The following is a 57,671-nucleotide window of genomic DNA, read 5'->3' as shown; positions in this document are numbered from 1 at the left end:
ACTGGCCATTAATGACCGGTTTTCTCCAAAAGAAAAAACTATTCATTTGAGTAATGGTGTTGATATTTGGTCGAAGTTTAATCGAGATATGGTAACGACACCTACTTTACGAAAAGAAGTTGAAATTGAAGAGAATGATGTCGTCTTTACATTCATTGGGCGTTTAGTGAAGGAAAAAGGCGTCTTTGAACTTCTTCAAGCATTTAATAAACTCCGTCAAGAAGATCCGAATGTAAAACTAGTGCTTATTGGCGGATTGTTGGATAGTGAAAGAGATCAGGAGAGTTTTGCAGAGCTCCAGACTCTTTTAACTTCACAGGGTGTTATTCAATTAGGTTTCCGGAATGATACGCCGGAATTATTATCAATCAGTGATGTTTTTGTTCTTCCTTCTCACCGTGAAGGCTTGCCAAGATCCATTATTGAAGCGATGGGGATGAATTTGCCTATCATTGCTTCCAATATCAGAGGCTGTAGAGAAGAAGTATTTCCAAACAGAAATGGATTTCTCTTTGAAAAAGAAAATACTGAAGAGCTCTATGAATCGATGAAAATGTTATCTCAAGATGAAAGTATGCGCCATTCATATTCAATTGAAAGCAGAAAAATTGCAGAAGAACTATTTGATGAGCAAAAGGTATTGGCAAAACAGCTCGAGCTTTTCGATACTTTAACAAAAGAAGTTGGTACCTATGAAAAGACTGTTTGATTTTACCGTTAGCTTAATAGCATTAATAATCCTCTCCCCTGTAATCTTGTTAACTGCATTGTTAATCCGTTGGAAAATCGGTTCCCCTGTAGTATTCAAACAGCCGAGGCCTGGATTCAATGAACAACCCTTTCATGTATATAAGCTCCGTTCCATGACAGATGAGTGTGATGACAATGGTGACTTATTATCCGATGATATTCGCCTAACTTCATTTGGAAAGCTAATGCGGAAGTTCAGTTTAGACGAACTGCCGCAGCTGTGGAATGTCCTGAAAGGCGATATGAGTTTTGTGGGACCACGGCCTCTATTAATGGAGTATTTGGGTCTGTATGATGAAAGGCAGAAGAAGCGCCATGATGTGCGGCCCGGCATTACCGGTTGGGCACAAGTGAATGGGCGAAATGCTATTTCATGGGAACAGAAATTTGATTACGACGTTTGGTATGTGGAAAATCGGTCGTTTTGGCTGGATATTAAAATTCTATTTATGACGGTGATGAAGGTATTCAAGTCTGAAGGAATCTCACAAGATGGCCAGGCGACGGTGACAAAATTTAAAGGTAATTCGGCATCCAGGAGGTCGTAATGTGAAAGTGATATTAATCGGAGATAGTGGGCATGCAAGAGTTATTGCAGATAACGTTATTTCTAATGGAGATACAGTAGTTGCCAGGCTTGATGATAAATATAAAGAGCTAGATAAAAAGGAAGATTGTTGGTACGGGCCGAGTTCTTCTGTTCACCAGTTAATCGAGCAGGAACAAGCTAAAGTTATTGTTGCAATTGGCGCAAATGCCATCCGGCGTAAAATTGTCGATAAGTTGAACTTATCTGATGAACATTACGCAACCATCATTCATAAAGATGCGCTGGTAAGCCCGAGTGCAAAGCTTGGACTTGGAACGGTTGTGATGCCTGGAGTCATTGTGAACGCTGCTGCGAAAATCGGGGCACACGTCATTTTGAATACACGTCTTGTTATTGAACATGATTGTTTCATTGGTGATTATGCTCATGTTTCTCCGGGGGCCATGATCACTGGAGGAGTGACAGTTGGAGAAGGCGTTCATATTGGAGCAGGCGCTACTGTTATTCCGACAAAGACAATCGGCGCATGGAGTACGATCGGTGCTGGGTCCGTAGTAATCGATGATATTAAAGAACAGTCGACTGCTGTCGGTGTTCCGGCACGAGTCATTAAGACAGCCGAGCAGACGTTGAGCACTGCCAATCGGAAAGTTTAGGAGCGATACTTATGACAGAAAGAATTTTCCTCTCGACTCCCCATATGAGTGGGAACGAGCGATCTTATATCGATTATGCTTTTGATACGAACTGGATTGCTCCGCTTGGACCTAATGTCGATGGTTTCGAAAAAGAAATAGCAGAATACGCGCACGTAGCGGATGCTGCTGCGACCAGTTCAGGGACAGCGGCCATTCATTTGGCATTGCAACTTCTAGAGGTGGGCAAAGAAGATACGGTATTTTGTTCGACACTGACGTTTATTGCCAGTGCTAACCCGATTCTCTACACTGGAGCGACTCCTGTATTTATCGATTCCGAAGAAACGACTTGGAATATGTCTCCAGTTGCTCTTGAAAAAGCATTGAAAGGTGCCGACCAAAATGGCAAGTTGCCGAAAGCGGTCATCATTGTTCATTTGTACGGCCAATCTGCCATGGTCGATGAATTATTGGCTGTTTGTGATCGCTATGGTGTAGCAGTTGTGGAAGATGCTGCGGAATCGTTAGGTTCTTACTATAAAGGCAAACCGAGCGGGTCATTCGGTAAGTTTGGGATCTTTTCATTTAACGGGAACAAGATCATTACCACGTCCGGTGGCGGAATGCTCGTTTCCAACGACATAGAAGCTTTAAAGCGTGCCCGTTTCCTTGCTACACAGGCGAGGGATCCAGCGGCCCATTACCAGCATAGTGTCGTAGGTTATAATTATCGACTTAGCAATATTCTCGCTGGTGTCGGCCGTGCACAACTAGAAGTCTTAGATGAACGCGTGCTAGCTAGACGGGCGGTATTTAATCGTTACGTCGAAGCGCTTGGCGACATCGATGGTTTAGAGTTCATGCCCGAGCTGAAGGATACCTATGGAAATCGTTGGCTGACGACTTTGACTTTAGATCCAGAGAAAGTTTCGGTCAAACCTGGAGATATTATCGATGTGTTAGCTGCAGACAATATTGAAGGGCGCCCGGTGTGGAAGCCGCTTCACCTTCAGCCGCTTTTCGCTGATTGTGCATTCTATGCCCATAGTGATAATGAGATTATCAGCGAACAGCTCTTTGAAAGAGGGCTCTGCTTGCCATCAGGGTCAAACATGACAGAAGAGCAGCAAGCTCGCGTCATCCAAAAGATTCAGCAATGTCTTGGAGTGGAAAACTCTGCTTCGGTATCGAAATAGTATTACTTAAGCCACTAAATTCTCTCGAGAATTTAGTGGCTTTTTTCTGTTTTAACGAGGTTTTAACCTTTCGCTTATATGATGCAGATATCATATTTATTCGAGCAGGAAGTGGGGATTAATAATGAACAGCATTTTTCTTAATAATGATTTACTCAAAGTACCTGCGCCTAAACAATACGAAGTATTTGAGTTTCAAAATGAGCATGGTCATATCCAACATATTTTTGAAAAACGAGAAATTTCCGTTCAAGTTAATGGAGAGACATATTATGATCTAGCGTCGCCGTCCGGGTTTGGTGGTCCCGCGATAGTAAGGTTTAATGATGATCGAAAATGGGATTTGATTTTCGACTTTACAAGAGCGTTTGAAGCGTATTGCCTTGAGCATCACATCGTTTCTGAACAAGTAGAGTTCCATGCGCCTTTCGGACATCCAGCAGACTTTTTAGAATGCTATGAAGTAGAGTATGAGAGGGATAGTTTTGGCATCGATGTGACAAAGCCTTTGGATCAGATTGGCAAAGAAGACTTGAGTAAGCTATGGAATGCAATAGATTCAGGTGTGGAATATCGAGTTTTTGAAGGCAAATCAGCAATTAGCTATTTTCAAAAGTTTGTTCATCGAACTGATAAGCAAATGCATTCGAATGTGAAACAATACATCGAGTTTATTGATGAAAATGCTTTTGATGATTATATTGTGGTAGAACTTAGCTTTAAAAACCAAGTATTGGCTATGAGTTGCAGTCGAGTTCATGAAGACGCTGTCTACACCCATTGGTCTACCGCAGCCTCCAAACATCAATATTTCGAGGCAGACAAATTGTTGAAATGTGCTTTGTATTTATGGGCAAAAGAAAACGGACTCCAAAAAGCTTGGAGTCCTAAAGAAAAAAAACAGTCAAAAATGGCGATTGAAACATTGGTAGCAGCTGTATGTACCGGCAGAAAAATATGGAATGAACGAATTTATCAAGAACTGTGTAATTTAAGTAATATTGATAAGCGGGTTGATTTTTTTCCAGCTTATCGGTCAGTTCAATGAGGAATGTATTGTGAAATGTTAGTGCTATTTCAAAACGTCCAAAAGTTGACGGTATTATTTGTCTAGGACTTGACGGATTAATGTCCTTAACAACCCTTGAGAAAGTAAATGACGTCTCCTGAGTATTGTGGAACGAAAAAGCCACGTGTGCGGAGATTTGAGCCAACAATTATGGAGAATGTGTCACTGAATGCATAGAAGAGAGCTGCTAGCGGAAATTCCGCTGTCGGCTCTCTTTCTTTTGTGAAGTTATAATCATTTCTGAATGAACAAAACTGAAAGAAGTGGTTCTCGCATGTCTCAAGTGGTTCTGTTTTGTGTCCTGGGTGGTTCTAAAACGTGGCACAAGTGGTTCTATTAAATGGCTGTAATCACTCTGGAAAGATTCATTTTCCCCTCAATCGGTCAGCGCGATTTTTCATCCGCAAAAGTTGCGGCTATTTTCTGCGCTGTTTTCCACAATACTGCAGCCACTCCACCTTGCGCTTTTACATAGATAGTCAATCGGTAAGCCAAGTAAATGCCCCCGATATCAATCAAGACATCTGATAATCGCCCGCTGCGTTCAAAGAACAGTTGGAGGAATTCCGTGAAAAAGGCGAACAGGCTGCAGAGGATGAACGCTTTCTTGTTGTCGGCAATGGTTTTTGCTAACAGAAGGAAAAGAATGCCGAAAGACAGGGCATGCCCTGTTTTTTGGAATACATAGAGTTTGCTGTCCAAGTGGATGTCGCTAATGATAAACAGATCTGACAGGTTTGGGAACAAACGAATATTGAATCCGATGTCTTGGGAGAATAACAGAGACTGGAAATTGTAAGTGTTGGTGGCCAGCAGGATGCACAGGGCCCACAGGATAACCGGTATGTATTTAGCTTTCAAAGCACTCTTCCCTTCAAAACTCTTCTAATTATATATGAAAATTCTGCAACTGCCCTGACTAGCTTTTGGAGTTGCAGGCGCTAATTCAGGCTTGCTTTAAAGCTGCTCTTCCGGTATCTTCCGAACGGTTCAAAATCGTGAAAAGCAAACAAGAGGTAAGACAAGGGCGAGAAAAAGCCATTTTCTTCAGTCTATGTTGCAAGTTTTCTAAAGTCCCTGTAGATCTGGTTTTTATGTGTATAAGTGCCTATGATATAAGTATAGCAATTATTCGAAGGCTTGCGGGGGAAATGGTAATGCTTTCTCATAATGATCAAAAGTGGACGACATTGCTTGAAATGGATTTGATGGATCTGATAGGGGGTTAATCTTGGAACCGTTATGTAAGAACTATCTTTATTTAGCTTAGGAATTATTGATGGTGTCCCTAATTGATGGTGTCCCTGTGTCAGAAACAATTCAGCGGCGATTTCTGAAGAGAAAGTACCGCCATGTATGGTTTTCTTGTGGTTTGTCCCTGTTTTTGTCCCTATGTCAGAAACAATTTTGGCACAATTACTGCAAAGAAGAGAGCCGCCAGTTGAAATATCAACTGGCGGCTCTCTTCTTTGCATTCACTGGCCTCATTCTCCGCAATTAGTGGCTCAAAACTCCGCACAAGTAGCTTTTTCGTTCCGCAATACTCATCCCGTGATTAGTCGATTCCAGATACAAGTGAAAGGAATCCGCAGAAGCAGAAACGTGCAGCACCGTCCAAGTTGGATAAAAGAATTGCAGGTCCGAGTGTGAACGCCTCGGAACAGAATCGTTACTACGATAATTCCCGAAAAGAGGATTCACTAAAATAGCGGAAGAGTTAAAAATAAACCGACATTGTTAGATAATTGTAAATTAAGTTAAATAAAGAAAATAAATAAAAATAAAATGTATTTTTTACCAAAATTTAGCTAGTATATAAATCTTTTGTGCACTATAATACTAGTGATTACATACTACTTTTTGCGTGTAATTATAAGACTATTTTCTATATATTTTAGACTTTCAGTTCAGGAAGTTGCATTGAAAGATGAGAGATGGGGTTAAATGGACAGGGGAATATTGGTAGTTATTTTCGGCTTTTAAGTTTTAGTGTAATAACAATATTAAGCTTCGGGGAATGGAAGGGAACAATGGCAAACATGAAAAGTAAAAAAGGGTTTGGGTTAGTCTTTATATTTACAATACTATTTTTTATAGGATTAGGAATGACATCAACGGAAGCGAGTACACCGGATGCAATAGAATATATCAAAATAGAGAAAAAGAAAATTCTAACAAACCAGTATCAGACGATAAAGATTAAGTTAACTGACAGTACAAGTGTCACTCATATTCAAATGTCCTATAAGATGCCCAATGGAAATTATAATGCTGTTCAGCTGTATCGAAATTCTTTAGGCGAATTTGAAGGGACAACTATTCCATCACCTGCAGGCGAGTATACAGTCGCAAACATCACGGTACTAAAAAAAGAATCATGGCGTGTATATTTTGATCTTTCAGAAGGCGGAGAATATGAATTTGATGAATGGAACTTCACTTCTTATTCAGCAGATACCACCGGACCTGAATTGGATGATTTATATGTAGATAATTCTTCCGTTTTACAAAACGGGAATGTGACGGTAACTGTTGAAGCGCATGATGATTTAAGCGATATCCAAAGTGTGTATGTGGACTATAAGGCGCCCAACGGATATTATTATCAATTGCCGGCAATAAGCGCCGGGAATAACCGTTTTCAAGTGCAGATTCCAAGTTTTATGACATCAGGTTTATTCATTGGGGAATTTGAATGTGTTGGGATTACGCTTCAAGATTCTCGTAATAACACTAGCCATTACATTGACGATGACCACTACAGTAATAGAAATCTAGATTCCGGTAATTTCACTGTGAAACCCGAAGGTGATGCACCGGTTCTAAAAGACATCTCCATAGATAAAGGCGAAGTAAACAGTGAAGAGTCTTTAAAGGTCATTGCAGAAGTGGAAGATGCTTCTGGAGTGGCGAATGTGAAAGTCAATTTTACCAGTCCAATGGGCTATAACGTTTCCGTCGCATTAACGCATGCTTATGGAAACGTATATGAAGGGGAATTTCCTTCGTACTATACAGGACTGGACAGTGGAAAATGGAAAGTGCAATTTGTTTGGATGGAGGATGTTTATAAAAATTCTCTATACGTATGGAGCAATTCCATCTATTCGTGGGGGGACGACCTCTCCGGAGGTGATTTCATAGTTAAAGAAAAAGACAGAACCCCCCCAGAAAAGCCCGAATTGAATGAAGTATACGATGTTTCTACGGTGATCAGCGGTTGGGCTGAGCCTTATGCGACTATTGATATTTTTGCAAATAGTGACTGGCTAGGCTCAACGACTGTATTTGAAGGCGGCTATTTTTACTTTGACATGCCGTCACAAAAAGCAGGCACTCGTATAACCGTCACAGCTACAGATTCTTCCAATAACTCGTCAGAGCAAGCTGTATTGATAGTAAGGGACGGCACTCCTCCAAAGGCTCCAGATATCGGATCAGTATCGGATTCTGATACGATCATTTATGGTCAGGCGGAACCAGATTCGACAATTACGGTTTCCACTGAAAACACAGTATTGGCCAATACGACAACTGACGAGCATGGGAACTTTTCAGTGGAAATACCAAAGCAAAAAGCAGGTGCCAAACTGGAGATAAGCGCGACGGATCGTTCAGGCAATGTTAGTGAAACAAAAGAAATAACGGTAATAGACGCTACTCCTCCAGACCTTCCAACCGTAAATGAAGTGACGGATGCTTCAACAAAAGTAACTGGAATAGCAGAAGCAAAGGCTGTTATAACCATTTACCGAGGAACAGCAGTAATCGGGCAAGGTGAAGCGGACGATGCTGGTAAATTCTCGGTTAATATTCCAAAACAGTCGGCTGCAACGAAGTTAGAAGTGACAGCTACCGATAACAGCGGAAACGTTAGTGCTAAAAAGCAAGTAACTGTTAAAGATAAAACAGCTCCGAGTATACCGACTGTTAATGAAGTAACAGATAAGTCTTTAAATATAACAGGAAAAGCGGAAGCTTTGGCATTAGTAACGGTGAAAAAAGGCACCGCTGTTATTGGCAATGGAAATGCTACGGCAGCTGGTGACTTTACCATTCCAATCGACAAGCAGCCAGCCGGGGCGACATTAAGTGTAGTTGCTGCCGATGCAGCCGGAAATGTCAGTAAGGCAAAAGAAGTGATTGTGAAAGATAAAACAGCTCCAAATGCACCGACTGTACAAACTGTAACAGATGTATCAACAAGTATTACAGGCACAGCTGAAATTGGTTCTTCCATTACTATTAAAGCAGGAACAGAATTGATCGGTTCTGCTATTGTAGATTCGAACGGAAGATATTCAATTGCCGTATCCAAGCTAAAAAGTGGCTTGAAATTACAGGTAACAGCCACTGATGCCGCTGGAAACACGAGTGAGATAAAAGAAGTAGAAGTGATTGATACGACAGCTCCTTCCGCACCAATTGTCAATGAAGTGACAGATCAATCTACGGCTGTCAACGGGAAAGCGGAAGCTAATGCTATTGTTAGTGTCAAAGTAGGTACTCAGGAAATCGCTTCTGCGACTGTAAAAGCAAACGGAACATTCACTGTTGCTATTGCAAAACAACCAGCAGGCACAAAACTTTCTGTTACAGTAACGGACGCTGCTGGCAACACGAGTCCAGCAACAGTGCTCACTGTAGTGGATGTTACAGCACCTGCAGCTCCAACGGTAGATCAAGTCACAGATCAATCCGAAGCAGTGACAGGGAAAGCGGAAGCTGGCTCGACAATTCAGGTCAAAGCCGGTTCAACAGAAATCGGAACCACGACGACGAAAGCAGATGGCACATTCACTATCGCAATAGCCAAACAACAAGCAGATACCAAGCTGTCTGTCACGGCTACTGATGCAGTCGGCAATATTAGTGAAGCAACTGTGGTTACCGTTGCTGATACTGTAGCCCCTGCTGCTCCTGTAGTGGAGCAAGTAACTGATCAATCCGTTAAAGTAACGGGGACAGCGGAAGCGGCATCTACAGTAAGCGTCAAAGCTGGATCAAATGAAATCGGCTCTGCAAAAGCAGCAGCGGACGGCAAATTCTCCGTTACGATCGCTAAACAAACAGCCGGAACGAAACTTTCTGTAACGGCTGCAGATAAAGCAGGTAACTTGAGCAAAGCCGCAAGCGTTACCGTCAAAGACCTTACTGCGCCAAGCGCACCAATCGTCGACAAGGTGACGCATAAAGCGACCAGCATCAACGGAACAGCAGAAGCTGGCAGTGATATCGTCGTTAAAGCAGGCACGAAAGAACTGGTTCAAGGAAAAACCACTTCGAACGGTAAATTTTCTTTAGCGATCGAGCCACAAGCAATCGGCACGGAAATAACGATTACCGCAACGGACGCGGCAGGCAACCAAAGTGCCGCAACGAAAACGATTGTCGTAAAAGCCGGGCCAGAAGTGACTGACCGAATTTCAGGCTCGAGCCGCTATATGACGGCGATTGCCATTTCTCAAGAAGGATGGGATTCGGCTGACACGGTGGTCCTTGCGACCGCTGCGGATTTCCCGGATGCATTAGCTGGCGGACCGCTCGCATTCCAGGAAGATGCACCGATTCTGTTAACGAGAACCCAAACTTTAACAGCTGAGACAAAACAAGAAATCCAGCGCCTCGGTGCGAAAAAAGTCATCGTCCTTGGACGATCAGGCGCGATTTCGGCAGATGTGGAAGCGGAATTAAAGCGCATGAATTTGACCGTTGAGCGAATCGGCGGACAAACGCGCTTCGACACGGCGGCTTTGATTGCAGGGAAACTGAACTCAGACAAAGCGGTCGTGGCGAACGGATTAAACTTCCCGGATGTATTGTCCGTGTCTTCGTATGCCGCGAAAAACGGCGTGCCGATTTTATTGACACGTACGGACCGCTTGCCGGAAGAAACAAAAGCAGCACTGAAGAACACGACCTCTACGTACGTGATCGGCAGCACCGGTGCAGTGAGTGACGAAGTCTTGAATGCTTTGCCGAAGCCAACACGCCTCGGCGGAAAAGACCGTTACGAAACCGGCTATGTCGTAGCGACGACGCTATCACTCGGAACCGATAAAGCCTATATCGCGACAGGGATGAACTTCCCGGATGCGTTAGCAGGATCTGTTCTCGCGGCGAAAAACGATGCACCGATCCTACTCGTTCGCCCGGCAGCCATTCCGGATGCGACCAATAGACAACTGGCAAACTATGACGGCTTCTCGATCTTCGGAGGCACCGGCGCCGTCTCGGATGGCGTTAAGTCTTTGTTGGATGAAGCATTGAAAAAATAATCAAAGTAAGCCCGGAGAGCAATTGCTTTCCGGGCTTTTCTTGCGATTAGCTAAAATAGTTCATTGGCAAAGGTGAAAGAAACAAGAAAGTTCGAATACGCGGCAGAAGCGCGTATGGGGCTGAATGGATAAGCTTAAGATGGGGGAGGAGGAGCAGTCACTGTGTCCTTTTCTCCTTTTGCCCTTATAATGTAAAAAAGCATATTTTCGAAAGGAAGTGGTGCATATGGAAAGCATTATTTTTGATTTGGACGGAACGCTGTGGGACCCGCGTGAGGTCGTCGCGGGAGCGTGGAATACGGTTTTGAAGAAAAATGGAATTCAGGACACAGTCACAAAAGAAGATTTAAAAGGCATCATGGGACTTCAGCAAAAGGAAATCGGCGAAAAGCTCTTTCCTCATTTGCCGGAACAACAATACCTAGAGTTGACGAAGCAACTTTCTGTGGTGAAATACGAGCGCTTAAGCCGAGAAGGCGGGAAATTATACGATGGCGTTGAAGCGGTGTTGGAAAAACTGGCCCAGAAATACAATTTGTATATCGTCAGCAATTGCCAAGAAGGCTATATCGAAAGCTTTTATGCCTATCATAAATTGGATAAGTATTTCCTTGATTTCGAAAATCCAGGGAGAACCGGCTTGTCCAAAGGGGAAAACATCAAGCTGATCATGGAAAGAAACCAACTAGAAGACGCTGTCTATGTTGGGGATACAGCAGGCGATCATCAGGCAGCCGGAGTGGCAGGCATTCCGTTTGTCTATGCGGCGTATGGATTCGGGGAAGTGGACGGGTTTGACTATTCGATTCGTAGGTTTGAGGAGTTGTTGGAGCTATTTGAATAAAGCGGCATTCCATTGATTGTGAAACAACAACTTTAAAAATAAGAAAAGCGTAGCGCCTCTGTTGTTTCTCGAGAGGCGATACGCTTTTTTTTCGATCAGCTTATTTAAATAGGAGCTTGTTAGTTGGATGACCAGTCTGTATGAAAGCTTCCTAGTTTGTCTGTGCGCTGGTAAGTATGCGCACCGAAATAGTCTCGCTGGGCTTGGATCAGGTTCGCTGTCGAAAATCGCGCCCCTACTATATTAGATAGACGGCAACACAAAGAACCATTGTTTTCTGGGTATATAAGAAGTACCAATCACAGAACTTCCGAAACACTCACTCACAAGGAGCTGAAAACAATGGTTCTACCTACAATCAACCATATTCAGGGGAGCAGTGAAAGTCCTTGGAACGAGGTGAAGACAGCGATTGAATATATATGAATATTATTTCTCAATATTTTTCATTAGTCCTTTTTTCTAGTTCTACACTTAATATTGAGTTGTTCAAAAAATTGAACAAAAAACGTGCAACGGGGGTCCGTTACACGTTGTGTGAATGCATTTTCTGCACTTCCGCGATAATCTGTTTCATTGCAGTCGTCGTACGGCGCTTGTAGCGTCGGACCATGTTGTTGGATTCATTTTGGCCGCCGTTTTTCGCTTGCTTGCGGTCGGCGATCGCTTTTGCTGCGAAGTGCACGCTCATTTTGTTGTTCAAGCGGTTCGGGTCTGGTGCAATCAATTGGTTTTCGACCGCAGCCTCACGGGGTGTATGGAATAGGTGGGTTTTGTTTACTTTCATCCGTGTATGATCCATAACCGTCGATTCTTTCACGTTGTTCATCGATCTTTCAGATTTTTTGTATTCTTATATGCGAAAAACGTTAAAACGAAGCATCCCCAAAAGAGCGTAAGAATCATTTCAACATGACGATTGCACATTTCCAGCAAACCATCTTCTCACCCGCTTTATTAAACTTCCTCCAATATTCCGGCGTTCTCGCATCTTCGTAATTTTCTACTTTCATTAGTTTTCCACAAAGATTACAAAAAAAGTTATTATTATCGTTTATGGCATATCCTTCTTCTCTTCTATATGATATTTAACTAATAAATTGAAAATAATGGTATAATTAAGGTATAAAGTTTTATGATATGTAATTATATGGTCGTATGATGCCCATATAAATTAGTAAAATTGAATTATAGAGGTGTTGTAGTGAGTCAAAAAAAGGAATCACAAACACATCGTATTTTGTCGATGTACGACCGACTAAGAAATGGTGAGGCACTTATTAAAAAGGAAGAAGCAGCGCGATTTCAGAAAAGTGAAAAATCCATTCAGCGTGATCTTGAAAGTATACGGAGCTATGTTGAAGTAGAAAATGTGAATGAGTATATCGATTACAATCGTGAAAAAAAGGCGTATGTATTGAATACCGAAACGCCGAGTTGGTTAAGCAATGAAGAAATTTTCGCGATGTTAAAGGTGTTAATTGAATCACGAGCATTCCCGAAAGTTGAAATGGACAACTTTATTGAAAAGCTAACGCATCTCGCTAAAAAAGAGGATCGAACATCGATTAAGAAAAAGATGGCGAATGAAAAGCATTTGTATGTGGAACTTTTCCATAAGAAGAATCTGCTTCATACTTTGTGGCAGCTATCATCAGCAATTCAATCAAAAAAAGTCATCGCCATGCATTATAAACGCGAGTTTGACGAATACGCAAGTGAAAGAAAAGTAAAACCCGTAGGCATTATGTTTTCCGAATATTATTTCTATCTCATTGCGTATCAAGTGGGTAAGGACTTTGATTACCCAACAATTTATCGTATTGACCGTATTGAGCATTTCGAACAAACATCAAAATCTTTCAAAGTACCGTACCATGATCGTTTCCAAGAAGGCGAGTTCCGCAAACGTGTGCAGTTCATGTATACGGGCGAGTTGATTAACGTGAAGTTCAAATTTACTGGCTCTTCACCACAAGCCGTGCTGGATAGACTACCGACGGCAAAAGTTATACGGAGTTTGGAAGACGGGCTGGTTTTTGAAGCTGAGGTGTTTGGAAAGGGAATTAAGATGTGGTTATTGAGTCAGGGCGAGTTTGTTGAGGTGTTGGGACCGGATAAGTTAATAGACGAAATTGTCACTACAAATAATAAAATTCAAGATAAGTATGCCACTGAATTAAATGGAAGTTTATAATTACATGTTAATAAAAATACAATAGTATTTTTGGGGGTAAGAGGTATATATGGTTACAAAAAAAATTAATTCCGAACAAAAACTAAATCAAATCATTTCATTACCTCAACTAAATAAAGAGTACTATCAAAACTTTATTCAAAGAGCAAAAGATATCCAAAATCAAATGAATGACAAATCTTTCCGTATTACAGTAGTTGGTGAATTTAGTTCAGGAAAATCAACCTTTTTAAATGCATTAATCGGGAAAGATATTTTGCCTCATTCAGTTAATGAGACTACAGCGACTGTTACATATATTAAGAACGTAAAGTCTAACGATCCATTATGTAATAAAGTAATAGTAGAATTTTTCGGAGATAAAGAATCAATTGTATTAGATATGCCAAAAGATTCAAAAGGATTAACCGAATATGTAACAACAATGGCGAAACAGCTAAATGTAGTTCAAGATGTAACCTCTGTTACATTACATGTTGATTTTCCATATACAGATGAACCGATTGTATTTATTGATACGCCAGGTTTAAATGGTGTGGCAGAAGGACATTACGAACGAACACGCTATGAAATTCAACGAGCGCATACAAGTATTTACTTATTACACACCAGAGGCTTATCACAATCGAATGTTCAAATGTATGAGCTTTTAAAGCAGTATCAGTCATCTTTTGTATTCGTTATTAATGCTGTTGATACGTTAAAAGAGGCTGAAGGTGAAACGGTCGATTTGAAAATTGCCGAATTACGAAAGCAATTAGCTGATATTGGTGTACAAAATGACCCAACGATTATAGGTGTATCATCTTTGCTAGCATTAACTGCAAAAGATCCAGCGATTACACAATTATACGAAGGCGACACAAATGCTATGACATATGAACGTCGTCAATTACTATTAAAAAAATCGAATTTTGGTCAAGTTGAAACAGAAATTTGGAACCGTTTAACAAACAGTGAAAAAGGAAGATTAATGCAAAAAAATATCGAACAAAAAGTGCATGCGCTAATTGAAGATATTAAAACAGAATTCGAGGAACAGGTAGAAATTCATCAAGTAGAAATCGATGGAAAGCAGTTACAAGAAATCGAGTTACGTATGCAACTGGCTAATCAGTCGAAAGATGATAATTTTAATCATTTACGTAATTTTACAGTGGCTAGAAAAGCTGATATTCGTGCGATGCTACTTGAACGTGTACAAAAGGATTTAACATATATTTATAAAAAAATGCAAGCTAACGTTGAAAGTGAAATAGCTCGTTATATGAAAATGCAGGATAATCCTGAAAAGTATTTAGCGAAACTGCAAGAACATATAGAAAAGGCGATTCATGGAGAAGAAAGAACTTTATCAGATGAATATATGCGTATATTAACTGTGTTTTTAACAGATTTATATGAAAGTGCGGTATTGCGAATTGAAAATCACTATCCTAAAATTTCTATTTCAAAGAAAGATATTCAATTTTCAATCGTGTTAGAAAAGTCGAATTCAGATAATGTAAGTGCGCTTAAAAAGATTGAACAAACTGAAAAGATGCTGAAACAGCTTCGAAACGAGGAATGTTCAGTTCTTGAAATACATAGCGATGTAGAGCAACAGTATAACTATGCAAGACAGGGTGTTACTTCTTTACAAAAAAATAAAATTTCCCTTCTTAATCAAAGTCAACGTGAGATTCAAAGTTTAGGAAGAAGGCCTGATGTAGAACGAAGTACAGAGTATTATGAAGATGAAAAAGGTGGTTTCTTTGGTTGGGCAGCCAGAAAGACAGGACTAGGTGGATATGATACTAAGTCACGTCCAGTAACAGACGACAGTAACCGACAATCGTGGGATCACAAAGAGCAACAAATTCGCGATGAATATAGACTTAAAGAAAATGACCTAATGCGAACGATTAATGCTGCACAGCAAAGGTTGCAAAAGTGTGAAACGAGTGCGCTTGAAACGAATACACGACTAACGCAATTAGAACGTAAAATTGAATCATTACATGCAGATCTTAACAGCTTACAACGTGAGAAAAAGGAAATTTATGATCGCAACAAGCGTCTTTATTACACACGTCAGGAAAAGGAAATTTTATACGCGTTAGAGCAGTATTTAATGAATGACTTAACTAAATTTTACCGTCAAGAAATCGAAGCAATTTTGAACAAAGAAATTCCGAAAGTCGATGAGGGGATTGAAAAGCATTACGTGCAGTCATACAAAGAGTATACAGAAAAATTGCAAAGATTAAAAAAGCAGGTCGTTCAAAAAGCTACGCCACAGCAATTATTAGAGGCGCAAAAGAATTTACAGCAAATAGCCAAAACTTTAGCATAGGGGGATTTTGTCATGAATCAACATTTACAGCAGCATCAAAAACGGAAAGAAACATTAATAACGTTATTAGATCGTTCAATCCAATATTTTGATGGTATTGAGGAAGAAGATAAAGTTTCGAGTCTGAATCAATTTTTAACAGATTTACAAAACGGAGATTTCTCTATCGTAATTGTAGGGGAGTTTAGTGCGGGTAAGTCGACATTTTTAAATGCTGTTATGGGTGATCGTTACTTGCCTTCTTTTACAAGTGAAACGACAGCAACAATTAACTTTTTAAAACATAAGACGAAATCACCAAATGGTCATACATTACAAATCGATTATAAAAATCCTTCGACACCGACAAAATTTTCAGAAGCGACGAAAGATGCTATCGCCCAAAATGTATCGACATTAGGTGGCGATCAAGTAGTTCAAGATATCGAATCTGTAACGCTCTATCTAGATTCGCCATTACTAGAGCAAGGTATAACATTAGTAGATAGTCCAGGTTTAAATGGGGTTGCAAAAGGCCATGCAGAAGTAACAGAGCGTCAAATTGAACGTTCACATGCATGTATTTATATGTTTGCTGCATCTCAACCAGGGTCAAAATCGGACTTTGAAGTACTTGCGAAGCTATCAGAACGATTTGACAATATATTTTTAGTGCTAAACCAAATTGATAAGATTAAACAATCAGAGGAAACTGTTGAATCTGTTGTAGGTCGTTTGCGTGAAAACTATTTAACATTTTTCCCAGACCATAAAATGCCTGAAATTTATCCAATTGCAGCTTATCCAGCTTTAGTTGCACGGACGAAAGAACAGTTAGAATATCCCGACAATTCTATGCAAAAAGACCATGATGAAGAAGCGTGTATCCGATTTTTACAGATTTCGCGTATTGAATCATTTGAACAACGTTTATGGAAGTTTGTAACAGACGGCGAGAAAACAGTCCAAGAACTACTTTCACCAGTTGAAAAGATCCATCATGAGTTAGTAAAACGTAGCGCAGTGATTAAAGAAACATTAAGCACGTTAGAAGATGCAAAAGGTGCTGATGAGATTAATGCCCGTATTCAAGAGGTAGAGGCTGATTTACAAGTAATCCGAGAACAATTAGAGCAACAAAAAGGCGCGATTCAATTAGAAATAAAAGAGCTTGCATTAGATTTGGAAAATAATGCAAAAGCGCAAATTGAAGTTTTAAGTTTGAATTTAGGTTCGAAAATTCATTCGTTAACAGATTTAGAGACGATTCAAACACATATTGAACGTATTAATAGACAGATTAATCGTGAATGTGAACAAATCGTTGAACAGCTAAACGAAGAATTCACTTCTTCTATTCGAAAAAAAATGAATGCAAAATATAAAGAAATCGCAGTTTTAGCTAATAATAAAATTGGACAAGCCAATGCAGATATAAGCCCGATTCGTACAATCGAATTTGAAATAAATAACGATGTGCATATTAATATGGATTCTTATGATAATAAGACTAAAGAAATCGAGCAAGAGAAGGAAGCACTTCGGAAAAAATCGGATGATACCGAATTAAAAGCATTAGAAGCCCGAATAGTAAGAAAGCAGCTTGGAAGATTAGATGAGCGATTGATGCGTCTATATCAAGACGAAGAAATAAAAACAAAATATTTAGGTATACGACCTAGTGTGGAACGTATTGAAATCAAGGGAACTCGTAAAGAAAAACGTGGAGGGGTTTTTGGGTTTGTTGGTGATGTACTGTTAGGGAAACCTACAGTTGATGATACTCAATTTGAATACGATAATAGCGCTCAGGTCAAATATGATGAAGATCAGGAACTTTTACGTCAAGAGATTACAACTAGCAAAAATGCAATTGAGTCAGCGAAGAAAAATTTAGACGGCAAGGGAAATATAGACGCTGAAATTATAGACCATGAGCAACGGATAATTCATAAGAAACAGCAAGATTTACAGCAGCAACGTGAAAAATATATTTCGGAATATAGTGAAAAGATTCAAAAGGAGCAACAAAAAGTATTAACAAATGTCCGATATGAATTTGAAGATTACCTAGCAATAATCGGCCGTGAAATTACGAAAACGCTTCGTGCAAATATTAAAGGCAAAGAAGAAATGATTGCTAATATTATGATTCAAGCATTGGAACAACAATTTGAAAAACAGTCTGTTGATAAGAAAAATGAACTGCAACAGTTAATGGATATTTTACAATCTGGTGAAACGGAACGTGCAAAAAAACATAAAGAGTTCGTACAAGAACAACTACAGCTAAAAGCGATTGCTAGGGACGTAAACGAATTCATTTCAGAAATGGAATCGATTCAAATTGACGTCATTGAGCAAGCTTCAAATCAAGTTACTTCTATATAGTTAGGGGACATGGATATGCAACAGCAAATCAATCAATATATTGAAGTTGGGGAATTATTGCAAGATGGAATTTCACTAGATAAGCTTTCAGTATTACAAGAAAAGTTGGACGAGCAACATTTTTATATTCCAATTATCGGACAGTTTTCATCGGGTAAATCAAGCTTAATTAACAATTTAATTGGCCGCCATATTTTACCGACGATGCTAAGTGAGACGACAGCGTATACGACGTTTCTTTACTATGGTGAAACTGAATATGCTGAAATAGTAACAAATGATACCAGGATTCAATTTGAAGTTGAAAAGTTAATGGATTTAAGCCAACAAAACTTACAAACGGAAACGTCAGTAAGTGAGATTTTAGGTATTCAACAAATACACAATTCGGAAATAATTAATATTAATGTGTACGTTCAGCATCCATTATTAAAAACAGGTATTGTGTTTATTGATACGCCAGGATTAAATACAATTATTTCAAATCATGCAAACCGTACGATAGATATTTTACCAAAAGCACATGCCATTATGTATATCATGGGTAAATCACTAACAGCAGCGGATGTTCGTTTAGTGTCTATGATTGATCAAATGGGCATCGATTTACTTTTTATTCGTACAAAAATTGACCAGTTGCGCAGAGATGAAAATGACACGCCGAAAAAAATTATGCAGCAAGACCAGCAACAACTAGAAGAGGCAATTGGTCGACAAGCGACGTATTTCGGTGTGACAAACGAGAAAGATTTATTAATAATTCCAAACTGGAAAACCTTGTTAGATGAGTTTGTTAATTTCTTGCAAGTACAATTCGTGCAAAATGTTGAAGATAAGCGTAAACAAAGCATTATCCGCCAAATGCAGCAAATTAAAGTAAAGTTTGTACAAAATTTAACTGAACGCAAGCAACAGCTAGAAGTAAGTCGCAGTGTTACAGACTTAGATATTCAAACAAAGATAGAGGAGTTACAAGAAGATATTCGTTACGTTGATGAGCGTGTGCAAAAGCAAAAAAGCAACTTTGATTTGACGTTTGAAGCGACGAAGCAAGCGGTTTTATCAACATATGATGGACAGTTTAAAGCAGCTGTTGACAGCTTTGGCCAATCATTACAGCAATATAATACGGTGGAATCTCTACAAAAAGCAGCGGAAGTACAGGTAGAGCAACAAATAACGAAAGCGACAGAAGCGCTTAAAATAATTACAAATGATAAATTAAGTGAATTTTTACAAAAGTCTACAACGGATACAAATACAGCACTAAAAACAGATATTGAGGCGTATTCGTTAGGAGACATACCGAATATTCAGCTACAAGTCGAAGTACCAACTGTGGATGATATTTTTGTGCAAGGTGAATTTATTCAAGAAAAGCTTCAGGATAACACGTCTGGGTATGAACAACGCTCACAAGAAATTGAGCAAAAGCGTGCGCAAATGGAAGCTCAAGGTGTAGCAATAGCAGATGAAATGCAAGAAGCGACAGGTGAAATGGATGAATTAGGTGCTTACGAACCACAGTATGTTGAAAAGCACAATACGTCATCGCAGGAGACGTTAAAAACAATAGGAAATTTAGCGGACTGGGCGATGGTATTTATTCCTGGTAAAGCATTTGCGACAGGTGCTACTAAGGCAGCCGGTATGATCAATAAAGTGGCTATAGGTACAAAGTATGTTGAAAAGATGGCGAAAATTGCATCGACCGTTGAGAAAACTGGGAAAGTTTTAGCTAAAACTGACAAATATAAAGATATTACAAAATTAATTGAAACAGCACAAGGTTCCCAAAAAGAATCCGGTAAAGAAAGTAACCTTAACGTTTTAAATTTAATTACGCTAGAGTACTGGTTTGGTCAAGTCGGGAAAGTGGTTGACGGTCCACCACAAATTGTAGAAGACCCGCAATATAAGGAAGCTTTCTTACGTGAAAAAGCGAAGGTTGAAGAGAAAATTAAACGTGCCAAGCAATCAGAGCTACGACGCATGCAACAAGTAGATTCACTAGAAACACGTGAGGAAAAATTGCGTGAAGAAAAAAGTCTACAAGAAAAATACGAGCAGCAATTAAAGCGGCAAATGTATGAAACCGAAAAACGTCGTGAACAACAGTTGCGTGAACAGCAAGTTATTGCATATCGTCAGCAGCTTGTGCGTAATTTTGAACAGCAAATGCAAACTTTATTAACAAGTTATCGTTCAAACGTTGAAATGTATTTGGAACGCTTTATTACGCATATGCCAGCCGTTATTTCCTTGAAATTGCAACAACAACTGCATATACAAAAGCAGCAATTAGTGCAATTAATTGAGACACGTCAAAAAAATAAAGACGAGCAATCGGCGTACGAAGGACATTTGTTTAACTATATTCAAATTTTAAACAGTTAGGAGTTAGCTGATATGGATATGAAAAAAATATTGCCATATCAACGTTCGCTATTTATTTTAGGAGATGTGGGAGCGGAGCGATATGCTTTATTTCGCTCCTATTCGTCTAGTAATGCGAATTTAGACAGGTTTTGGCATCCGGAAAAAGTGATTTTTAAACAAAGCACGTGGGTTTTGTTTTCTGCAGAGGAAGCACTTTGTTATGAATGGAAGGACAATAGCTTTCGTGAGTTGAAAAATGTCGTTGCAGGGGGAACATATTTTATTTCTGTTTCACCAGGGCAACTTCCGCTTAACATAAAATTAGTTTTCCCACCGTACTCCACGTCTGAACATGAATTTAAACAATACTTTGAACAAAGTCAGCTTTTATCAGGTTCAACTACGTTTGTTTGGTTTGAAGGGTTTCCGTATGGTAAGGCGGATACAGTGCAGCAGCTGCGCTATTTGCAGAATTTAGGTATTTCTCAATCTCGCATATCAATTGCTGTTACACAAAGTGAACGCGAATTTGTCATTAGTGATATTGGTGATATGGATCTAGGTATTCGCAATGCGAGAAATTATTTTATAGAAAAAGGCTACCGCATACTAAAAGAGCAAGCCGTCATTCCTTTACAACGTTCGCTATTGTTAGAAGCGATACAGCATAAAACAAATTATTCTCATCAAATTGTATCGAGAAAAGAAGATGTATTAGAGGACATACGTGCAAGTATTATTTTTATCGAAGATGACTTACAATTTGCATTAGAAAATGAGCAATGGGCAATGAAATTAGAAGATTGCTTTGCTTATATATACGTTAAAAATAATCGGTTAATACTAAATGTTTGGATGAAACAGTTGAAAGAGCTTTATACTAAATTGCTCATCCCTATTTTGAAAAGAGAATTACTAGACACTTATCATTTAAGACAAATTCAAAGTAAGACAAAAACAATAGAAGAATTGCAAACAGTTGTTCAAGTAATATGGAATGAACTAGAACGTCGATTAAAAACATTACAAAAAGAACACGTTTTAAATACAATATATTTAGAACGGATCGCATATGAATTGGAAACGCTTCAGATGAAGACGAAGTGTTACGAATTTGTAAATGACTCGATTCAGCGTCGTTTACCAAAAGAAATAACACGTTATTTAGACAATACCGTTCAATACTATTTAGAAGAATTTAGAAAGGGAAGAAATATATGAATCTATTTCCATCGTTAGCAACCTTTGTTTTAGTGGTAGCAGTAGTTTTCCCTTTATATGAAGGAACAACAGCTATTATTATAGCGCTTGTGGCAGGGATTTTAGCTGGTGTTTTCGTCGCATTAGGCAAGCAAAAACAAGTTCAGCAAACAGAAAGCCAACAACAGCAGTTACAACAAACTATGCAGCAATCAACGCAGTCTATCGTAGACAGCTTAGCAAGTTATCAACAGCAATTGACGACAAATGCATCTGATTTAGCTAAACAAACGAATGAGCAATTAATGTCTGTATGGTCTACAACACAGCAGCAATTAACGGAACAAACAAAGCAAGTAGTAGAAAAATCAACGGACTTACTGTCAGAGTTAACAGCATTGCAACAACAACAGGATCAGCTTGCTAAAAATACAGCACAACACTTACAACAATGGCTTGTTGAACAAAGTAAAGTATCAACAGAAACGTTTGCTGCAGTACAGCAAACACATCAGTCTTTGTTGCAAACTACAGAGCAATCGAATAAACAGATTGAATCATTGTGGAGCGAACATCAAAAAAAGCAGCTTGATATTCGTGAACAAGAGCAGCAAACATTTAATAAAATGTTAGCAGCAGTAGAAGAAAAAGAAGTGGCTTATACTCAGCATTTAAATAAACAGCGTGACATTTTCAAAAATGCTCAGCAACAATTAAAAGAAGCATTACAAGAGCAAGCACAACTTTCACATGGTGCATTGTTAACTGCCTGGAAAGAAGCAGCACAACAGCAATTACAACTACGTCAACAAGAGCATGCACATATTATGGACACGCAACAAACTGTAACAAAATTAATTGATAAGAATACAACCGCTTTAAACGATAAAATTATTGGGGGTTGGGAAACGACTCGTCACGCCTTATTAGATTTACGCGAACTTGAAAAAGAACATTCAACTTCGTTATTTCAATCAGTTGAAAAAGCAAACGAAGCAATGTCAACGACATTAGTTGACCAACGAGAAACATTTGCAACGGCTCAAACATTCTATGCAAATACGTATGAAGAAATTAAAATATACACGGGTCAACTTGGAACACATGAACAAGCTTTAGCTGCTCATCACCAACAACTTATCGATACGCAACACTCAATAAAAGATGCGATTGCATCAACGTTGAATAATACATTAGATCAGTATACAAATACGCTTACTGCATCAAAAGAAAGTTTAGTGTCAGGTATTCAGGAATTGAAAGAACAACGTGCAGTATCACAAAAATCGTTTGAAGAATTTTTAATTGTATTTTTAGATGGTATTGAAAGTCAAGAAGAGAAAAGTACTGAATTCACCGAGCAACTACAGTCTGAAATTACGAATTTATTAGATACATCATCTAGTCAACTTGAGCGAGCGATTATACTAGTATCACGTGCTTCAGATTCACACAGTACGACTATGAATGAATTGTTATCAGATTCTAAAGGTGTGATTGAGCAAAATCAACATGTACTAAAATCATTAAATGCACATACAGAAGAAACTAAAGCTACTGCTAAAGCGCTAGAAAGTGCATTCAAAGAAATGACGACATTAAATAAAAAGGATATGGATATTTTAGAAAGCCTAATGAGGTAATTAATATGAACATTAACGAATTAGAAATTAGTCAGGCAATGATAGTTGAAATGCTATTAGAGAAAAAAATTGAAGATTTTTTCGGTGATTCGGAAAATGAAGTGATTATTTTTCAAGCAAGTATTTCTAAACAAAATTCAAAGCGCAGTCAGTTAGAAACTATGGAGGCGTTAATTCCTCTGATTCGTGGAAATATTGCAATCGGACACATAAAACAGGCTTTAAAATTAATGGTTGCGTTAGAATCTATGATGAATAAACTAAAATATTAGAGGGGAGAATGAAGGTGTTTTGAAAAAAGTTACAGTCTTTTCAAAAAACCTTACACATCCTGCATACACAACCTATCACAAACTAAATAATCCCAACGTTCCTAGGAATTCCTAAAAGTACTCCTCGGACATTATAGGAACGCATATAAGACTAAGAGAACCCTCTCCATCGTTCATTGAACGGCGGGGAGGGTTCTCTTTTGTATTTGTAAATTGTCAACTCAAGTCGAACACGGCAAGAAACTCATGAATACCTCAAATGGCTTGTTGTAATCAAACACTTTTCGGGGCACCTGGTTGAAGGTCAAGAGAAAATCCATGATTTCCTTCTGGGTCATTCGACTGAAGCCGGTTCCTTTTGGATACGTGAGGCGAACGCGGCCGTTGCTGTTTTCGTTGGTGCCCCTCTGACCCGGCACACCGAGATTGGCGAAGTAAAAAGGGACTTCCAGTCTTTTCTCGAGTTCTTCCCACGGTCTGCGGTAATGGACTTCACCACTTTCTTCGGCAAGTTTTTCAACACTTGGATGATGGCCTGCGCTGTTTCACTCCAACTTACCGATTATCTCTAACCGGCTGGTGCGGACTCTTGTAGGACTTGCCGATGACCGTATCGGCTTCTCAGTGCTCGACTTGGCTTCGGGACACCCGGAATTACATCCTGAACCGGATTCTGGGGTTATAAACGGGGTTATGCGACGCCCGGCACATGGTGTATCTGCAGGATACGTTCAACTTTGAAGACAATCGGCTGGTGTTCGATGCCGACTTCGGCTCGCTGGAAGAACAGATTACGTTTTCCCTGATTGAATACCTGCGCCAGGAATACTGTGATCCGGACAGACGGCTCAATCTGTAAAATCATTCAAGCATCCAGCTATCCCCGGGGAGCTTTTTCTTTTTCACTCGCTGTCAAAAAAGCGCAGAAAGAGTTCTCCTAACTGTTTTCAACTTTTTTGCTTAGTTACATATCATCGGATTATCACAAGTTTTTATAAGTGAAATATATAACTCGAAAACCAGTAACCTTTGTATTGCGGTTACTGGTTTTCTTAGATTCTAGGAAAATAAATCTCGAAATTAATTCAGCTTATCTCTCAAAGTAAGACTTCAGCAAAAGGAAATCGGCGAAAAGCTCTTTCCTCATTTGCCGGAACAGCAATACCTGGAGTTGACGAAGCAACTTTCTGTAGTGAAATACGAGCGCTTAAGCCGAGAAGGCGGGAAATTATACGACGGCGTTGAAGCGGTATTGGAAAAACTGGCCCAGAAATACAATTTGTATATCGTCAGCAATTGCCAAGAAGGCTATATCGAAAGCTTTTATGCCTATCATAAATTGGATAAGTATTTCCTCGATTTCGAAAATCCAGGGAGAACCGGCTTGTTCAAAGGGGAAAACATCAAGCTGATCATGGAAAGAAACCAACTAGAAGACGCTGTCTATGTTGGGGATACAGCAGGCGATCAGCAAGCAGCCGGAGTGGCAGGAATTCCGTTTGTCTATGCGGCGTATGGGTTTGGGGATGTGGACGGGTTTGACTATTCGATTCGTAGGTTTGAGGAGTTGTTGGAGCTATTCGGGTAAAGCACCACTCAATTAACTTGGGAACAAGCAATTTTAACAACGAAGAAAAGCGTATCGCCTCTGCTGTTACTCCAGAGGCGATACGCTTTTTTCATGTGTTATTGGCTTACCGAGCGTTCATTTCGTTCGGGTGTGCGCCTTTGCGGCGGTTTTTGTCAATTGCGTAGAATTAATGGTTGATAAATCGAATATAATCGATTATAATCGATTTAAATAACAATCGATTTAAAATCGATAAATTTTGAGGTGATGAATATGTTTGAAGAAAGCCCAAAACTTGAATTGAAGCGTGAAGTAACAGAGGGGCTCAAAAAAGAAATCATCGCTTTCGCAAACACTGATGGCGGAGAAATACTTATAGGAATTGATGATGATGGAACTGTAGTTGGCTTGGCAAATGCACAGAAAGAGTTGGAAACAGTTAGCAATATTCTTAGGGACAGTATAAAACCTGATATTTTGGTTCACACATCTGCAGAAATCCAGACAATAAAGGACAAAAAGGTATTGAAAATTGAAATTACGCGTGGGTCGAGAAGACCTTATCATCTTGCCAGTAAAGGAATGAAGCCTTCTGGTGTTTTTATTCGGCATGGTACTTCAGCTAGTGCGGCATCCGATGAAGCCATCCGCCAAATGATCATTGAGTCGGATGGTACCCAATATGAAAACATGAGATGTATTAACCAATCTTTGACTTTTCATGAAACCAAGCGATTGTTTGATGCTGAAGGACTTACCTTCGGACAAACGCAGCAAAAAACTCTTGGAATTACTAATTCAGATAATTATTATACCAATCTGGGACTGCTTTTATCGGATCAGTGCGAACACTCAATCAAAGGTGCCCGTTATAGGGGCGTAACAAAGTTGGATTTCCAAGATCGTAAAGAATTCAATGGTTCTGTTATGAAGCAGGTAGATGAAGCTTTTGAGTATTTGCAATTGCATAATGCCACCTCTACAAATTTTGATGGATTGCATCGAAAAGATACTGCAGAGTATCCGGTTTTTGCGCTGCGTGAAGCGTTGGTAAACGCAGTAGTACACCGGGATTATAGTTTTAGTGGAAGTATCTTGATTCATATATTTGATGATCGGATTGAAATTGTTTCTGTTGGAGGGTTGGTCCAGGGCTTAACCTTGGAAGATATTGAACTAGGCATTTCGCAAAGCAGAAACCCAAGGCTGGCCAATTGTTTTTATCGCATGAAATTGATTGAAAGTTATGGGACTGGCTTGCAACGGATCAAAGAAAGTTATCGAGATTCAGAAAATCAGCCATATTGGCATGTGGGGCCAAACTCTTTTGTGGTGACTTTGCCCAAAGTGGGGATAATAGATGCTAGTAGCCCTGAATCTGCGGGATTGATGCTTTGGATGGAAGAAAACGATACATTCACTAGCAAAGAGTTAGAAGATTATTTAAAGAAAAGCAAAACATATATTAGAAACAAATTGGAGTCCCTATTAAACGATCGGATAATCGAACGTATTGGCAAAGGGCGGGCTACTAGGTACAGAAAAATATAGATGTCCCTGTGTCAGACACAATTCAAAAGCCCTGAAAAGGCGATGAGATGCGGTTTTCCGTTTCGCTTTGTGGTTGAATGTCCCTGTGTTGCACACAATTCTGGCTGCAAAAAGCCCATTCCAGCTAAGGAATGGGCTTTTTGCATGTGTTATTGACTTACCGAACATTCATTTCGTTCGGATGTGCGCCTTTGCGGCGGTTTTTGTTCAATCCATCGATTTGGTTCATGTCCTCTTCGCTCAGTTCAAAATCAAAGACATCGAAGTTTTCTTCGATTCTTGATGGAGTCACCGACTTTGGAATCACGATGGTGTTGTTTTGCAGATGCCAGCGCAAGACGATTTGGGCAGAGGATTTTTTGTGCGCTTCAGCGATTTTTTGGATCACTCTATCCTGCAGCACTTCGCCGCCTTGATCTAGTGGGCTCCATGCTTCCACGAAAATATTGTGTTGGGCGCAGAACTCTTTCAATTCTTTTTGTGCCAAGTACGGGTGGCATTCGATTTGGTTGAGTACGGGAGGTACGTCGCATTCATCCAAGAGGCGTTGCAAATGATCGACTTCGAAATTGCAGACGCCGATCGCTTTGACGCGTCCGTCTTTGTGCAGCTTTTCCAACGCTTTATACGTATCGACGTATTGATCGAATTCAGGAGTCGGCCAGTGGATCAGGTACAGATCCATATAATCGAGGCCGAGGCGTTCCAAACTTTCGTCAAACGCGCGCAAGGTATTGTCGTATCCTTGGTCGGCGTTCCAGACTTTAGTGGTGATGAATAGGTTTTCGCGCGGCACAGTTGTTTCTTTTAACGCTTGACCGACGCCTTCCTCAAGCTAAAGCAGCATTCGGTAAATTTGGGAACAAGATTTTAAAACGAAGAAAAGCGTACCGCCTCTGTTGTTTCTCGAGAGGCGATACGCTTTTTTTGTCGGTCAGCTTATTTAAATAGGAGCTTGTTAGTTGGATGACCAGTCTGTATGGAAGCTTCCTGCTTTGTCTGTGCGCTGGTAAGTATGCGCACCGAAATAGTCTCGCTGGGCTTGGATCAGGTTCGCCGGCAATTCGGCTGTGCGGTAGCTGTCGTAATAGGCCAATGCGCTGGAAAATGCAGGGGCTGAAATGCCTTGCTGAATGGCCAAAGTGAGCACTTTGCGCAGCGACTGTTGATAGTCGGCTGTCACTTGTTGGAAGTATGGATCCACTAATAAGTTAGGCAGTGCAGGGGTGTTGTCAAACGCGGTTTTGATTTCTTGCAAGAACCGCGCGCGAATGATGCATCCTCCGCGGAAAATCATCGCTACCTCGCCGTACGGGATATTCCATCCGTACGTCTCAGATGCTGTGCGCAATTGGACAAACCCTTGGGCATAAGAACAAATCTTGCTCATATACAAGGCTTGGCGAATGGCTTCGATCATGTCTTTTGCGTCGCCTGTATAGTTTGTTGCTTCGGGACCAGTCAGTAATTTGCTGGCTGCGACCCGTTCTTGCTTCATGCTGGAATTGAAGCGGGCGAACACGGATTCCGTCACGATCGGCAAGGAAACGCCTAAATCCAAGGCGTTTTGGCTGGTCCATTTGCCTGTGCCTTTTTGCTCGGCGACATCCAACACTAGGTCCAACAGCGGTTTTCCGGTTTCATCGTCGTGCTTGTTCAAAATGTCCGCAGTGATCTCGATTAAGTAGCTATCAAGTTCTCCGTCGTTCCATTCTGAAAAGATATCCGCCATCTGTTGGTTGGTCAAATCGAGCGCGTGTTTCATGATGAAGTACGCTTCGGATATTAGTTGCATGTCGCCGTATTCGATGCCGTTGTGAACCATTTTCACGTAATGGCCCGCTCCTGCAGAACCCATATAGGTGCTGCATGGCGTGTCGTCGACTTTTGCGGAAATGGCATCCAAGATCGGTTGGATTTGATCATAGGCTTGTTTCGGCCCGCCCGGCATGATCGAAGGGCCGTAACGCGCACCTACTTCGCCACCGGAAATGCCGGCGCCGATGAAATGCAGTCCGGCTTCATCCAATCGCTGTGCACGGCGGTTAGTGTCTTCGAAAAAGGAATTTCCGCCATCGATGACAATGTCTCCAGGCTCCAGGTGCGGAAGGAGCAAGTCGATGACGCTATCGGTCGTGTCCCCAGCCTTGACCATCATCAGGATTTTACGCGGTGCTTCGAGTGAAGCGGTAAATTCTTCTATGCTGTAGGTTCCGACAATGCGTTGTTTTTGCCCTAGCTCTTGGGCCATTTCGTCCACCCGGTCGCTCCAGTAATCATAGACGGATACCGAATAGCCATTGCTTTCCATATTGAGCGCTAAGTTTTTCCCCATAACGCCTAAACCGATGACGCCAATGTGCTGCTTCATTGTCTGTTCACCTTCACTTTCTATTAATTATCGAACATATGATATCTAGTTTCTATTTATACATTTTTTTCAAAATCTTCATTTACTTATAAATGTGAGTTGAACGAATGAAATATCAGTGAATTATCACTAATACTTGAATACTAATAATTTGCGAACAAACAAACAGATATGGAACAAAACAGCGGAGACGCCTGCGGGAAAGCGAGACAGCCGAGACCCCGCAAGGCGCGTAAGCGACTGAGGAGGCTTGGCGCTCGCCCGCGGCAAGCGAAGCTGTTTTGTGGAATATCGGCAACCAAGGATTATTAGGTCAACTTATATAGTTCAGCTTATATAATTCGTTTTACCACCATTCAAGTTGATCAGCCAATAATAACTCATTGACCACTTTAGGGCCCGTTGATCCGGCTGGATACAGATACAACGGCAAGAGATCTTCTTGGAACGCTTCTAGTAATGGCTGGGTCCACATCCATGACAGCTCGACTTCTTTCCAGTCGGCAAAGAACGTGGAATTGCCGCGCAAGGCATCGTGCAGCAGCAGTTCATAGGCTTCCGGCTGGTCGCTTGAGTCTGTTGAAAACTTGGTCCATACAGGCTTGAAGCGGTCACTAGCAGGGTCTTTTAAGTTGACGCGCAGCGAAATGCTTTCGTTCGGGCTGATTTCCAGAACCAGTAAATTGGGGGACAGTCCTTCTAGTTCATGCGAATCTCCCGCTTTGCTTTCAAACTCGATGACAATTTGCGTCGATTTCTCGTTCATGCGTTTGCCGGTTCGGATATAAAAAGGGATGCCCCGCCAAGACGGATGGTCGATCGAGATGCGGGCGGCGAAATAAGTGTCGTTTTTGGAACTATCGCCGACTCCCGACTCTTCTTTATAGCCTACCACGGATGTGCCCTCGATTTCGCCGGGTTCATACTGGCCGCGGACAATGTGTTGGTGAGCCAGTTCTTTCATGATAGGTTCGAGCGATTCAATGATATCGGTTTTTTGGACGGAGCCTTGATGTTCACTCGAGTTGACGGGCAGGTAACTGGCGGTCATCATGACGAGCTGCAGCAGGTGGTTTTGGACCATATCGCGGATCGCGCCGGCTTGGTCGTAATATTCCGCCCGGTTTTCCACGCCGACTGTTTCGCTCGCCGTGATTTGGACATTGGAAATTTGCTGATGATTCAGCACTGAATCCAACAGCGGATTCGCCCAAATTAAGGTTTTCAGGTTTTGGACCATTGGTTTGCCGAGGTAATGATCGACTCTGTAGATTTCCTCTTCAGTGAACACGGTGCTCAGCTTGTGGTTTAGGGCTCGTGCGGTTTCAAGATCGGTGCCGAACGGTTTTTCGACGACCAGCCGCTTCCAGCCGTCCTGTTGGCTGATGCCGCTCGCGTGTAAATTGGAAGTGATGACATCGACCAAGCTGGGAGCGACAGACAGATAAAACAGGCGATTGGGTGGAATGCCGAGTTCGCCTTCTCTCGATTCGATCAGCTCATCCAATTGGTAATAAGCTTGACTGTCTGTGGCATCAAAAGCATAGTAACGGAATTTCGCTAAGAAATCTTGCAGCGAAGCAGAGTGAACAGGCCTTCTGGAAAAGCGGCGCAGCGATTGCTCGATTTTGGAGTGAAACTCCCCATCGGCACAATGGTCTCGTCCTAGGCCGATGATGGACAGGGTGTCAGGCAGTTTGCCGTCGAGGTATAAATTATATAAAGCGGGAAACAGTTTGCGTTGTGCCAAATCTCCTGTTGCCCCGAATAACACAAAGCTCATGTTTTCCATGTACCGCGGCTGTTGAGAGCTGACGGGCTCATTGCTGTTTGGTGAATCTATTGTCGGACTCAGTGTGCTCATCTGTTAAATCCTCCTACTTGTGTAAATCCGGACATGTCTATGGTTGATAATCGCACCAGCATCCATTATAGGGAAGCGGGGCGTTTTACGTAAGTACGCACTTTAAATACAGTTACTGTGAAAAAGTATACTGTCGGTGGAATGGAAGTGGCTTTTCGGACGTGTTTACATGCAAAATGACTGCAGTGTCGTTTCTTTGCGGTTTTGCCTCATTTAATCACTTTATCATAAGAAAATTGCTATAGCCCATAAAAAGATTAGTGCGATATTTCTCTGACAATTCATGTTCCTTCTGTTCAATATATAGAGACAGTATACTTTTTGTCTGTATGTGATAACAAAGTGCGTACTTCACAAAAGGACTGGTGCAACTTACACTTGGGTTGAATCAAAATATGCACATTGAGGAGATACACATACATGAAATTACAACTAGCTTTAGATTTGGTAGACATTCCACAAGCAATCGAATTGATCAAACAAGTCGAGGACCATATCGACATCGTTGAACTGGGCACACCGGTCATCAATAAAGAAGGATTGAAAGCTGTAAGCGAAATCAAAGCGGCATTCCCGCACCTAGAAGTATTGGCTGACGTGAAAATTATGGACGCCGCAGCTTACGAAGTCGGCAATGCAGCTGCTGCAGGAGCGGACATCATCACGATACTCGCACAAGCAGAAGATTCTTCCATTAAAGGCGCAGTGGAAGAAGCGAAGAAACTAGGGAAGAAAATCCTGGTGGACATGATCGCCGTTAAAGACATCGAAACACGTGCCGCTGAGCTTGATTTGCTGGGAGCGGATTATATCTGTGTCCACACGGGCTACGACTTGCAGGCAGAAGGCAAAGATTCATTCGCAGACTTGCGCACCATCAAAGGCGTCGTGAAAAACGCCAAAACAGCGATTGCTGGCGGCATCAAACTGGAAACTTTGCCGGAAGTGATACAAGCGCAACCGGACTTGATCATTGTCGGCGGCGGCATCACGAGCAAAGACGATAAAAAAACAGAAGCGGCGAAAATCCAAGCGCTGATCAAAGAAAGCGTCACGGTCTAACATGAACACCACAAGCTTCACCAATGAAATCATCGCCGAACTGACGCATACACTCGGTCAAGTGAGCGACGAGGAAGCGGACAAATTGGTCGCCGCCATGCAACAAGCGAACAAAATCTTCGTAGCAGGCGGCGGCCGTTCCGGCTTTATGGCGAAAGCGTTCGTCATGCGCCTGATGCACCTCGGCTTGAACGCATACGTGGTAGGCGAAACGGTGACACCGAGCTTGACAGCGGATGATTTGTTCATCGTCGGCTCGGGATCGGGTGAAACTGGGAGCTTGCTTTCGATGACACAAAAAGCCAAAACCATCGGCGCATCGGTCGCGGCCATTACGACCAACCCCGACTCAAGCATAGGCAAGCTCGGGGATATCCAAGTGATCATCCCGGCGCAAGCAAAAGCGGAAGGCGCCAGCGGCAAGTCCATTCAACCGATGGGCTCGTTGTTTGAGCAATCGCTGCTTGTGTTCTACGATGCGCTGATCTTGAAGTATATGGACAAACAGCAATTAACATCCGACGACATGTTCGGCAAACACGCCAACTTAGAATAGAACGACGAGTAAGCCTGAGTCTGGTGAGTTTGCAGACTCGGGCTTATTTTTTTACTGGTTATATAAATTGAACTAAAGAAATACAAATGAATCAAATCTGATACTTGCACGGTGCTGACTATGGAAAAGATATGGAGCAAAACCGCGGAGAAAACCGTACTGCTCCCACAGCGCTTCGCACTGCGTCGCAAAGGATTGCCCTCGCAAGCGTCGGGCAACACCTTTCCCGTGGGATAGCGAGACAGCCGAGACCCCGCAGGGAGCGGAGCGACTGAGGAGGCTTGGCGCTCGCCCACAGGAAAGCGGAGCGGTTTTGCGGAATATCTAGAGAAAAAACTTGTCAGTTTAACTTATAGTGCAAGCATTTCCAGTGGACAACTAGCTCACTGCCGTGAGAAAGTTATGGAATGAATAACAGCAACGAAAGGATGAATCGAATGAAAATACATGATGTAACAGGTGCCATTTATGAAGGAATGGCCGTATATAAAGACAAACCGGAAAAACAGCCAAAGCTTAACCAAGGGACAAATGGCTACGTGACGGAAACTCGATTAGAGATGGATGTCCATACAGGGACCCATATCGACGCGCCGCTGCACATGCAGCCTGACGGCGACACTTTTGAATCGATTTCGATGGAAAGCCTTGTCGGCGACTGCAAAGTGTTGGACTTGACGAACGTGACGAACGGGATTTCGCGAGCAGACCTGGAAGGCTTCGAGCTCGAACAAGGCGATTTCGTATTGTTTAAAACGACAAATTCATTTGACGACAGCTTTAATTTCGACTTTGTGTTTTTGGCGCAAGACGGAGCGTCGTATCTAGCCGAGTTGGGCGTTCGAGGCATCGGCATCGATGCACTCGGAATTGAAAGAAGCCAAGAAGGGCATCCGACACATAAAATCTTGTTTGATAAAGACATCATTATAATAGAAGGTTTGCGATTAAAAGAAGTCGAGCAAGGCGACTATTATATGGTCGCAGCGCCGTTGAAATTAGTCGGCACAGATGCTTCACCTGCTAGAGTCTTGCTGTTTGAAGGAGCAAGTTTATGTACAAAATGATTGCAATCGACCTCGATGGAACGCTGCTGACAGACGGGTTGACGATTTCACAAGATACCGTAACAGCTATTCAAAAATCGATGGAACTAGGGATCGTCGTAACGATTGCGACGGGAAGAATGTACCCTTCCGCTAAACGCTTTGCACTGGAGCTAGGCATTGATGCACCGCTGATCACCTATCAAGGGGCCATGATCCAGGCGGCAACTGGCGGGGAAGTTCTTCGTGAGCGATTGGTATCCTTTGAGATTGCCGAACAGTTAATCCGCATCGCCGCTGACAAAAACATGCATCTGCAAGTGTATCAAGATGATGTTCTCTATAGCGCCGTGGAAACTGCTGAGGTGATGGCTTATTCCAAAGAGGTGAAAGTGCCTTATACGATCGAACCGGACCTGCTCAAGCTGGCCCAAAAAGGGTTTACCAAATTGTTGTTTATCAACGAAACGGATGGCCTGGACCTTTTGCAAAATGAATTGCAGGCCTTGTTTGGTGAAGAGGCTTGGGTCGAGAAATCAAAATCACACTATCTTGAAGTGACGAATCCGGAAGCGAACAAAGGCAGTGCCCTGCTTTTCTTAGCGCAACAGCTCGGCATCGACCGTTCAGAAATCATTGGCATCGGGGATAACCACAATGATTCTGAACTGGTGAAGTCGGCCGGTTTTGGCATCGCCATGGGCAATGCGGTAGCGGAATTGAAAGAACTGGCTGATTACACGAGCTTTTCCAATAACGAAGAGGGAGTGCTTCACGCAATCAACAAGTATATTTTGGAACCACGTGCGGCTCTCGTGAATTCCGAAAGCTAAACAGCGTGTGAAGGGATGCCAACTGGGCTGTGGTAGTATAATCACGACGCCGTAGACATTGAACAGATTATTTTTCATAAAATACATGGAAATTGGCTAAGAATGGTGGAGAAGGCAATGCCCAACTTGGGAGAAAAAAGCTTTAATTGCGAAAAAGAATTGACACTTTCGATCATTGGCGGAAAGTGGAAGATGCTGGTGTTATGGCATTTGGGGAAAACAGGCACCAAACGCTTCGGCGAGTTGAAAAAACTGATGCCGGGCATCACACAACGGATGCTGGTCAATCAACTGCGTGAACTAGAAGACCATTTGATTGTCCATCGTGAAGTGTATCCGGTCGTTCCGCCAAAAGTGGAGTATTCCCTCACCGAGCAAGGCCAAAGCCTGATGCCTATTCTTGAATCAATGTATGATTGGGGCAGGGATTATATGGAGCGCAACTTGGAAAATGACAAGTAATGAACAGCTAGGGCTTGTGAAGCCGCTATTTTATTCTAGTGAGTTCTCTAGATACAAAGGCAACCTAACTGTGGTTTTTATTAGTCGCAACATGACACAAAAAAATGCACCTCCATTGTTAGCTGCGGCTAACGGTGGAGGTGCATTTTAAATTTAGAAAATGGGTTTGAGTCTTCCATATGGCAGTCTTTGTGATGGGGTAATTTTAATTAACCATGGATCCAGCGCTGTTTTGCAGAGTTAAGCGGCTCGTGAATGGCGCTTGCCATTGCCGTTGCCGTTTCGTTGCTTCTTGATCAGCGTTGCTACACCGGCAACAGCGGCAATGCCGATTGCAGCTCTGTAAATCGGTTTCCAATTGAGCGGAATGTCTTTCGAGCCGACAGGAAGAGGGTCTTTCTTGCCGTATGTGTATTGCGTCAACTCGTCCAAAATCGGCGTCGGTGTGTTGCCGGGTTTGATCATCGTATAGAACTCGTCCGTTAAATAAGCGATCTCATCTTCTGAATCCTTCAAATGCTCCATGGCATTCTCGAATGGCGGCGTGGTGGCCGCTTTGCCGAGAGCGAGCACGAAAAGCGGTTCAGGAATTTTGTCCATCATCCGAAACGCAGGAGGTGTGATTGGAATCCCTGCATTTTCCATGGCCTGCAGTGACTCATGCAGCGCGCGTTTTATGAGAATTCGCGCATCCCGTGTCGCCGCAAAATGTTCCATGTCTGAATTGCACGCATAAACAGCCGGAGCGAACGTCGGAATCAGTAGGGCAACTTGTGTTTTCAACCAGGCATCGATGTCTTTCTGTATTTCCACCCGGTAACCGCGCATGGAACTTAAAATCTTCGCCACTTCACGGGTTCTGGTGGTGATACTGCCATCTACCTCGCCAATCGGCAATACGGTGGGCTGCTTTTTTTCAACCGGCATCATGTGCATGACATGGCCTTTCTTAAATCCGCCCAGAAGCGGGAAGCCCGCCATTACGCGTTCTTTGCCGAGTGCGTCGATAAATTCCTGTTGCCCGGCGGCATTGTTCATCATGAACAAAAATGTCGGCACTTTTTTATTGGCCGCCAGCACAGGCAGTATAGCGGAAACCTTATTTTTTCGGATCGGCACAATGACGAGGTCGTAATAATCCTCTTTGTTAAGGCTTTCTACCACCGGCAGATGCGTAACCGTCCGCACACCGGTATCCGTATTTTGGGTGACGACTCCGTGAGTCTTCAACTCCTGCTGCCGCTCTCCGTGGTCAAGCAAGGAAACGGAATGGCCAGCTTCTGCAAGGCGCTCCGCAAATAAACTGCCAAAAGGTCCGACGCCATAAATAAGAATTTTCTTTTTCATGATCATTGCTCCTTTTTGTATAGTTTTGTAAAAGCCGCGACATGTTCAACGTACGATTCATTCACCGAAACTATATAGAGCTTTTTTGCTGATAGGAAAACTTGACCTCCTTTTGATATGACGTAAAAGAGTATTTTTATAAAAATTCCGAATTAATAACAATCTGATACAGTATATCATTTTCGAGTGATTATGCGTATGGTTTTATCAGAATATTATAAAAACTTTAGGCGTTTTTTCATATTTAACTTCAACATCGCACATCCATATGCTGTCCATTGACATCAACTTTATTCATCACCAATGCTTCGGTTTCTTCTCCTCAGCAATACTACCAACCCAACAGTGGCGGCAATCCCGGCAACGGCTCCGTATACGGGTCCCCAACGCAGCGGGATGTTGTTCGAGCCGGCAGGCAGGGGGTCTTTAAAGCCGAATGAATACTCCGTCAGCTGGTCCATAGTCGGGGTCGGCGTATGCCCGGGATGGATCATGGCATAGAACTCGTTGGTCAAATGTTCGACTTCATCCCTTGCCGTCCTTAAATGTCCCACGGCATTTTTGAGCGTTGCACTGCTGTCCGCTTTGCTGAAGGCGAGAACAAAGAGCGGTTCAGGAACCCAGTCCATCAGCCGAATCCCCGGTGGAGTGATCGGAACTCCCGCCTTCTTGGTTGCCAGCAACGCTTCGTGAAGTGCGCGCTTCATCAGCACTTGCGCATCCCGGGTCATGGCGAAATGCACCAAATCTGAATTGCAGGCGTAAAGAGCCGGAGCCAAGGTCGGAACGAGAATGGCCACGTGCGTTTTCAGCCAGGCATCGATGTCCGTGCGTATTTCCGCCCGGAAGCCGCGCATCGTATCCAGAATCGCTGCGACTTCGCGCGTTCTGGCTGTAATACTGCCGTCGACTTCACCAATCGGCAAAACGGTCGGCTTGTTTTCTTTGACTGGCAGCATGTGCATCACATGCCCTTTTTTAAAGCCGCCGGGAAGGGGGAAGCCGGCCATCACCCGTTCTACGCCGAGTGATTCGATAAATTCCTCGTGCCCGGCCGCGTTATTCATCATGAACAGGAAGGTCGGCACTGTTTTGTTGGCGGCCAGCGCAGGCACGATATCGTAAACGCGGTTTTTGCGCATCGGCACAATGACCAGATCGTAATGGTCCTCTGGAGCGAGTTGTTCGACGACTGGCAAATGCGTAACGGTCTGTGCTCCGGTTGCCGTGTTTTCGATGACGATGCCGAAACTCTTCAACTCCTGCTGCCGCTCCCCGTGGTCAAGCAGAAAAACCGAATGCCCTGCCTCAGCCAGGCGCTCGGCGAACAAACTGCCGAATGGCCCGACTCCGTAGATGAGAATCTTCTTTTTCATGATTTACACTCCTTTGGAATTTCTCTTGGATTCCGGGGCTTGAAAAGGAGGTTGTCCAGGATTTGGGTATCCAGCCGGAATCAACATGTCCGCCCGAGAATCAGCAATATCAAAAAGCATATACTCAAGCACGTCATAGCAGCCATGCATACAAAAATAACTGGTGAGCTTGCGAATTTCAGCGCAAGCATTTCCTTATTTCTGCCCGGTTCCTGAAGGGGTGAAACCTTCGGCGACGAAATAGTTTGATCGATCGAGAGTTTCCAGGTAAGGCTTTATCCATTCACAGACCCCTATTTCAGCTGAAAAATGCATAACGAAAAAAACCGCTGATCAGCAATCTTGCTTGTCTGATCAGCGGGGATAAAGAATATGTGAGGCAACTTCGGGATTGTTACCTGAAGACTAAGCCGCCGTCTGTCACAATGGCTTGCCCTGTGATGTAATCGGCGTCGTCGGATGCCAGGAATGACACTAAGTTGGCAACGTCTTCCGGTTCTTGTGAACGTCCCAAAAGAATATTTCCTGAGAATTTTTTGAACGCATCGCCCGGCTCCATATCATCATAATATTTCACCATTTGTTCATCGATGCGGTCCCACATCGCTGTTCCGGCTACACCGGGGCAATAAGCATTAACACGGATATTGTGTTTTGCCAATTCCTTGGCAGACGAATGGGTGAATGATTTGACGGCATGCTTGGTCGCCGAATAGGTGGACAGCATGTCGTAGGATTCGTGGCTGGCGATGCTGCCGGCATTGATGATTTTGCCTTTGCTGCCTTGTTTGATGAATTGTTCCGCAGCGGCTTGAGTGCCAAAAACCACGCCATTGACATTAACGGCAAAAGTTTTCGTCAATTGATTTTCGTCGATATCCAAAAACGGAGTAACGACATCAATTCCCGCATTATTGATAAACACATCCAATCGCCCGAATGCCTTCACGGCCTCTTCCACCAACTTAAACTGATCCGCTCTTTTGGAGACATCCCCTTGGACACCGATCGCTTCATAGCCCTCAGTCTTAAACTCTTCAAGCGTCGGGTTCAATAACTCTTCATTGATGTCGTTCAACACCACTTTGAAACCGTCTTTAGCCAGCCGCTGTGCGATGCCTTTTCCTAAACCACTGCCTGAACCTGTAATAACCGCTACTTTTTCCATAAAAGACCTCCTTTATAGTTGAATTTAAGTTAGTTATATCATACGCAAACTTAATAGCAAGAATTTTCACTCTAATATCATCTTACGCAGGCGCTGATTCATGCTTTCTTTTTGCGCAGTCCATAAGGTAAATTGAAGATCACAAGAACCAGCCCAACCAAAGTCGTCAACCAAGGATAAATCAATGGATATAAGAGCGAAGGATAATAATAGCCAGGCGGCAAATGATAATTGATCGGTCCGCTGTATTGCTCCGTGATCAATTGCGTTTGCAGCTTAGATTTGTTTTCAAAAGAGAAAAGCTCTTCGTCGACCGTGCCGTCTTGTTGGATGGTGATGAGCTTGTATTCGAGGTCTTCTAAGTCGACGTAGCCTTCCATCACTTCTCCGTCACCGTGTTGTTTTGTGTCATAGCCGTTTTGCCAAATATTGATGGCAAAGAAATCGTCGCCGGTGAGGCGGTCTTCGACGGTCCAGTAGGTGAGGTAATGCGTATAGCGGTCGAGCCCTTCTACAGCGATTTCGGATTGGAACAATTGGACCGGGTAGTTTTCCAGCGTTTCGACCGTTTCTCCACCCACGGTGATGCGGATATCGGCCGGATGAACAAGATCGTCCCAGCCGTCAAGATAGGGTTCACCTGTTGCGATATGTGAAGCCCGGATGATGTTTCCGTTGAAGTGGGTATCGTCCGGGGCTCCGGCGTAATGGGCGTTCAATTCTGTGATGTCGTAGCGCATATTCATTTCGATTCTGTAGGCATATTCCATGAGCATCGGCGTGATGGACGGCAGTGAGATGACGATCAGTAGGAGGCCGATGATCAGGCGGGTGCGTTTTTTTCGGTTCATTCGGAGGATCCTTTCTTGCTGAATGCATTTCATTATTCTATGTATAAGTGACTATGGTTCAAGTATAACAATCCAATATAGAGTTGAGGTTGGATATTTAAATTCAAGTTAGGTTATATTTTTAATAAATGGAAAAAAAGAAGTTCTCGAGTAATATAGAAAGGAGAATTCGATAGGAAGAAAGATGTTGAAAAGACAGCATTTCATTGCCGCATCCTGTATAATAGTCCTTGCTGATTTAAATCGCTTCTGCTGGAGAAACTCATTTAATGATGAAGAGCTCCTCGGTGGAAGGAAGGAAGTGGAACTTTGAAGACTGTATTAAAAACGATGATTATTGCCTTAGTGGTACTAGGCGGGCTCGGGGCGGCGGGGTATTATGCGTTTCAAAGCCTGACATCGCCGGATAAAGAAATCAATGAAGCTGCAAAACAGGCGGGACAGCAGCTGGAGCAAGAAGAGGATACGGAAGCTCCGAAATCCGGTGCGACACCTGCCACAATAGGGATGGATGAAGGCCGGTTCCAGACGATGCTTCACCAAATGACGCACCAAAAAATCGTCGCCGACAAAAAACGCGGCGCGATTGAAATGACACCGGAGACGATCGACAATATGCTGAAGATCGCGCGGGTTAATGAAGGCATCTATAAACAAAGTGCCTTTTACGAAAAAACCTTAACAGCCTGGGAGCAAGGAGACTTTACCAACGCTGTCACCGTCCACAACACCATCTGGGACTGGCATAACGGCAGCGTCGGAAGAGCGACAGGGCTGATGACGGCTGAGCAGGAAGCGCGGTATGTGGAAGATCGTTTTCGGTGAGGAAAAGTCTGCCTGAGGGTGGACTATGAAACTTGAGGAAATCATTACGGATAGTTTTGGAGATCCGGCTAGAAAAATAGTTTTACGATATGAAAAAGCTGCAGCCTTATAAAACAAGGCTGCAGCTTTTTCGTGTTTCATTAACTTAGTAGAGCCCGAAAGCTTGCAAGCCGATTTCAGCAAGTTTGGCCTGTCCGGCTTCGGTCGGATGGATGTCTCCTGGCAAGACGTATGTGGCTTGGTCATTGCCGAATGCAGTGTAAGCATCAGCCAGGTAGACATCTTGGTTAGAGAATGCCAGTCCTGCAAAGGCGGCGTTAATCTGTGGAAGAAAAGCATCTGCGACAAAGTGGAGCGGATCATTCAACTGGAAAGGGTTGTAGACATTGTATAAAACGATTGGCGAGTCTGTCAGCGCGCGGATTTCTTGGATGATCTGGGTGATATTGTCGAAAACATCACTATTGTTTAGCTTTTGTTGCAGTAATTGCTGGAACAGAACTTGATTCCCGCCGCTTTCTGCCGCAGCAGCCCGCAGAATTTCCAAAAAATCGTTACTGCCGATAGTCACCGCGACATAATCCGAGTGGATGATGGCTTGCCGGTATTTTTGATTGGTTTGCAAGGCGGTCAATAACTGGTCCGACTGCCATCCCGGAACACCGAGGTTGCGGACCCTTAAATCGCTTAGTTTGCCGATCAAATAAGGATAACTGGTTTTTGCGGGATTTTTATTGGTCTGTCCCAGGTTGTAGCCGAACGGAATCGAATCGCCCACCGCAACAAGCGACTCTTTGGCATTATCACTTTTGGCGAAAGCAGCAGGAGATGACAGCAAGCTGACAAGCAAAACAGCAGTAATGATTTTGATTAGCCTTTTCATAAAACCCTCCCTTTCTTTTCTTGTACTTCATACATAGTATAAAACTAATAGTTCGAATATTCTATTAATATTTACATTTCTTTATTTTTTTGCGCAAATAGTCATAGGTGAAGATCATAGAGGAATTACTGAAGCGATGAAGAAGATAAGCAAGAGCGGCAGAATACTAAGTAGTGATTCAGGACTTTTTCAGCGAGAGTTTAAGACAAGAAAAGGGGTGGCTTAGTTATGAAAAAGAAACGATTGCCGGGTATCATCGGCGGGTTGCTAGGTTTCATAGCAGGAATTATCGGTGGCGGTTTCCTCGGCTTAGTAGTGGGAGGAACGTTTTTAGGTGGCCTCGATATCTATGAAAAAATTGGGATAGAAGGGTATGAGTTGGCCGCCTATGTCGGCGCTGTAATCGGGGCAATCGTGGGTGCCATATTCGGAGTGAAGATTGGGATGAGGATGGCTGATAAGAAGGCGAAGGAACTGTGACTTGAAGGGAAAGATGGGGTGTTCCAAGTATTTACAATTGTCTGCCTTCTGGGTAGGCTTTTTTGTCCTGTATTGGGATGTGGGCGCATCATTGATCTTGCAAAAATTAATCCCCGCTTTAACGGTCCGATTAGATCAATTAATAATCAGTGTGAATGACGACCTCACACTGATTGAAATTCTCTTTATCAGGTTTTAGAAAAATTATGAGACAGTATAAGAATCAGGATGGGGAATGTTGCCGCATTGAAACCTATCCGGTGATCCGTTCCGGAAACGGTGAAGTGCCGATGGCGATTGAAGAGGCAGGGAAGCTGGTCTTCTTGTTCCCGAAACGCCAGGTGATGGAACTCAAGCTACATGTAAAGACCATCCTTCAGGCAGCAACCGACCGGTTCCGCTTGTACAGGAAATCGAAGTGCCGTACCGCCATGAGGAAATGGACAGCTTTATATCACTCTCTTGATTTTTATTGAATGTTACAGAAAAGAGCAACCTTCCTTTAGACCAGGAGGTTGCTCTTTTTGTCGTTACTTCTCTTTAGTTAGGAAAATGCTAAGTTCGGAAGAGATGCCATGGTCGCTAATGAAAAGAGTTGATCGGTTCTCATCGCTTAGTGCGTTGATATGAGCCGTGAAGTCATCAATTAACTGGTTGTCGTCCAAGTAAACGATGCCTTTGTGGCCGTCAAAAATTTTGGCGAATGCATGATTGTCTTCGCACCAAAAGAGTAGGTGAATATTACCCTAGGTTCGATATTCGTTGGGAACATTCGCTTGTACTTTCTGTTGCCCGTTCACTAAAAAATGAGATGTCCGGTACATGCTTTCAGAAAATGCTTGAATCGTTCCAAGAAAATGAGTCCATTGAAAACCGCATACAGTTCATTTTAATGGGTTTGTCATATGTGTCTACCTTTCACATTTGTATTTATTTATTCAATTTTATGATGACCGTATCGTCAACAATTCGAACTGAACTAGCGGCTGGCCAAATCTCCATTTCATCGTATAACGCACTGGAAAGAATATCATTTTTCTCTTCATCGGTGACCAAATCATAGGATATCCCAAAGTAATTTTTCATCATTCTTTCATAATGGAGGGGGTGGGCTAAAAATCGGCTTCCTAACATCCCTGTCATCTTAGGGACACTTTCATATACTTCTTCTGTGCTGATGCTTTCATCCATCTTTATTCTGCCTAGAACAGCGAGTTTTGTGGCCCCATTAAAGCCTTCAGTTTGTTCAATGCGGTCGACTGCACGATTTAAGAATGCGTAGGACTTCTCATATTTCAAGTTCATATTAAAGTAAGAGATGTTGGCAATCACCGCAAAATTGAAAACAAGGAGTGCCGAGAGCAGAAAGGTGCTCCACGAGAGAAGCGGCGTAATAAACTTCGCGGGAGTATAACTATCGTAAAAAACAACCGGTAGAAGGTAAAAGCTTAGCAAGCCCATAACCATCAGCATATGATAGCTGACATCTGGGGAAACGAAATACATGCTATAGGCAGACAAAGGCAGACTAAGCAACAAGACAATCGAAACCATGAATAATGGAACATGACGATGGATCTTGTGACTATAGACAAACCAGATAAAGCCAATGAAGATGGCGAGGAATGTAAGGACGTTCAACACTTCAAAGAGATTCACCGGCATATCTGAAATAAATCCACGGAAGAAAAAGTGCATGAAGGATTCATGAATCAAAGAAAAGGCTTCCAGAAGTGTAGGCGGGTTATCCCCTATTTCATTTAATCCTTGATAGTCGGAGATCGCTCCTGAAAAGAAGGTCGTATAGGCTTTGAAACTTATCGCATACAACGCCATCCCGATGAACATGACTGCAAAGAAGCGGAAAAAGTAAGTGGTGAATGTTTTCATATTTGCTTTGCGGCACAAGACTTCATTCAGTAAGAATACCGTGACTAGTGTCAGAAGAAACGGTAAGTTGGCTTGGTAGACACCGACACTTACATAGAAAAGCAGCGCGCCTGGTATAAACCCGTACTTGTATTTCTTGGCAGCTACTAAAGAGAGGACGGTGACTAAGTAGCCAAGCATATAAGCATCAGCAGTAAACATATAAGAGAAAGTCGAGGTGACTGTGGGGAAAGTCACGAGCAGCCCGGCCGATAAGATGATCGAGAGCTTTTTACGCAAGCCGAATAATTCAGTAATGGCGACTGCGGCGAACGCTAAATAGAGAATGGATAGAGCGCCGTTGATCCAAGGTAGGTCGAAGTACGAACCAATGCCGCTAAAAGGAGACAGAAAAAAACGGCCAGAGGAGAATTTTTCCTGAGAGCTGTATGTATTGAGTAAACCGTCATGATTAGGTAGGGCGTTGGTGAATATATATAAGTGACATAGAAAGCCAATGACAATAGAAGACCAAAAAGCTGTCTTCCATTGCGGCTTAATGTTGTTTTTGATTTTGAGCAATAATTGTTCTGGCATGACTTTCTCCTTTGTTTGAATTCTGCATGTTGTTGAGAAGTTTTAGCTTACTGCAGAAAATCGATTAAAAAAGCAGGCTTTGATAAGTAAGCTTTTCTATTGATGAAGGTGAAACATTATTTTTTCAGCTTCCGCATAATAGGGAGTCAGTCTATTTGCGTTCTGTTCATGATGTCCATAAAAACTTCTAACTATTAATATTTTGTTAGGGTAATTATAACAATTTTATGGGGAATAATGAAAAAATTTCAAAAACTATTTTTTTGATATTCCGTTTGTCAATTTAAGTCGAACACGGCAAGAAGCTCATGAATACCTCAAACGGCGTATTGTAGTTCAGTACTTTTCGGGGGAGCTGATTGAAGACCAAGAGAAAGTCCAGGATCTCCTTCTGGGTCATCCGGCTGAAGTCGGTTCCTTTGGGATACGTGCGGCGAATGCGACCGTTGCTGTTTTCGTTGGTGCCGCGCTGGCCGAGCACTCCAGGATCGGCGAAGTAAAACGGAACTTCCAGTCCTTTCTCAACTTCTTCCCACAGATGAAATTCCTTGCCCCGGTCGGCGGTGATGGACTTCACCACTTTCTTTGGCAGGTTTTTCAACACCTGGATAATGGCCTGCGCGGTTTCACTGGCCGTCTTCGCAGCCAGCTTGTAGATAATCTCGAAACGGGTGGTGCGTTCAGTCAAGGTAAGGATCTGGCTCTTGTGCGACTTGCCGATAACGGTATCGACTTCCCAATGTCCCACTTGGCTTCGGGGCGCCAAGCGCGCATGGATCTTTTTCAGGCGGGGCATCTTGCCCCGGGTCTCCGTGACGTTGTTTTTCAGCTTTCGTCCTTTGCGGATCAACAGCTTTTGGGACAGGTTGAACAGATCGAGTGCTGCGTATCGGTAAATACTTGAAATACTGAGGGGAAAGGGTTTCTTGTGCGTTTTCCAGTACCGTCTGACGATGCTTTCAGGCGACCAGCCCAGCTTTAGCTTAGCCAGAGTATAGTCGACGTCTTCTGAATTGACGGATCGTCTAGAGCCGCAGTTTTCCCGCTTGGTATCGTAATCAGCCTGTGCCAAAAGGGCGTTATATGGCTTACAGCGTTTCAATTCATAGTGGATGGTGCTTTTACTTCGTTTCAACTGTTTCGCCATGTAAGACAGCGATTGCTCTTCCAGGCAATAACTCTCGATTAGCACCCGTTCCCGTGATATGATGTGGGCATAGCTCATTTGGGGACACTCCTTAGTTGATTCGCGTTAACTACTGTGTACCCACTTGAGCTATTTTTATTTTCTAGCCGTTCGACTTAATATGATAATCTAATATATAAAGCTTAATTGATTTTAATGAATCTCCGTCCGAAACCACTTCGATGGCGCCGCCAGAGGGAAATGGCGTGAACGCGATCAATAGTAAGCCGAGACATGCCAGTGCCAGTAACCAGATAAAGCGCTTTTTAAGCTTCAAGGAAAAATCCCCTTCTTAGAGACTCTAGTAGTTCTATTGTAGCGAAAATGGAAGAGAAAATAAATAAGGAAATATTCGGCTATTCTGTTTATTTGCGAAAATTAAGCATTCATAAAGGTCCGCAATGTGACAATCCGTTTACGCATGCTACAGAACGGGAACTTCCATACTGATGACAACTCTTAAGGAGGTTATTCGATGAAGCAAAATATCGGCACGTACAACTCGATGCTGCGCATCGCAGGCGGTTTGACGCTGCTCGCCTATTCCACCGCGAAAATGGCGCGCGAAGGCACGTCCTGCGCGCAGCTTAGCTTGGCGTTTCTCGGCGCCCAAAAAGTCGGAGAAGGCGTCACCTATTATTGCCCGGTCGCAGATGCATTGAATTTGGAAGGCTCGAAGTTTTTGAAATAAGGGAAACCGTCTCTGGCGAAAGCTGGGGGCGTTTTTTTGTGCTTTCTTGGAGGGTGTTGGAGGGTGTCCCTGTGTCAGACACAATTCACTGGGCAAGATCCCAGTCATAGAAGGAATTCGCTGTGCGGATGTCCCTGTGTCAGGCGCAATTCAACGCGAAATAAGCCGCATCCAACCGCCTTTTCGGCGATTGGATGCGGCTTTAAATTGTGTGGAACACAGGGACACATCCGCAAAGATATCTCCCAGATCCTTTGCAGTAGAAGGGAATTTCCGCAGTGGTGGCTCCGGAATTGTGTGGAACACAGGGACACTGCAACTAGAGGGTTTGGACACGTGAATCGCTGGAGCGGATATTGGATGCAAACAGATGGGTTGACGAAAAAACGATTACAGTTGTAAACTAAGGTTATTCGATTACAAGCGTAAACGATTTGGAGGGATTTTCATGGCGATTCAAGAAAAAGTAGAAATGACCGCATCGGAGCGGGAAATCATGCGTGTCGTCTGGACGCTCGGTAATGCGACGAGCAAAGACATCGTGGATGTGCTGGAGCGGAAAAAGGACTGGAAGCCGGCGACGGCCAAGACCTTTATCGGGCGCCTCGTGAAAAAAGGCTTCCTGCTCGCGGAACCGCAAGGCAATAAATACATTTATTCAGCCGCGATCAGCGAAGAAGATAGCGTGAAAACGGCGGCGGAGCGGCTTTTTGAGCAAATCTGCCACAAGCAGGCGGGCAACACCATCGCCGACATGCTGGCGGGTGCCGCGTTGAGCCACAAGGATGTCGAACTCATCCAGGCGGTATTGGACGACAAAAAGAAACACGCCGTCGACGAAGTGGCATGCAATTGTGTGCCGGGCCAGTGCCGATGCAGTACGCACTCATAATATAGTTTAAGAGGTGGAACAAAATGGAGAAATTACTGACGATCGAAGGGATGACGTGCGCATCATGCGCCCAGTCCGTCGAGAAATCCGCCGGGAAATTGACCGGCGTGGAAGAAGCGAGCGTCAATCTCGCTACAGAGAAATTAAAAGTCCGCTTTGATGAACAGGCGGTTTCAATAGAAGAGATTTACAGCGCGGTGGAACAGGCTGGCTATAAAGCGCTCGCCGCTACCGAGACGAAAACCTTCACCATCGAAGGGATGACCTGTGCGTCCTGTGTGCAATCGGTGGAAAAAGCGACGAGAAAACTCGAGGGTGTCGCCGAATCGAACGTCAATATGGCGACGGAGAAGATGGTCATCCGCTTTGACCCGCAGCAAGTGTCCGTAAAAGACATTAAAGCCGCGGTAGTAGATGCCGGCTACGCAGCGGTCGAGAAAGTGGACGGCGAATCGTCTGCTGACCAGGACCGTGCGAAAAAACAGCAGCACATCGACTCGGTGTGGCAGCGCTTCTGGCTGTCCGGCGCCTTGACGATTCCACTATTATTGATTTCGATGGGGCATATGATCGGCATGCCGCTACCTGGTGTGGTCGACCCAATGCTGAACCCGGTGAACTTTGTGCTGGCGCAGCTGGTGCTGACGATTCCGGTAATGATTCTCGGCAAGAGCTTCTTCACGGTCGGCTTCAAGACTTTGTTCAAAGGCCATCCGAATATGGATTCCCTCATTGCGCTCGGAACCAGTGCGGCATTTTTCTATAGTGTCATCGCAACCGTTTTCGTCTTGATGGGCGATGCGGGCTACACGATGAAGCTGTATTACGAATCCGCTGCGGTCATATTGACGTTGATTACATTAGGGAAATATATTGAAGCTTTGTCCAAAGGGAAAACGTCTGAAGCGATCAAGAAACTAATGGGCATGGCACCGAAAACGGCGATCGTCGTCCGAGGCGGCGTGGAAACGGAAATTTCCGTGGACGCCGTCGAAACAGGCGACGTGGTTATCGTCAAACCGGGCGAGAAATTGCCGGTCGATGGTATCGTCGTGGAAGGTGCGACAGCGGTCGATGAATCGATGCTGACGGGTGAAAGCATGCCGGTCGAAAAAGCTGCCGGTGACCGCGTCATCGGAGCGAGCATCAACAAAAACGGCACGATCCGCTACGAAGCGACGAAAGTCGGCAAAGACACCGCTTTGGCACAGATCATCAAATTGGTGGAAGACGCCCAAGGGTCGAAAGCGCCGATCGCCAAAATGGCGGACATCATTTCCGGCTATTTCGTGCCGATCGTCATCGCGATTTCAATTTTTTCCGGCCTTGCCTGGTATATCGGCGGACAGACAGGCTTGTTCGCCTTCACAATCGCGATTTCCGTCCTGGTCATCGCGTGCCCTTGTGCACTCGGGCTTGCGACACCGACCGCCATCATGGTCGGCACCGGCAAAGGCGCAGAACATGGCGTCTTGATCAAAAGCGGAGGCGCGCTCGAGACGACACACGCCATCGACACGATCGTCTTCGATAAAACCGGGACCATCACCGAAGGCAAACTGACCGTGACCGATGTGCTTGTTGCACAGAACGGGTTGTCGGAAGATGAACTGTTGAGCCTTGCCGCATCAGCTGAAAAAGGCTCGGAGCATCCGCTCGGCGAAGCGATTGTAAAAAGCGCGGAGCAGCAGAATTTGCCGCTGAAACAAGTCGAGCGCTTTACGGCCATTCCGGGCCACGGCATCGAAGTCGGTATCGAAGACAAGCTTGTACGGCTCGGCAACCGCAAACTGATGGACGATTACGAGATTCCACTGGGCAGCTTTGCAGCAGCATCCGACCGTTTGGCGAATCAAGGGAAGACGCCAATGTTTGTCGCGGTGGACGGCGAATTTGCCGGCCTCATCGCGGTTGCTGATACGGTGAAACCGTCAAGTGTCCACGCCATACGAAAACTCCAGGACATGGGAATCGGCGTGGTCATGCTGACAGGCGACAATAAATTGACCGCCGCAGCGATCGCCAAGCAAGTCGGCATCGACCAAGTATTGAGCGAAGTGCTGCCGGAGGAAAAAGCGAACGAAGTGAAGAAATTGCAGGCACAAGGCAATAAAGTGGCGATGGCCGGCGACGGCATCAACGACGCACCGGCGCTCGCACAAGCCGATATCGGCATCGCGATCGGCTCGGGAACGGACGTTGCAATGGAATCCGCGGACATCGTCCTGATGCGCAGCGATTTGATGGACGTGCCGACAGCGATCCAGCTAAGCAAATCGACCATCAAAAACATCAAGCAAAACCTGTTCTGGGCGTTCGCCTATAACGTACTCGGCATCCCGGTTGCGATGGGCATCTTGTATCTGTTCGGCGGCCCGCTATTGAACCCGATGATCGCCGCTGCAGCGATGAGCTTTAGTTCTGTATCGGTGTTGCTCAACGCCTTGCGCTTGAAAAACTTCAAGCCCGCGACGGTTTAATGGATGTGCTTTAAGGAAAAGGCTAGAGATATATAGAAGGAGTGTGAAGTAAAGTGGACAATAAAGTGGAACTGGTCCTCTATACGCGCCCGACCTGTTCGGATTGCCAGGACGCTAAAACGTATTTGGCCGAAGAGAACATCGCGTATGAGCATAAAGACGTCGGCGCAAACCCGGCACTCGAAGAGGACATGAAAAAAATATCCGGCGCCAAGATCGTGCCGGTGTTCGCGTTCTATAAAAAAGGCCTGTTCGGCAAGAAACTTACCCATAACTTCATCGGCTTTGAACGCAATAAAGATGAAATCCTGAATTTGTTGCACGGGAAATAACTGAATGCTCCTCCAGTGGATGGAGGGGCATTTTCTGTTGTGTGTGGGTGTGGTGGAGGGTGTCCCTGTGTCAGACACAATTCACTGGGCAAGATCCCAGTCATAGAAGGAATTCGCTGTGCGGATGTCCCTGTGTCAGGCGCAATTCAACGCGAAATAAGCCGCATCCAACCGCCTTTTCGGCGATTGGATGCGGCTTTAAATTGTGTGGAACACAGGGACACTGCAACTACCCTACCGTTCGGTTACATTTCCGGCGGGGCAAGTTCTTCCACATGTTTGTCTTCTTCAGCTTTTTGAGTATATTTCAGGCAATATTGGCAATAAGCAGCGTTGTTTTGCTCGAGAGGGGCGGGCAGCAGCGTGGATAGAAAGTAGCGGTCCAAAAACGGAGGAGCTGGCAGATCTTCGTTCCAATAGAAGGGGAATGAGCTATACGGGTAGTGCGACAGGCGCTTGACCATGGGCTGGGTTGTCTGGATGGGGTTGCGGTGGATATAGCTGCTGACGACCAATAAACCATGCGGCGAAGCGACTTCCTTGGCGAAAAAGCGCTTTTGATAGATGCGCCCGATATGCCTGTAGCGCTTGCCGTAATAATGACTATAGCGGCGATTCACTAAGCTCATGATTTTGCTGAGCGAATCCTGCTTCGGTTTAATCAAAATATGATAATGATTGGTCATGAAACACCAGGCGAGAATCGTGAAAGGGTAACGCTGATGAACATACAAAAATGCCCGTTTCAATTCATGCATATCTTCTTTTGTCCTGAAAATAGGCTGCCGGTTGTTGCCGCGCATAATGACATGGTAATAAGAATCGGGGTTAAATTCTCGTCTTCTCGTCATGTTTGACCACCGCCCGGCAAACTGTGAAATAGGGTGATGTAGGCAATATGAAGATGACATAGGTTTGGCGGAAGGCGAAAACTTTCTGGAGGAGTGAAATTTCCGATGGGGGCTAAAGAGCTTCTGTGGGGTGCGAAATCTGGATACGGAGAAATGAAAAAAGTGCTTATAAAAATCCCTTCTTTCCTTAGAAGATATGATCCCGTTTAGTATAAAGGACGGGCAAAAAATAGTATATAGAATTGTGTGTGATAGAGAATCTTTCGCAGAATTGTGTGTAACACAGGGACAAAAAGGGAACCCGCAGAACCCGAAACCGCTCCAGTACTGGAATGGACATATCCGAAATTGTGTGTGACACAGGGACACCGCCAAGAACAATGCCCCTCCATCCACTGGAGGGGCATTGTTCTTGTTGTGCGGAAAAAGCCTTAACTAGCGCCTTCGACATGTGCCACTGGAAGGGTTTTCATGATACGATTGGCTTAACGGCATTGCCGAGAGAAACTGGGGGAATGGATTTTGAAGACGATAGGATTTGTAATTAGCCGCAAGAATAACGAGAAGCGACGTGCGATTTTGCCGTTAGATTTGGCTCAGGTTGAGCATCCGGAACGCTTGTATTTTGAACAAGGCTACGGCGATGTGCTCGGTTTGACTGACGAGGATTATAGCGACATGGGCGCAACGATTGCGACGCGCGACACCGTGCTGGCGTGCGATGCAATTGTCGACGTCAAGCTCGGCTACGCCGATTATTTCGACCAATTGGAAGACGGCAAGTTGTTGATCGGCTGGGCGCATGCAGTCCAAGACGTCAAATTCACGGACGGCGCGATTGCAGGCAAGCATACGGTCGTTGCGTGGGAGGAATTGTTTGAAGGCGGCCGCTATATTTTCTATCGCAACCGCGAAGTCGCTGGCGAAGCGGCAGTGCTCCAAGCGTATCAGTATTGCGGCAAAATGCCGTACGAGACGCGTGTCGCAATTCTCGGGAACGGGCATACTGGAAAAGGTGCCATGCGCATCTTGCACGGACTTGGCGCGGACGTGGATGTATACGGCAGAAAATCAGAAGCTTTGTTCCGCGAGAAGATGTTCGATTACGACGTGCTCGTCAACTGCATCATGTGGGACACGACACGCACTGACCGCATCATCTACCGCGAAGACCTCAAGCGCTTGAAAAAAGGCGCAATGATCATCGACGTCAGCTGCGACCCGGAACTCGCAATCGAGACGACGCTCCCGACAACGATCGACAACCCGGTCTACACAGTCGACGGCGTCGTTCATTACGCAGTCGACAACACACCGGCGATGTTCCCTCACACGATCACGAAAGTCCTCAGCACAGGCTTCGCGCCGATGCTCGATGAACTTCTAGCAGGCAAGCGCTCTGAAATGGTTCAGGGGGCAATCGTCATCGAAGACGGCATCATCAAAGACCAACGCATCACCGCCTTCCGCGAAGCCCGCGGAATGACAGTTTAATAGCAACAAATTCAAATCCGCCAAGGCAAAAACTGCCTCGGCGGATTTTTCTATGCCTAAGTAAATAGAACCGTCTGGAAATGGTGATTGCGACCTAGAAAATCCCGATATATAATTAATCAACTGCTGTATTTGTAGAAGAATAGTAAAAAAATTAAAAAAATATTATATCGAGTAATATAGAGTTGGATGTCTTCATAAGAACAATGAAATATCAGCTTAAGATATGGAGCAAAACTGTGGATATTCCCACAGGAAAGCGCAGTAGTTTTGCGGAATATTATAAGTGATGACTTTTGCACGAATTTATTGGGGATAAAAAAAGGGGATAGAGAGACATGATGGCGACTGTTCACATCGAAACGGCAGATGACATGATCCGCGTTATCGGGGAGTTATGGGCAAAGAAATCACTTCGCGCGGTCAAGGAATTTCTAGGGGACATTCCGACCGAGGACGAATTTTACCGCTTGATCCGCATGGCGGACGAAACGGACCTTTACGGCTACAGCAACCTGCTCGCGAGCACCAGCTATAAGCGCTTCGGCACGCTGCGCTCTTATGCGTGGCATTGTGCACGCTTAGCGGAAACCGGGCGCAGCCTAGAAGCGGAAGAAAAGATGCTCGCACGTCTCCAAGGGATACATGCGCACGCTTACGACAATGAAGATCTTTTGCATGCCCATCATTTGCTGCTGAAAGTATATTGCCAGCTCAACCGCATCCCAGAAGCACAAGAGCAGCTTGTGCGCATCACAGAACTCGGCGAGGCGCGCCCGGACCAGCAAGCGTTTTTCGCCATTTACAGCGGCGAGTGGGACCAGGCGCAACAAATACTCGTCAGCGCGCTAGATGACACGGACCGCCGGTGGAGCACGACCGTCCATTTACTGTATGCAGATTTGTTGTCGATGCGCGGCGCGCCGGAGCAGGCATTGGAATTATTGGGCCGCGGCGAAGCGCGTTTCCCGGACGTTCATGCATTTCGCACAGAGCAGATTGGAAGGCTTCATCAGCTCGGCCGCTATAGCGAATGCCTGGCGGAAATGGATGGCGTCTTGAGGAGAAATCCGTATCATTCGCGCAAAAAGCAGTTTATTCATCTCGCGGCGCATTGCCTCTATCAGCTCGAGCGTTTCGAAGAACTGGAAAAATGGATCGATGCGCATCCCGGTGAACTGAAAGAAAGCCTGTACACGAAAGCGAAGATCGACCCCGCAGGACAGCATAAGAAACTGCCGCTCAGGCCGGAAGTGCAAAAGCTCAATTACTGCGTGCCGGCGTCGCTGTCGTTGATGCTTCAGGCGTTCGGCAAGACGGCGACGCAAGATGACATCGCGGCGCATGTGTTCGACGTGACGGGGTCGAAACTCCAGACGACGATGACGTATATGGAAACGCAAGGCTTCACGGCGCATTATTTCAAAGGCACAATCGGGCATTATAAAACCTTCATTGACGAGGGTGTGCCGGTGCTGCTGAGCATGATGATCGAAAACAGCGCACACGTCCAAGTGGTCGTCGGCTATGACGACCGTCTGCAAGCGCTCGCCGTGCAGGACCCGAACGACCTCGGCCCGTTTCTCATCGCTTATGATGAAGTGCCGAAGATGTACCGGTTGTCGGATGGGTTGAGCATGGTGTTTTTAGACGAATCGAGACAAGAGCTGGCGTCGATGCTGGATAAATCCGAGCACCGGTTCTTTACGGAACTGTACGACTATCTTGACGAAGATCCGATCGATGAAGAAAAATTCACCAAGTTTTTAGCGCAGCATGAAAACGAGCGTTACGCGGCGGTCGTCGGCTTGACGCTCGCACTGCCCGGGCAAAATGAAGAGTGGCACGATAAATGGCTCACCCGTTTGTACGATGAATTTGGCCAGGACGACGCGGAAATCGCGCTGCTCGCAGCGCATCTGTATTTCCAGAAAGAGCAAGGCGACAAAGCACTGGACGCCTTGAAAAAAGTGCCGCACGCGAGAAGCCCGTACGCTTTGTTTTTGCAGGCGGCGATTTCGATGAACGAAGGACACACCGAACAGGCGATTCCGCTGCTCAAGCGCTCGATCGAACTCGACCATTACCAGCCGCTCGCCTATAGCCATTTGGCGCGCTGCTATTTGGAAAGCGGGCGCATATTCCAGGCATATAAATGGTCGAATATCGCCATCAACCAATTGCCGGAAGATGTATTCGCACAAATTACGCACGGCCTTATCCAATTCGAATACGGTGCAATCGAACAAGCCTTCCGCCGTTTCAAAGTACTCAGCGAAGCCTATCCCGATGACGGCTATTTCCTCTACGAGATGGGGCGCTGCGAACAGGCGCTGGAAAAAACGGAAGACGCACTCCGCACATACCGCCGCGCGTTGGCGCTAGACCCGAGCTTGCCGTTTGCCTATTTGCGGATGGCGGAACTGTTTATGGAGGAAGAGCGCTGGGGTGAAGCGCAAGCTGCAATAGAACAAGGATTGGCAAAGAATAGCGAGCAGGACATCTTGCACTTGTATCTCGGACATATCGCGACCGAACAGCATGACTTCACCACGGCGGAAGCGGCGTATAAGCGCGCGCTCGAACTCGACCCAAACGATTTGTTCACACCGGTCCATATCGCGCACGCCTTGTTCGGCCAGAAGCGCGACCGGGAAGCGCTTCGACTGCTGACCAGTTACCTCGACAAAGCGGACGCGGTGTACCGTGTGCTCGCAGCGGATATCACGTGGGATCAAGTGAAAAGCACACAAGGAAAATTGCAGGCCTTACTTTTCATCGAAGGCGGCTTTATAGATGCCGAGACGCAAGACTTGCGCATGCTCGCGAAACGCTACGCGGATTTCGGCACCGACCCATCCGTCCGCCACGGCGCCATTGCGGGATTGAAAGGATTGCGCGGCAACAACGATCCGCATATTTACTGCTTAGAAGCAGAGCTCCACGAAATGGCGGGCAATTGGCGTTTTGCCAAGCGCCTGTATGAACAGGCCGGAAATTTTCCGCTCGCCTTGCAAAAGCTCGGGTTGATGAGCGAGGAGGCGCAGCACTACGAGGAAGCGATCGGGTTTTACGAGCGGGCGACCGAGCAGGAAGCGGGATTCGCCCAAGCGCTCGGAGGTTTGGTGCGCTGTTACCAGGCACTGGAGAAAAACGATAAAGCGTTCGCCGCGGCACTCGATTATTTGTCTGCCGAACCGCTGTCTGCCGTGTTGTGGGAACTCGCGGAATTCGCCGACAGCGAAGTGGATTTGAAACGGCTGAGCGATACCTTGACGCGGATCGAAGACCAGGTGCCGGCGGAATGGCTGCTTGCAGCACGGGCGCATGTCGCAGAAGCGGCAGGCGATATGGAATCCGCGCAACAGTATTTCGAACGGGCAGGGAAAGAGCCGGGCGCGTTCCCGTCGCGCTATCAGTATGCGCAGTTTTTGAACCGCAACGGCGAAGCGGAACGCGCCGCGAATTTTTTGGAGGAACTGTTGGAACAAGAGCCGGAAGAAACGGATTTGTACGAAGAATATATCGCCGCACTCGAAGCGCTCAATAAAGTGCAACATGTGGCCAAGCGCTTGAAAAAAGCCTTGCCGAAAAATGTGCTCGGCCAGGCATATCTCCACGCAGCGGACCAGGTCGCACTGAAAGTCGGGGCGCAGGGGGGCGGACAAGCGGACGGCTGGATCACTCGTCTGCGCCTGCGCAGCAAGCGGATCGTCTATTCAAGGACCGTCATCAAGCTGTGCGATACGGCGGCAGAGCTGATGCCGGAAAGCGACGGGGCGGCACTCCGGCTCGGGCAGTTTTACTTGATGTTCGATTTGCCGAAAGATGCGCTGAAGGAACTAAAGCCGTTCGCAGAAAAGGCGGGCGAAGCGAAACGGCTGTTCATTTACGCAAGCCTTCAGCATGCGCATGAAACCAAAAAGCCCCGGCATTTTAAAGCGGTCATCGAACAGCTCGAGCAGTTCGAAAAACAACGGCCACTAGATGGCGAGATGCTCGCGTGGTGGAGCGAAGCGCTCGATGCACTCAGCTGTGGACGCGCAGCACTCGGTAAACTCGACCGGGCAATTCGGCTCGAGCCGTTCAATCCGGATCTCTACACGAGAAAATGGCATATGCTGGAGTCGTTCGATCCGTCGGCGCTCGCTGCATTTGAAGACAGCTTGCCGGAAGAGCTGCGTTATGCGGAATGGCTTATCCTTGCTCGGGCATCGACTTATTCGACGAAACGCGACGGAAAGCGGGCGAAAGAGCTGCTGGAGCCGCTCCTTCGAGACAGTCCGGACTTTGTGCCGGCGCAGTACGAACTCGCACGCGCCGAAGCGGCGAGCAATAATCCGCTCGGGGCGAAGGTGATTTTGCGGCAGCTTCTCGCGACGGACGGGGCTGACGCGGTTTGGGAGATGGTAAAGAAAGAACGATTATTTGAAACTATTTTAGTGGAATTTACTAGGAGATAATGAGGAGGATTGGCACTCGCTAAACTTTATTGTATATGATAATCTAAGTTTGATTATATAGACCGGATTAATTACTAAAGCCACGAACATAACCTGAAAGGGGCGTTCCGTATGAAGCTTGAAAGTATCCGTATCTTTTTATCTACGCTTTTAGAATACCGCGGTGTGCGAATCACGCAAACCTTCAACTCTGCTGATGGCAAAACTCTCACCGTTAAGTGCGAACCGAGCACAGGGGAATTTGTCATTCGCGATATGTCGAAGGAAATAACGTGGGAGTGCCAAACGATTGAAGAAGCGTCATCCTTGATAGTAGGCTATTTGCATCTAGAGACACCCAAAGTCAACGCCTGAACTCTTTTGTTCAGGTGTTTTTTTGAGCTTAATAATGGTGTTTGCGGCCAGGATTACATACAATTCGAGTAGAATGATCTGAAAGGAAGACGCGAGATGAAAAGATGGTTGGGGTTAGTGGTGCTTATTGTGTTAATGCTTGGGGCGTGCGGAAGCGGCAAGTACGAGACGATTGCGATTGATGAGGTCGAGGCCAAGCAGCAAGCGGGCTATACGGTGCTGGATGTTCGTGAGCCGTTTGAGTATGAGGAGGCGCATATTGTCGGTGCGGAGAACAAGCCGCTTAGTGTGCTGAGAGAAGATGAGTTTTCCGGGCTGTCGGAAGATCAGGAGTATGTGGTGATTTGCCAGACGGGGAACCGTTCCCAGGAAGCGAGTGCTATTTTGCATGAGGCTGGGTATGAGGTGTTGAATGTGTCGGAAGGAATGTCGACTTGGACCGGGGATGTGGAGTAAGGAGCCGCTTTTTAGTGGTTCTTTTCTTACGATTAGTCAA

The 57,671-nt window shown here is 44.5% G+C and carries 47 protein-coding genes and 2 pseudogenes (1 of these 49 running past the window's edge); 32 read left to right on the top strand and 17 right to left on the bottom strand.

The window, feature by feature from the left end; all coding sequences use genetic code 11:
- From J7E21_RS00245 to J7E21_RS00225, 5 genes are all read left to right on the top strand, one after another.
- Nucleotides 1-709: the 3' portion of a glycosyltransferase family 4 protein gene (locus tag J7E21_RS00245; protein ID WP_215103643.1), read on the top strand. The gene continues 479 nt to the left of window position 1, outside the view; the window shows 709 of its 1,188 coding nt (coding positions 480-1,188); the start codon falls outside the window, past its left edge; it ends in the stop codon at nt 707-709.
- Entirely contained in the window at nt 693-1,298 is a 606-nt protein-coding gene (locus J7E21_RS00240) for a sugar transferase (protein WP_215103641.1), read from the top strand. Before J7E21_RS00245 ends, J7E21_RS00240 begins: the two co-directional genes overlap by 17 nt.
- Before the next feature lies 1 nt (nt 1,299).
- Nucleotides 1,300-1,956, top strand: coding sequence for an acetyltransferase (locus tag J7E21_RS00235; RefSeq protein ID WP_215103639.1), 657 nt, complete (start codon nt 1,300-1,302; stop codon nt 1,954-1,956).
- A gap of 11 nt (nt 1,957-1,967) precedes the next feature.
- Nucleotides 1,968-3,134 (top strand): aminotransferase class I/II-fold pyridoxal phosphate-dependent enzyme, encoded by a 1,167-nt coding sequence (locus J7E21_RS00230; RefSeq protein WP_215103636.1) that lies wholly within the window; start codon nt 1,968-1,970, stop codon nt 3,132-3,134.
- A gap of 124 nt (nt 3,135-3,258) precedes the next feature.
- Nucleotides 3,259-4,182: a hypothetical protein gene (locus J7E21_RS00225; protein WP_215103634.1), complete on the top strand. Its 924-nt coding sequence runs from the start codon at nt 3,259-3,261 to the stop codon at nt 4,180-4,182.
- Between the two features lie 405 nt (nt 4,183-4,587).
- Here the strand turns inward: J7E21_RS00225 and J7E21_RS00220 are convergent, their stop codons facing one another.
- Complete coding sequence (locus tag J7E21_RS00220; protein ID WP_215103632.1) at nt 4,588-5,064, bottom strand: VanZ family protein; 477 nt, start codon at nt 5,062-5,064, stop codon at nt 4,588-4,590.
- Between the two features lie 191 nt (nt 5,065-5,255).
- Nucleotides 5,256-5,678 (bottom strand): hypothetical protein, encoded by a 423-nt coding sequence (locus tag J7E21_RS00215; protein ID WP_215103630.1) that lies wholly within the window; start codon nt 5,676-5,678, stop codon nt 5,256-5,258.
- 774 nt (nt 5,679-6,452) lie between these two features.
- Between J7E21_RS00215 and J7E21_RS00210 the strand changes: the two genes are divergently transcribed.
- Nucleotides 6,453-10,481, top strand: a complete 4,029-nt coding sequence (locus J7E21_RS00210) for an Ig-like domain-containing protein (RefSeq protein ID WP_215103628.1) — start codon at nt 6,453-6,455, stop codon at nt 10,479-10,481.
- 226 nt (nt 10,482-10,707) lie between these two features.
- Nucleotides 10,708-11,325 (top strand): HAD family hydrolase, encoded by a 618-nt coding sequence (locus J7E21_RS00205; protein WP_215103626.1) that lies wholly within the window; start codon nt 10,708-10,710, stop codon nt 11,323-11,325.
- A 119-nt stretch (nt 11,326-11,444) separates the two neighbouring features.
- Here J7E21_RS00205 and J7E21_RS00200 read toward each other — a convergent pair.
- Nucleotides 11,445-11,549: pseudogene (locus J7E21_RS00200) on the bottom strand (hypothetical protein); the annotation flags it as partial.
- A 302-nt stretch (nt 11,550-11,851) separates the two neighbouring features.
- A complete protein-coding gene (locus J7E21_RS00195; protein WP_215103625.1) occupies nt 11,852-12,154 on the bottom strand; it encodes a hypothetical protein in 303 nt (100 codons plus the stop codon).
- 375 nt (nt 12,155-12,529) lie between these two features.
- Here J7E21_RS00195 and J7E21_RS00190 point away from each other — a divergent pair, with 375 nt between their 5' ends.
- From J7E21_RS00190 to J7E21_RS00160, 7 genes are read left to right on the top strand one after another with little or no spacing between them, the layout of a single operon-like run.
- Nucleotides 12,530-13,522, top strand: coding sequence for a helix-turn-helix transcriptional regulator (locus J7E21_RS00190; protein ID WP_353047700.1), 993 nt, complete (start codon nt 12,530-12,532; stop codon nt 13,520-13,522).
- Nucleotides 13,523-13,571: 49 nt separating this feature from the next.
- Nucleotides 13,572-15,857 (top strand): dynamin family protein, encoded by a 2,286-nt coding sequence (locus J7E21_RS00185; RefSeq protein WP_215103624.1) that lies wholly within the window; start codon nt 13,572-13,574, stop codon nt 15,855-15,857.
- A gap of 12 nt (nt 15,858-15,869) precedes the next feature.
- Nucleotides 15,870-18,227, top strand: coding sequence for a dynamin family protein (locus J7E21_RS00180; RefSeq protein ID WP_215103623.1), 2,358 nt, complete (start codon nt 15,870-15,872; stop codon nt 18,225-18,227).
- A gap of 15 nt (nt 18,228-18,242) precedes the next feature.
- A complete protein-coding gene (locus J7E21_RS00175; protein ID WP_215103622.1) occupies nt 18,243-20,624 on the top strand; it encodes a dynamin family protein in 2,382 nt (793 codons plus the stop codon).
- Between the two features lie 12 nt (nt 20,625-20,636).
- Nucleotides 20,637-21,827, top strand: a complete 1,191-nt coding sequence (locus J7E21_RS00170; protein WP_215103621.1) for a hypothetical protein — start codon at nt 20,637-20,639, stop codon at nt 21,825-21,827.
- A complete protein-coding gene (locus J7E21_RS00165) occupies nt 21,824-23,449 on the top strand; it encodes a coiled-coil domain-containing protein (protein ID WP_215103620.1) in 1,626 nt (541 codons plus the stop codon). The genes J7E21_RS00170 and J7E21_RS00165 overlap by 4 nt, the downstream gene beginning before the upstream one ends.
- A gap of 5 nt (nt 23,450-23,454) precedes the next feature.
- Entirely contained in the window at nt 23,455-23,721 is a 267-nt protein-coding gene (locus J7E21_RS00160) for a hypothetical protein (protein WP_215103618.1), read from the top strand.
- Nucleotides 23,722-24,412: 691 nt separating this feature from the next.
- Here the strand turns inward: J7E21_RS00160 and J7E21_RS00155 are convergent.
- Nucleotides 24,413-24,586, bottom strand: coding sequence for a hypothetical protein (locus tag J7E21_RS00155; RefSeq protein WP_215103616.1), 174 nt, complete (start codon nt 24,584-24,586; stop codon nt 24,413-24,415).
- A 258-nt stretch (nt 24,587-24,844) separates the two neighbouring features.
- Between J7E21_RS00155 and J7E21_RS00150 the strand changes: the two genes are divergently transcribed.
- Nucleotides 24,845-25,309, top strand: coding sequence for an HAD family hydrolase (locus J7E21_RS00150; RefSeq protein ID WP_215103747.1), 465 nt, complete (start codon nt 24,845-24,847; stop codon nt 25,307-25,309).
- 255 nt (nt 25,310-25,564) lie between these two features.
- A complete protein-coding gene (locus tag J7E21_RS00145) occupies nt 25,565-26,842 on the top strand; it encodes an RNA-binding domain-containing protein (RefSeq protein WP_215103614.1) in 1,278 nt (425 codons plus the stop codon).
- A gap of 157 nt (nt 26,843-26,999) precedes the next feature.
- Here the strand turns inward: J7E21_RS00145 and J7E21_RS00140 are convergent.
- From J7E21_RS00140 to zwf, 3 genes and pseudogenes are all read right to left on the bottom strand, one after another.
- Nucleotides 27,000-27,674, bottom strand: a pseudogene (locus tag J7E21_RS00140) (aldo/keto reductase); the annotation flags it as partial.
- Between the two features lie 126 nt (nt 27,675-27,800).
- Entirely contained in the window at nt 27,801-29,213 is a 1,413-nt protein-coding gene (gene gndA / locus J7E21_RS00135; RefSeq protein WP_215103610.1) for an NADP-dependent phosphogluconate dehydrogenase, read from the bottom strand.
- 346 nt (nt 29,214-29,559) lie between these two features.
- Nucleotides 29,560-31,005, bottom strand: a complete 1,446-nt coding sequence (gene zwf / locus J7E21_RS00130; protein ID WP_215103745.1) for a glucose-6-phosphate dehydrogenase — start codon at nt 31,003-31,005, stop codon at nt 29,560-29,562.
- A 492-nt stretch (nt 31,006-31,497) separates the two neighbouring features.
- Here zwf and hxlA point away from each other — a divergent pair, with 492 nt between their 5' ends.
- From hxlA to J7E21_RS00105, 5 genes are all read left to right on the top strand, one after another.
- The gene (gene hxlA, locus J7E21_RS00125; RefSeq protein ID WP_215103609.1) at nt 31,498-32,139 is read left to right on the top strand and encodes a 3-hexulose-6-phosphate synthase; all 642 of its coding nucleotides are present in this window, start codon (nt 31,498-31,500) and stop codon (nt 32,137-32,139) included.
- A gap of 1 nt (nt 32,140) precedes the next feature.
- Nucleotides 32,141-32,695, top strand: coding sequence for a 6-phospho-3-hexuloisomerase (hxlB, locus tag J7E21_RS00120; RefSeq protein WP_215103608.1), 555 nt, complete (start codon nt 32,141-32,143; stop codon nt 32,693-32,695).
- A 437-nt stretch (nt 32,696-33,132) separates the two neighbouring features.
- A complete protein-coding gene (locus J7E21_RS00115; protein ID WP_215103607.1) occupies nt 33,133-33,762 on the top strand; it encodes a cyclase family protein in 630 nt (209 codons plus the stop codon).
- Entirely contained in the window at nt 33,750-34,574 is an 825-nt protein-coding gene (locus J7E21_RS00110) for a Cof-type HAD-IIB family hydrolase (protein ID WP_215103606.1), read from the top strand. The genes J7E21_RS00115 and J7E21_RS00110 overlap by 13 nt, the downstream gene beginning before the upstream one ends.
- 117 nt (nt 34,575-34,691) lie before the next feature.
- Nucleotides 34,692-35,036 carry a winged helix-turn-helix transcriptional regulator gene (locus J7E21_RS00105; RefSeq protein WP_215103605.1) on the top strand — a complete coding sequence of 115 codons (345 nt, stop codon included), beginning with the start codon at nt 34,692-34,694 and terminating at the stop codon, nt 35,034-35,036.
- 240 nt (nt 35,037-35,276) lie between these two features.
- On the opposite strand, the gene J7E21_RS00100 is transcribed toward J7E21_RS00105, so the two are convergent.
- The 4 genes from J7E21_RS00100 to J7E21_RS00085 all read right to left on the bottom strand — a co-directional run bounded on the left by J7E21_RS00100 (nt 35,277) and on the right by J7E21_RS00085 (nt 39,778).
- Nucleotides 35,277-36,383, bottom strand: coding sequence for a ketopantoate reductase family protein (locus J7E21_RS00100; RefSeq protein WP_215103604.1), 1,107 nt, complete (start codon nt 36,381-36,383; stop codon nt 35,277-35,279).
- 290 nt (nt 36,384-36,673) lie between these two features.
- Nucleotides 36,674-37,759 carry a ketopantoate reductase family protein gene (locus J7E21_RS00095; protein ID WP_215103602.1) on the bottom strand — a complete coding sequence of 362 codons (1,086 nt, stop codon included), beginning with the start codon at nt 37,757-37,759 and terminating at the stop codon, nt 36,674-36,676.
- A gap of 394 nt (nt 37,760-38,153) precedes the next feature.
- Nucleotides 38,154-38,927 (bottom strand): acetoin reductase, encoded by a 774-nt coding sequence (locus tag J7E21_RS00090; RefSeq protein ID WP_215103600.1) that lies wholly within the window; start codon nt 38,925-38,927, stop codon nt 38,154-38,156.
- Between the two features lie 98 nt (nt 38,928-39,025).
- The gene (locus J7E21_RS00085) at nt 39,026-39,778 is read right to left on the bottom strand and encodes a hypothetical protein (RefSeq protein ID WP_215103598.1); all 753 of its coding nucleotides are present in this window, start codon (nt 39,776-39,778) and stop codon (nt 39,026-39,028) included.
- Nucleotides 39,779-40,087: 309 nt separating this feature from the next.
- Between J7E21_RS00085 and J7E21_RS00080 the strand changes: the two genes are divergently transcribed.
- On the top strand, nt 40,088-40,603 hold the full coding sequence (locus J7E21_RS00080; protein ID WP_215103596.1) for a DUF6241 domain-containing protein: 516 nt from the start codon (nt 40,088-40,090) through the stop codon (nt 40,601-40,603).
- A gap of 145 nt (nt 40,604-40,748) precedes the next feature.
- Here the strand turns inward: J7E21_RS00080 and J7E21_RS00075 are convergent, their stop codons facing one another.
- Complete coding sequence (locus J7E21_RS00075) at nt 40,749-41,486, bottom strand: SGNH/GDSL hydrolase family protein (protein WP_215103594.1); 738 nt, start codon at nt 41,484-41,486, stop codon at nt 40,749-40,751.
- Nucleotides 41,487-41,714: 228 nt separating this feature from the next.
- On the opposite strand from J7E21_RS00075, the gene J7E21_RS00070 reads away from it, so the two are divergent.
- Nucleotides 41,715-41,966 carry a hypothetical protein gene (locus J7E21_RS00070; protein WP_215103593.1) on the top strand — a complete coding sequence of 84 codons (252 nt, stop codon included), beginning with the start codon at nt 41,715-41,717 and terminating at the stop codon, nt 41,964-41,966.
- A 206-nt stretch (nt 41,967-42,172) separates the two neighbouring features.
- The gene (locus J7E21_RS00065; RefSeq protein WP_215103592.1) at nt 42,173-42,442 is read left to right on the top strand and encodes a hypothetical protein; all 270 of its coding nucleotides are present in this window, start codon (nt 42,173-42,175) and stop codon (nt 42,440-42,442) included.
- A 454-nt stretch (nt 42,443-42,896) separates the two neighbouring features.
- On the opposite strand, the gene J7E21_RS00060 is transcribed toward J7E21_RS00065, so the two are convergent.
- From J7E21_RS00060 to J7E21_RS00050, 3 genes are all read right to left on the bottom strand, one after another.
- Nucleotides 42,897-44,432, bottom strand: a complete 1,536-nt coding sequence (locus J7E21_RS00060) for a glucosyltransferase domain-containing protein (RefSeq protein ID WP_215103591.1) — start codon at nt 44,430-44,432, stop codon at nt 42,897-42,899.
- Nucleotides 44,433-44,715: 283 nt separating this feature from the next.
- Nucleotides 44,716-45,657, bottom strand: a complete 942-nt coding sequence (locus J7E21_RS00055) for an IS30 family transposase (RefSeq protein ID WP_215103590.1) — start codon at nt 45,655-45,657, stop codon at nt 44,716-44,718.
- A gap of 64 nt (nt 45,658-45,721) precedes the next feature.
- Nucleotides 45,722-45,895, bottom strand: a complete 174-nt coding sequence (locus tag J7E21_RS00050; protein WP_215103589.1) for a hypothetical protein — start codon at nt 45,893-45,895, stop codon at nt 45,722-45,724.
- Nucleotides 45,896-46,093: 198 nt separating this feature from the next.
- On the opposite strand from J7E21_RS00050, the gene J7E21_RS00045 reads away from it, so the two are divergent.
- The 4 genes from J7E21_RS00045 (at nt 46,094) to J7E21_RS00030 (ending at nt 50,013) form a co-directional block, all read left to right on the top strand.
- Complete coding sequence (locus J7E21_RS00045; protein WP_215103588.1) at nt 46,094-46,309, top strand: YgaP family membrane protein; 216 nt, start codon at nt 46,094-46,096, stop codon at nt 46,307-46,309.
- A gap of 448 nt (nt 46,310-46,757) precedes the next feature.
- Complete coding sequence (locus tag J7E21_RS00040) at nt 46,758-47,201, top strand: CopY/TcrY family copper transport repressor (protein WP_215103587.1); 444 nt, start codon at nt 46,758-46,760, stop codon at nt 47,199-47,201.
- 23 nt (nt 47,202-47,224) lie between these two features.
- On the top strand, nt 47,225-49,681 hold the full coding sequence (locus tag J7E21_RS00035) for a heavy metal translocating P-type ATPase (RefSeq protein ID WP_215103586.1): 2,457 nt from the start codon (nt 47,225-47,227) through the stop codon (nt 49,679-49,681).
- Between the two features lie 53 nt (nt 49,682-49,734).
- Nucleotides 49,735-50,013 carry a glutaredoxin family protein gene (locus J7E21_RS00030; RefSeq protein WP_215103585.1) on the top strand — a complete coding sequence of 93 codons (279 nt, stop codon included), beginning with the start codon at nt 49,735-49,737 and terminating at the stop codon, nt 50,011-50,013.
- A 245-nt stretch (nt 50,014-50,258) separates the two neighbouring features.
- Here the strand turns inward: J7E21_RS00030 and J7E21_RS00025 are convergent, their stop codons facing one another.
- The gene (locus J7E21_RS00025; protein WP_215103584.1) at nt 50,259-50,864 is read right to left on the bottom strand and encodes a transposase; all 606 of its coding nucleotides are present in this window, start codon (nt 50,862-50,864) and stop codon (nt 50,259-50,261) included.
- A 522-nt stretch (nt 50,865-51,386) separates the two neighbouring features.
- On the opposite strand from J7E21_RS00025, the gene J7E21_RS00020 reads away from it, so the two are divergent.
- The 4 genes from J7E21_RS00020 (at nt 51,387) to J7E21_RS00005 (ending at nt 57,631) form a co-directional block, all read left to right on the top strand.
- On the top strand, nt 51,387-52,358 hold the full coding sequence (locus tag J7E21_RS00020) for a N(5)-(carboxyethyl)ornithine synthase (protein ID WP_215103582.1): 972 nt from the start codon (nt 51,387-51,389) through the stop codon (nt 52,356-52,358).
- 338 nt (nt 52,359-52,696) lie between these two features.
- Entirely contained in the window at nt 52,697-56,821 is a 4,125-nt protein-coding gene (locus J7E21_RS00015; RefSeq protein WP_215103581.1) for a tetratricopeptide repeat protein, read from the top strand.
- Nucleotides 56,822-56,932: 111 nt separating this feature from the next.
- The gene (locus J7E21_RS00010) at nt 56,933-57,175 is read left to right on the top strand and encodes a hypothetical protein (protein WP_215103580.1); all 243 of its coding nucleotides are present in this window, start codon (nt 56,933-56,935) and stop codon (nt 57,173-57,175) included.
- A 96-nt stretch (nt 57,176-57,271) separates the two neighbouring features.
- Nucleotides 57,272-57,631, top strand: coding sequence for a rhodanese-like domain-containing protein (locus tag J7E21_RS00005; protein ID WP_215103579.1), 360 nt, complete (start codon nt 57,272-57,274; stop codon nt 57,629-57,631).
- The last annotated feature ends 40 nt before the right edge of the window (nt 57,632-57,671 follow it).

Origin of the sequence: Planococcus sp. ISL-109 (assembly GCF_018613655.1) — a bacterium.
Classification (GTDB): domain Bacteria; phylum Bacillota; class Bacilli; order Bacillales_A; family Planococcaceae; genus Planococcus.
This window is presented reverse-complemented; position numbering and strand designations above follow the sequence as displayed.

What these genes read in the sequence shown, in the direction of transcription:
- J7E21_RS00240 (WP_215103641.1), top strand. Translation starts at nt 693, where the DNA reads ATGAAAAGACTGTTTGATTTTACCGTTAGCTTAATAGCATTAATAATC.
- J7E21_RS00230 (WP_215103636.1), top strand. Translation starts at nt 1,968, where the DNA reads ATGACAGAAAGAATTTTCCTCTCGACTCCCCATATGAGTGGGAACGAG.
- J7E21_RS00225 (WP_215103634.1), top strand. Translation starts at nt 3,259, where the DNA reads ATGAACAGCATTTTTCTTAATAATGATTTACTCAAAGTACCTGCGCCT.
- J7E21_RS00215 (WP_215103630.1), bottom strand. Translation starts at nt 5,678, where the DNA reads ATGCAAAGAAGAGAGCCGCCAGTTGATATTTCAACTGGCGGCTCTCTT.
- J7E21_RS00210 (WP_215103628.1), top strand. Translation starts at nt 6,453, where the DNA reads ATGCCCAATGGAAATTATAATGCTGTTCAGCTGTATCGAAATTCTTTA.
- J7E21_RS00205 (WP_215103626.1), top strand. Translation starts at nt 10,708, where the DNA reads ATGGAAAGCATTATTTTTGATTTGGACGGAACGCTGTGGGACCCGCGT.
- J7E21_RS00195 (WP_215103625.1), bottom strand. Translation starts at nt 12,154, where the DNA reads ATGAACAACGTGAAAGAATCGACGGTTATGGATCATACACGGATGAAA.
- J7E21_RS00185 (WP_215103624.1), top strand. Translation starts at nt 13,572, where the DNA reads ATGGTTACAAAAAAAATTAATTCCGAACAAAAACTAAATCAAATCATT.
- J7E21_RS00180 (WP_215103623.1), top strand. Translation starts at nt 15,870, where the DNA reads ATGAATCAACATTTACAGCAGCATCAAAAACGGAAAGAAACATTAATA.
- J7E21_RS00175 (WP_215103622.1), top strand. Translation starts at nt 18,243, where the DNA reads ATGCAACAGCAAATCAATCAATATATTGAAGTTGGGGAATTATTGCAA.
- J7E21_RS00170 (WP_215103621.1), top strand. Translation starts at nt 20,637, where the DNA reads ATGGATATGAAAAAAATATTGCCATATCAACGTTCGCTATTTATTTTA.
- J7E21_RS00165 (WP_215103620.1), top strand. Translation starts at nt 21,824, where the DNA reads ATGAATCTATTTCCATCGTTAGCAACCTTTGTTTTAGTGGTAGCAGTA.
- J7E21_RS00160 (WP_215103618.1), top strand. Translation starts at nt 23,455, where the DNA reads ATGAACATTAACGAATTAGAAATTAGTCAGGCAATGATAGTTGAAATG.
- J7E21_RS00155 (WP_215103616.1), bottom strand. Translation starts at nt 24,586, where the DNA reads ATGATTTTACAGATTGAGCCGTCTGTCCGGATCACAGTATTCCTGGCG.
- J7E21_RS00145 (WP_215103614.1), top strand. Translation starts at nt 25,565, where the DNA reads ATGTTTGAAGAAAGCCCAAAACTTGAATTGAAGCGTGAAGTAACAGAG.
- gndA (WP_215103610.1), bottom strand. Translation starts at nt 29,213, where the DNA reads ATGAAGCAGCACATTGGCGTCATCGGTTTAGGCGTTATGGGGAAAAAC.
- zwf (WP_215103745.1), bottom strand. Translation starts at nt 31,005, where the DNA reads ATGGAAAACATGAGCTTTGTGTTATTCGGGGCAACAGGAGATTTGGCA.
- hxlA (WP_215103609.1), top strand. Translation starts at nt 31,498, where the DNA reads ATGAAATTACAACTAGCTTTAGATTTGGTAGACATTCCACAAGCAATC.
- hxlB (WP_215103608.1), top strand. Translation starts at nt 32,141, where the DNA reads ATGAACACCACAAGCTTCACCAATGAAATCATCGCCGAACTGACGCAT.
- J7E21_RS00115 (WP_215103607.1), top strand. Translation starts at nt 33,133, where the DNA reads ATGAAAATACATGATGTAACAGGTGCCATTTATGAAGGAATGGCCGTA.
- J7E21_RS00110 (WP_215103606.1), top strand. Translation starts at nt 33,750, where the DNA reads ATGTACAAAATGATTGCAATCGACCTCGATGGAACGCTGCTGACAGAC.
- J7E21_RS00105 (WP_215103605.1), top strand. Translation starts at nt 34,692, where the DNA reads ATGCCCAACTTGGGAGAAAAAAGCTTTAATTGCGAAAAAGAATTGACA.
- J7E21_RS00100 (WP_215103604.1), bottom strand. Translation starts at nt 36,383, where the DNA reads ATGAAAAAGAAAATTCTTATTTATGGCGTCGGACCTTTTGGCAGTTTA.
- J7E21_RS00095 (WP_215103602.1), bottom strand. Translation starts at nt 37,759, where the DNA reads ATGAAAAAGAAGATTCTCATCTACGGAGTCGGGCCATTCGGCAGTTTG.
- J7E21_RS00090 (WP_215103600.1), bottom strand. Translation starts at nt 38,927, where the DNA reads ATGGAAAAAGTAGCGGTTATTACAGGTTCAGGCAGTGGTTTAGGAAAA.
- J7E21_RS00085 (WP_215103598.1), bottom strand. Translation starts at nt 39,778, where the DNA reads ATGAACCGAAAAAAACGCACCCGCCTGATCATCGGCCTCCTACTGATC.
- J7E21_RS00075 (WP_215103594.1), bottom strand. Translation starts at nt 41,486, where the DNA reads ATGAAAAGGCTAATCAAAATCATTACTGCTGTTTTGCTTGTCAGCTTG.
- J7E21_RS00070 (WP_215103593.1), top strand. Translation starts at nt 41,715, where the DNA reads ATGAAAAAGAAACGATTGCCGGGTATCATCGGCGGGTTGCTAGGTTTC.
- J7E21_RS00065 (WP_215103592.1), top strand. Translation starts at nt 42,173, where the DNA reads ATGAGACAGTATAAGAATCAGGATGGGGAATGTTGCCGCATTGAAACC.
- J7E21_RS00060 (WP_215103591.1), bottom strand. Translation starts at nt 44,432, where the DNA reads ATGCCAGAACAATTATTGCTCAAAATCAAAAACAACATTAAGCCGCAA.
- J7E21_RS00055 (WP_215103590.1), bottom strand. Translation starts at nt 45,657, where the DNA reads ATGAGCTATGCCCACATCATATCACGGGAACGGGTGCTAATCGAGAGT.
- J7E21_RS00045 (WP_215103588.1), top strand. Translation starts at nt 46,094, where the DNA reads ATGAAGCAAAATATCGGCACGTACAACTCGATGCTGCGCATCGCAGGC.
- J7E21_RS00040 (WP_215103587.1), top strand. Translation starts at nt 46,758, where the DNA reads ATGGCGATTCAAGAAAAAGTAGAAATGACCGCATCGGAGCGGGAAATC.
- J7E21_RS00035 (WP_215103586.1), top strand. Translation starts at nt 47,225, where the DNA reads ATGGAGAAATTACTGACGATCGAAGGGATGACGTGCGCATCATGCGCC.
- J7E21_RS00025 (WP_215103584.1), bottom strand. Translation starts at nt 50,864, where the DNA reads ATGACGAGAAGACGAGAATTTAACCCCGATTCTTATTACCATGTCATT.
- J7E21_RS00015 (WP_215103581.1), top strand. Translation starts at nt 52,697, where the DNA reads ATGATGGCGACTGTTCACATCGAAACGGCAGATGACATGATCCGCGTT.
- J7E21_RS00010 (WP_215103580.1), top strand. Translation starts at nt 56,933, where the DNA reads ATGAAGCTTGAAAGTATCCGTATCTTTTTATCTACGCTTTTAGAATAC.
- J7E21_RS00005 (WP_215103579.1), top strand. Translation starts at nt 57,272, where the DNA reads ATGAAAAGATGGTTGGGGTTAGTGGTGCTTATTGTGTTAATGCTTGGG.